This is a genomic window from Streptomyces sp. NPDC048566, assembly GCF_043199735.1.
GTDB lineage: Bacteria > Actinomycetota > Actinomycetes > Streptomycetales > Streptomycetaceae > Streptomyces.
This window is the reverse complement of the sequence record NZ_JBICWL010000001.1, coordinates 239,953-293,770: the sequence shown is the minus strand read 5'-3', so window position 1 is coordinate 293,770 and position 53,818 is coordinate 239,953. Positions and strand designations below refer to the sequence as shown.

Annotated in this window: 57 protein-coding genes, 1 tRNA gene and 1 riboswitch; of the genes, 23 read left to right on the top strand and 35 right to left on the bottom strand. The window is 74.4% G+C overall.

The window, feature by feature from the left end:
- Positions 1 to 94 precede the first annotated feature (94 nt).
- Positions 95 to 844 carry a siderophore-interacting protein gene (locus ACGFS9_RS01220; protein ID WP_393249531.1) on the bottom strand — a complete coding sequence of 250 codons (750 nt, stop codon included), beginning with the start codon at positions 842 to 844 and terminating at the stop codon, positions 95 to 97.
- A gap of 98 nt (positions 845 to 942) precedes the next feature.
- On the opposite strand from ACGFS9_RS01220, the gene ACGFS9_RS01215 reads away from it, so the two are divergent.
- On the top strand, positions 943 to 1,560 hold the full coding sequence (locus ACGFS9_RS01215; RefSeq protein ID WP_393249529.1) for a GNAT family N-acetyltransferase: 618 nt from the start codon (positions 943 to 945) through the stop codon (positions 1,558 to 1,560).
- 317 nt (positions 1,561 to 1,877) lie between these two features.
- A complete protein-coding gene (locus ACGFS9_RS01210; RefSeq protein ID WP_393249527.1) occupies positions 1,878 to 3,449 on the top strand; it encodes an MFS transporter in 1,572 nt (523 codons plus the stop codon).
- A gap of 98 nt (positions 3,450 to 3,547) precedes the next feature.
- Here the strand turns inward: ACGFS9_RS01210 and ACGFS9_RS01205 are convergent, their stop codons facing one another.
- Positions 3,548 to 4,198 carry a TetR family transcriptional regulator gene (locus tag ACGFS9_RS01205; protein WP_393249525.1) on the bottom strand — a complete coding sequence of 217 codons (651 nt, stop codon included), beginning with the start codon at positions 4,196 to 4,198 and terminating at the stop codon, positions 3,548 to 3,550.
- A 399-nt stretch (positions 4,199 to 4,597) separates the two neighbouring features.
- Here ACGFS9_RS01205 and ACGFS9_RS01200 point away from each other — a divergent pair, with 399 nt between their 5' ends.
- From ACGFS9_RS01200 to ACGFS9_RS01190, 3 genes are all read left to right on the top strand, one after another.
- Complete coding sequence (locus ACGFS9_RS01200) at positions 4,598 to 5,062, top strand: hypothetical protein (protein ID WP_393249523.1); 465 nt, start codon at positions 4,598 to 4,600, stop codon at positions 5,060 to 5,062.
- Positions 5,063 to 5,195: 133 nt separating this feature from the next.
- Positions 5,196 to 6,437 (top strand): PP2C family protein-serine/threonine phosphatase, encoded by a 1,242-nt coding sequence (locus ACGFS9_RS01195; RefSeq protein WP_393249521.1) that lies wholly within the window; start codon positions 5,196 to 5,198, stop codon positions 6,435 to 6,437.
- 79 nt (positions 6,438 to 6,516) lie between these two features.
- Positions 6,517 to 8,163: an FAD-dependent monooxygenase gene (locus ACGFS9_RS01190; RefSeq protein ID WP_393249519.1), complete on the top strand. Its 1,647-nt coding sequence runs from the start codon at positions 6,517 to 6,519 to the stop codon at positions 8,161 to 8,163.
- Positions 8,164 to 8,226: 63 nt separating this feature from the next.
- Here the strand turns inward: ACGFS9_RS01190 and ACGFS9_RS01185 are convergent, their stop codons facing one another.
- The 3 genes from ACGFS9_RS01185 to ACGFS9_RS01175 form a co-directional block, all read right to left on the bottom strand.
- On the bottom strand, positions 8,227 to 8,679 hold the full coding sequence (locus ACGFS9_RS01185) for a flavodoxin family protein (RefSeq protein WP_393249517.1): 453 nt from the start codon (positions 8,677 to 8,679) through the stop codon (positions 8,227 to 8,229).
- A gap of 106 nt (positions 8,680 to 8,785) precedes the next feature.
- Positions 8,786 to 8,859, bottom strand: a tRNA-Met gene (locus tag ACGFS9_RS01180).
- Between the two features lie 228 nt (positions 8,860 to 9,087).
- A complete protein-coding gene (locus tag ACGFS9_RS01175) occupies positions 9,088 to 9,519 on the bottom strand; it encodes a hypothetical protein (RefSeq protein ID WP_393249515.1) in 432 nt (143 codons plus the stop codon).
- Positions 9,520 to 10,011: 492 nt separating this feature from the next.
- Between ACGFS9_RS01175 and ACGFS9_RS01170 the strand changes: the two genes are divergently transcribed.
- Entirely contained in the window at positions 10,012 to 11,190 is a 1,179-nt protein-coding gene (locus ACGFS9_RS01170) for a PP2C family protein-serine/threonine phosphatase (protein ID WP_393250470.1), read from the top strand.
- A 165-nt stretch (positions 11,191 to 11,355) separates the two neighbouring features.
- Positions 11,356 to 11,673 carry a hypothetical protein gene (locus ACGFS9_RS01165; protein WP_393249513.1) on the top strand — a complete coding sequence of 106 codons (318 nt, stop codon included), beginning with the start codon at positions 11,356 to 11,358 and terminating at the stop codon, positions 11,671 to 11,673.
- 59 nt (positions 11,674 to 11,732) lie between these two features.
- Here the strand turns inward: ACGFS9_RS01165 and ACGFS9_RS01160 are convergent, their stop codons facing one another.
- On the bottom strand, positions 11,733 to 13,145 hold the full coding sequence (locus ACGFS9_RS01160; protein ID WP_393249511.1) for an NlpC/P60 family protein: 1,413 nt from the start codon (positions 13,143 to 13,145) through the stop codon (positions 11,733 to 11,735).
- 8 nt (positions 13,146 to 13,153) lie between these two features.
- A riboswitch (cyclic di-AMP (ydaO/yuaA leader) is annotated at positions 13,154 to 13,324 on the bottom strand.
- Positions 13,325 to 13,808: 484 nt separating this feature from the next.
- Here ACGFS9_RS01160 and ACGFS9_RS01155 point away from each other — a divergent pair.
- Positions 13,809 to 14,030 carry a hypothetical protein gene (locus ACGFS9_RS01155; protein WP_393249509.1) on the top strand — a complete coding sequence of 74 codons (222 nt, stop codon included), beginning with the start codon at positions 13,809 to 13,811 and terminating at the stop codon, positions 14,028 to 14,030.
- Positions 14,031 to 14,057: 27 nt separating this feature from the next.
- Here ACGFS9_RS01155 and ACGFS9_RS01150 read toward each other — a convergent pair whose 3' ends face one another.
- The 3 genes from ACGFS9_RS01150 to proP form a co-directional block, all read right to left on the bottom strand.
- Positions 14,058 to 14,786, bottom strand: coding sequence for an alpha/beta hydrolase (locus ACGFS9_RS01150; protein WP_393249507.1), 729 nt, complete (start codon positions 14,784 to 14,786; stop codon positions 14,058 to 14,060).
- Positions 14,787 to 15,549: 763 nt separating this feature from the next.
- Positions 15,550 to 16,248: a beta-glucanase gene (locus ACGFS9_RS01145; protein WP_393249505.1), complete on the bottom strand. Its 699-nt coding sequence runs from the start codon at positions 16,246 to 16,248 to the stop codon at positions 15,550 to 15,552.
- A gap of 375 nt (positions 16,249 to 16,623) precedes the next feature.
- Positions 16,624 to 18,120, bottom strand: a complete 1,497-nt coding sequence (gene proP, locus ACGFS9_RS01140; protein WP_393249503.1) for a glycine betaine/L-proline transporter ProP — start codon at positions 18,118 to 18,120, stop codon at positions 16,624 to 16,626.
- Between the two features lie 443 nt (positions 18,121 to 18,563).
- Between proP and ACGFS9_RS01135 the strand changes: the two genes are divergently transcribed.
- Positions 18,564 to 18,899, top strand: coding sequence for a UBP-type zinc finger domain-containing protein (locus ACGFS9_RS01135; RefSeq protein WP_393249501.1), 336 nt, complete (start codon positions 18,564 to 18,566; stop codon positions 18,897 to 18,899).
- A 214-nt stretch (positions 18,900 to 19,113) separates the two neighbouring features.
- Positions 19,114 to 21,312, top strand: coding sequence for an FUSC family protein (locus tag ACGFS9_RS01130; protein ID WP_393250468.1), 2,199 nt, complete (start codon positions 19,114 to 19,116; stop codon positions 21,310 to 21,312).
- 28 nt (positions 21,313 to 21,340) lie between these two features.
- Here the strand turns inward: ACGFS9_RS01130 and ACGFS9_RS01125 are convergent, their stop codons facing one another.
- The 4 genes from ACGFS9_RS01125 to ACGFS9_RS01110 form a co-directional block, all read right to left on the bottom strand.
- Positions 21,341 to 21,781 (bottom strand): Lrp/AsnC family transcriptional regulator, encoded by a 441-nt coding sequence (locus ACGFS9_RS01125; protein ID WP_393249499.1) that lies wholly within the window; start codon positions 21,779 to 21,781, stop codon positions 21,341 to 21,343.
- 34 nt (positions 21,782 to 21,815) lie between these two features.
- Positions 21,816 to 23,165, bottom strand: coding sequence for a transaminase (locus ACGFS9_RS01120; RefSeq protein ID WP_393249497.1), 1,350 nt, complete (start codon positions 23,163 to 23,165; stop codon positions 21,816 to 21,818).
- A 270-nt stretch (positions 23,166 to 23,435) separates the two neighbouring features.
- Positions 23,436 to 24,524: a dipeptidase gene (locus ACGFS9_RS01115; protein WP_393249495.1), complete on the bottom strand. Its 1,089-nt coding sequence runs from the start codon at positions 24,522 to 24,524 to the stop codon at positions 23,436 to 23,438.
- Positions 24,521 to 25,903, bottom strand: coding sequence for an amidohydrolase family protein (locus tag ACGFS9_RS01110; RefSeq protein ID WP_393249493.1), 1,383 nt, complete (start codon positions 25,901 to 25,903; stop codon positions 24,521 to 24,523). Before ACGFS9_RS01110 ends, ACGFS9_RS01115 begins: the two co-directional genes overlap by 4 nt.
- A 165-nt stretch (positions 25,904 to 26,068) precedes the next feature.
- On the opposite strand from ACGFS9_RS01110, the gene ACGFS9_RS01105 reads away from it, so the two are divergent.
- A complete protein-coding gene (locus ACGFS9_RS01105) occupies positions 26,069 to 26,962 on the top strand; it encodes an IclR family transcriptional regulator (protein ID WP_393249491.1) in 894 nt (297 codons plus the stop codon).
- A complete protein-coding gene (locus tag ACGFS9_RS01100) occupies positions 26,959 to 27,909 on the top strand; it encodes an ornithine cyclodeaminase family protein (protein WP_393249489.1) in 951 nt (316 codons plus the stop codon). Before ACGFS9_RS01105 ends, ACGFS9_RS01100 begins: the two co-directional genes overlap by 4 nt.
- Positions 27,910 to 27,960: 51 nt before the next feature.
- Here the strand turns inward: ACGFS9_RS01100 and ACGFS9_RS01095 are convergent, their stop codons facing one another.
- The 4 genes from ACGFS9_RS01095 to ACGFS9_RS01080 all read right to left on the bottom strand — a co-directional run bounded on the left by ACGFS9_RS01095 (position 27,961) and on the right by ACGFS9_RS01080 (position 30,853).
- Positions 27,961 to 28,347 (bottom strand): hypothetical protein, encoded by a 387-nt coding sequence (locus ACGFS9_RS01095; RefSeq protein WP_393249487.1) that lies wholly within the window; start codon positions 28,345 to 28,347, stop codon positions 27,961 to 27,963.
- 238 nt (positions 28,348 to 28,585) lie between these two features.
- Positions 28,586 to 29,212 carry a sigma-70 family RNA polymerase sigma factor gene (locus ACGFS9_RS01090; RefSeq protein ID WP_393249485.1) on the bottom strand — a complete coding sequence of 209 codons (627 nt, stop codon included), beginning with the start codon at positions 29,210 to 29,212 and terminating at the stop codon, positions 28,586 to 28,588.
- A 191-nt stretch (positions 29,213 to 29,403) separates the two neighbouring features.
- Positions 29,404 to 30,186, bottom strand: coding sequence for a YqjF family protein (locus tag ACGFS9_RS01085; RefSeq protein WP_393249483.1), 783 nt, complete (start codon positions 30,184 to 30,186; stop codon positions 29,404 to 29,406).
- Between the two features lie 418 nt (positions 30,187 to 30,604).
- Positions 30,605 to 30,853 (bottom strand): WhiB family transcriptional regulator, encoded by a 249-nt coding sequence (locus tag ACGFS9_RS01080; RefSeq protein ID WP_393249481.1) that lies wholly within the window; start codon positions 30,851 to 30,853, stop codon positions 30,605 to 30,607.
- Between the two features lie 267 nt (positions 30,854 to 31,120).
- Here ACGFS9_RS01080 and ACGFS9_RS01075 point away from each other — a divergent pair, with 267 nt between their 5' ends.
- From ACGFS9_RS01075 to ACGFS9_RS01060, 4 genes are all read left to right on the top strand, one after another.
- Positions 31,121 to 32,017: an oxygenase MpaB family protein gene (locus tag ACGFS9_RS01075; protein WP_393249479.1), complete on the top strand. Its 897-nt coding sequence runs from the start codon at positions 31,121 to 31,123 to the stop codon at positions 32,015 to 32,017.
- Between the two features lie 109 nt (positions 32,018 to 32,126).
- Entirely contained in the window at positions 32,127 to 34,154 is a 2,028-nt protein-coding gene (locus ACGFS9_RS01070) for an ATP-binding protein (protein WP_393249477.1), read from the top strand.
- Between the two features lie 87 nt (positions 34,155 to 34,241).
- Positions 34,242 to 34,421: a DUF6480 family protein gene (locus ACGFS9_RS01065; protein WP_393249475.1), complete on the top strand. Its 180-nt coding sequence runs from the start codon at positions 34,242 to 34,244 to the stop codon at positions 34,419 to 34,421.
- A gap of 369 nt (positions 34,422 to 34,790) precedes the next feature.
- Positions 34,791 to 35,849: a MerR family transcriptional regulator gene (locus tag ACGFS9_RS01060; RefSeq protein ID WP_393249473.1), complete on the top strand. Its 1,059-nt coding sequence runs from the start codon at positions 34,791 to 34,793 to the stop codon at positions 35,847 to 35,849.
- Between the two features lie 64 nt (positions 35,850 to 35,913).
- Here ACGFS9_RS01060 and ACGFS9_RS01055 read toward each other — a convergent pair whose 3' ends face one another.
- The 8 genes from ACGFS9_RS01055 to ACGFS9_RS01020 form a co-directional block, all read right to left on the bottom strand.
- Positions 35,914 to 37,122, bottom strand: coding sequence for a cysteine desulfurase-like protein (locus tag ACGFS9_RS01055; protein ID WP_393249471.1), 1,209 nt, complete (start codon positions 37,120 to 37,122; stop codon positions 35,914 to 35,916).
- A 148-nt stretch (positions 37,123 to 37,270) separates the two neighbouring features.
- A complete protein-coding gene (locus ACGFS9_RS01050; protein WP_393249469.1) occupies positions 37,271 to 37,756 on the bottom strand; it encodes a DUF427 domain-containing protein in 486 nt (161 codons plus the stop codon).
- Positions 37,757 to 38,008: 252 nt separating this feature from the next.
- Entirely contained in the window at positions 38,009 to 38,287 is a 279-nt protein-coding gene (locus ACGFS9_RS01045) for a GlsB/YeaQ/YmgE family stress response membrane protein (RefSeq protein ID WP_393249467.1), read from the bottom strand.
- Positions 38,288 to 38,363: 76 nt separating this feature from the next.
- Positions 38,364 to 39,287 carry a YihY/virulence factor BrkB family protein gene (locus tag ACGFS9_RS01040; protein ID WP_393249465.1) on the bottom strand — a complete coding sequence of 308 codons (924 nt, stop codon included), beginning with the start codon at positions 39,285 to 39,287 and terminating at the stop codon, positions 38,364 to 38,366.
- Positions 39,277 to 39,858, bottom strand: coding sequence for a hypothetical protein (locus ACGFS9_RS01035; protein ID WP_393249463.1), 582 nt, complete (start codon positions 39,856 to 39,858; stop codon positions 39,277 to 39,279). Before ACGFS9_RS01035 ends, ACGFS9_RS01040 begins: the two co-directional genes overlap by 11 nt.
- Complete coding sequence (locus tag ACGFS9_RS01030; protein ID WP_393249461.1) at positions 39,858 to 40,982, bottom strand: DUF6286 domain-containing Asp23/Gls24 family envelope stress response protein; 1,125 nt, start codon at positions 40,980 to 40,982, stop codon at positions 39,858 to 39,860. Before ACGFS9_RS01030 ends, ACGFS9_RS01035 begins: the two co-directional genes overlap by 1 nt.
- Entirely contained in the window at positions 40,979 to 41,164 is a 186-nt protein-coding gene (locus ACGFS9_RS01025; RefSeq protein WP_393249459.1) for a hypothetical protein, read from the bottom strand. The genes ACGFS9_RS01030 and ACGFS9_RS01025 overlap by 4 nt, the downstream gene beginning before the upstream one ends.
- Positions 41,165 to 41,234: 70 nt before the next feature.
- Complete coding sequence (locus ACGFS9_RS01020) at positions 41,235 to 41,768, bottom strand: Asp23/Gls24 family envelope stress response protein (protein WP_393249457.1); 534 nt, start codon at positions 41,766 to 41,768, stop codon at positions 41,235 to 41,237.
- Between the two features lie 217 nt (positions 41,769 to 41,985).
- On the opposite strand from ACGFS9_RS01020, the gene ACGFS9_RS01015 reads away from it, so the two are divergent.
- Genes ACGFS9_RS01015 through ACGFS9_RS01005 form a run of 3 tightly spaced genes read left to right on the top strand, consistent with a single transcriptional unit; the run spans position 41,986 to position 43,525 of the window.
- Positions 41,986 to 42,567, top strand: coding sequence for an RNA polymerase sigma factor (locus ACGFS9_RS01015; protein ID WP_393249455.1), 582 nt, complete (start codon positions 41,986 to 41,988; stop codon positions 42,565 to 42,567).
- Entirely contained in the window at positions 42,564 to 43,190 is a 627-nt protein-coding gene (locus tag ACGFS9_RS01010; RefSeq protein ID WP_393249453.1) for an Asp23/Gls24 family envelope stress response protein, read from the top strand. Before ACGFS9_RS01015 ends, ACGFS9_RS01010 begins: the two co-directional genes overlap by 4 nt.
- Positions 43,187 to 43,525, top strand: a complete 339-nt coding sequence (locus ACGFS9_RS01005) for a hypothetical protein (protein WP_393249451.1) — start codon at positions 43,187 to 43,189, stop codon at positions 43,523 to 43,525. The genes ACGFS9_RS01010 and ACGFS9_RS01005 overlap by 4 nt, the downstream gene beginning before the upstream one ends.
- A gap of 157 nt (positions 43,526 to 43,682) precedes the next feature.
- Here ACGFS9_RS01005 and ACGFS9_RS01000 read toward each other — a convergent pair whose 3' ends face one another.
- From ACGFS9_RS01000 to ACGFS9_RS00960, 9 genes are all read right to left on the bottom strand, one after another.
- A complete protein-coding gene (locus ACGFS9_RS01000; protein ID WP_393249449.1) occupies positions 43,683 to 44,342 on the bottom strand; it encodes a fasciclin domain-containing protein in 660 nt (219 codons plus the stop codon).
- A 547-nt stretch (positions 44,343 to 44,889) separates the two neighbouring features.
- Positions 44,890 to 45,489 (bottom strand): hypothetical protein, encoded by a 600-nt coding sequence (locus tag ACGFS9_RS00995; RefSeq protein WP_393249447.1) that lies wholly within the window; start codon positions 45,487 to 45,489, stop codon positions 44,890 to 44,892.
- Positions 45,490 to 45,765: 276 nt separating this feature from the next.
- The gene (locus ACGFS9_RS00990) at positions 45,766 to 46,221 is read right to left on the bottom strand and encodes an ATP-binding protein (RefSeq protein WP_393249445.1); all 456 of its coding nucleotides are present in this window, start codon (positions 46,219 to 46,221) and stop codon (positions 45,766 to 45,768) included.
- Between the two features lie 80 nt (positions 46,222 to 46,301).
- On the bottom strand, positions 46,302 to 46,667 hold the full coding sequence (locus tag ACGFS9_RS00985) for an STAS domain-containing protein (RefSeq protein WP_393249443.1): 366 nt from the start codon (positions 46,665 to 46,667) through the stop codon (positions 46,302 to 46,304).
- 164 nt (positions 46,668 to 46,831) lie between these two features.
- A complete protein-coding gene (locus ACGFS9_RS00980) occupies positions 46,832 to 47,197 on the bottom strand; it encodes a PRC-barrel domain containing protein (RefSeq protein ID WP_393249441.1) in 366 nt (121 codons plus the stop codon).
- A 212-nt stretch (positions 47,198 to 47,409) separates the two neighbouring features.
- Entirely contained in the window at positions 47,410 to 47,793 is a 384-nt protein-coding gene (locus ACGFS9_RS00975) for an STAS domain-containing protein (protein ID WP_393249439.1), read from the bottom strand.
- Positions 47,790 to 48,905, bottom strand: coding sequence for a B12-binding domain-containing protein (locus ACGFS9_RS00970; RefSeq protein WP_393249437.1), 1,116 nt, complete (start codon positions 48,903 to 48,905; stop codon positions 47,790 to 47,792). Before ACGFS9_RS00970 ends, ACGFS9_RS00975 begins: the two co-directional genes overlap by 4 nt.
- Positions 48,902 to 50,569 (bottom strand): PP2C family protein-serine/threonine phosphatase, encoded by a 1,668-nt coding sequence (locus ACGFS9_RS00965; RefSeq protein ID WP_393250466.1) that lies wholly within the window; start codon positions 50,567 to 50,569, stop codon positions 48,902 to 48,904. Before ACGFS9_RS00965 ends, ACGFS9_RS00970 begins: the two co-directional genes overlap by 4 nt.
- A 177-nt stretch (positions 50,570 to 50,746) precedes the next feature.
- Positions 50,747 to 50,923: a hypothetical protein gene (locus ACGFS9_RS00960; RefSeq protein WP_393249435.1), complete on the bottom strand. Its 177-nt coding sequence runs from the start codon at positions 50,921 to 50,923 to the stop codon at positions 50,747 to 50,749.
- Between the two features lie 169 nt (positions 50,924 to 51,092).
- On the opposite strand from ACGFS9_RS00960, the gene ACGFS9_RS00955 reads away from it, so the two are divergent.
- Positions 51,093 to 51,557 carry an SRPBCC family protein gene (locus ACGFS9_RS00955; protein ID WP_393249433.1) on the top strand — a complete coding sequence of 155 codons (465 nt, stop codon included), beginning with the start codon at positions 51,093 to 51,095 and terminating at the stop codon, positions 51,555 to 51,557.
- 143 nt (positions 51,558 to 51,700) lie between these two features.
- On the top strand, positions 51,701 to 52,285 hold the full coding sequence (locus ACGFS9_RS00950) for a DUF4383 domain-containing protein (protein ID WP_393249432.1): 585 nt from the start codon (positions 51,701 to 51,703) through the stop codon (positions 52,283 to 52,285).
- Positions 52,286 to 52,379: 94 nt separating this feature from the next.
- Here the strand turns inward: ACGFS9_RS00950 and ACGFS9_RS00945 are convergent, their stop codons facing one another.
- The gene (locus tag ACGFS9_RS00945; RefSeq protein ID WP_393249430.1) at positions 52,380 to 52,634 is read right to left on the bottom strand and encodes a hypothetical protein; all 255 of its coding nucleotides are present in this window, start codon (positions 52,632 to 52,634) and stop codon (positions 52,380 to 52,382) included.
- Positions 52,635 to 52,995: 361 nt separating this feature from the next.
- Here ACGFS9_RS00945 and ACGFS9_RS00940 point away from each other — a divergent pair, with 361 nt between their 5' ends.
- Positions 52,996 to 53,142 (top strand): hypothetical protein, encoded by a 147-nt coding sequence (locus ACGFS9_RS00940; RefSeq protein ID WP_393249428.1) that lies wholly within the window; start codon positions 52,996 to 52,998, stop codon positions 53,140 to 53,142.
- Positions 53,143 to 53,259: 117 nt separating this feature from the next.
- Positions 53,260 to 53,661 carry an STAS domain-containing protein gene (locus ACGFS9_RS00935; RefSeq protein ID WP_393249426.1) on the top strand — a complete coding sequence of 134 codons (402 nt, stop codon included), beginning with the start codon at positions 53,260 to 53,262 and terminating at the stop codon, positions 53,659 to 53,661.
- The last annotated feature ends 157 nt before the right edge of the window (positions 53,662 to 53,818 follow it).

The following is a 53,818-nucleotide window of genomic DNA, read 5'->3' as shown; positions in this document are numbered from 1 at the left end:
GGCGACACGCCCCGACCGCTCCCCCTCCGGACCGCCCCGCACGGGCGCGCACGCGGGCCTGCCTGCGCCGCCGCGGGCCGGGGCCGTCCCGCTCCTACGGCCCGCCGACGGCGGCGGGAGCCGGGGCGGGACGCCAGTAGCCGAGGGCGTGCACCCGCTTGCGGGGCACGTGCAACTCCTTGCGGACGTAGGAGGAGAGCGTCCGGGTGACGGTGGTGTCGCAGGTGATCCAGACGTAGGGGTCGCGCTCGCCGGCCAGCAGGGCGGGGAGTTCGGCCCGCACCCGTTCCACGAGGTGGGCCCCGCCGTCGCGGCGGGGCACCGGGCGCATCTCGTGCCGGGACGGGTCGGCGGAACTCGGGAGCCCCGCGGGGTCGCCCTCGAACCAGATCGTCGCGGGTGCCGATCCCAGAGCGCCGAGAAGGGAGTTGAGGGCGGGGAGCGCCGCCGGGTCGACGACCGCGTACACGTGGGACGGCGCGGGCACGGGTGCGTCGAACGCCGTGCCCTGCACCGTGGCCTCGACGGTGTCGCCGGGCCGGGCCGCCCGCGCCCAGTCGCTCGCGCGCCCTTCGTGCAGGGCGAACTCCAGGGAGAAGGCGCCGGTGGCGGGGTCCGGGTCGACCAGGGTGTAGGCGCGCTGGTGGGGGCGGCCGTCGTCGGCGAACCACAGGCGGACCCACATGGCCGGGTGGATGCCCGTGGCGGCGAGCAGACCGCCGTCGTCGACCCGCAGGCGCCGGTAACGCGGCGTGACGTCCTCGGCGTCCGTCACGGTGAGGACGAAGTCCCTGGCCCCCAGCAGTCTGAGGACCGCACCCTCCCAGCCGCGCCGCTGCCCCATCGACTCTCTCCCCTCCGGAACGACCACTTTTACTTAGGTGAGCCTAACCTAATAGAAATGGTCTCCGGCCGTCACGGCCGCCCCACCCGAGGAGACCGATGTCCGATCCGCGCACCCCCATCCGGCCCCGCGTCCACGAGGAGCACGTCCCGGGGCACGGCACCTTCCGGATCCGCCCCCTCGATCCCGCCGCGGACTGCGCGACCGTCCACGGCTGGGTACGTGAGGAGCGCGCCGCCTTCTGGGGCATGGGCGATCTGACGCTGCAACAGCTCACGGACGTCTACGCCGAGTTGGACGGGCTCACCACCCACCACGCGTACCTGGTGGAGAGGGACGGCGAACCCGTGGCCCTGCTGCAGACCTACGATCCGGCGGCGGACCGCGTCGGCGCGTGCTACGAGGTGCGCCCCGGGGACATCGGCATCCACCTGCTCCTCGCGCCGGCCGGCCCGCGCGGCGGTCGGCGGGGCTGGACGGCGGCGCTGTCCGCGGTGATCGCCTCGTACGTACTGCGGGGACCGGACCGGCGCCGGGTCGTGGCCGATCCCGACGTCCGCAATCTCAAGGCGATCGGCAGACTGCGCGAACAGGGATTCACCCCCGGCCCCGAAGTGGTCCTGCCCGAGGTCGTCCTGCCGGCCGCACGGCTCCCAGAGAAGCGGGCGCGGCTGGCCTTCCTGACCAGGGAGACGGTCTTCCCCGACGGCTCCTGAACCGCCCGGCCGGACCGCGCGCCGGACCGCGCGCGCCGGGCTTCGGTTAATTCAACAGAAGGCGCCCCGTCACCCGGATCGGGGACGTCCGACCCTGTCGACCACCCCCCGGAAGGATCGCAGCAGACTCGCCGGGAACACTCTGAACTGCATATTCAATAGCTCCGACCGCGTATCCCGCCACCCGGGCGCGAGGCCGTATCGGCGCCCGACCGGCGACGGGGCAATTCATCGACATGGAAACGGACGACGCCGGCACCGAGTCTGATGCCAGGCACCGGGAACCGCCCGGGCCGCTCGGACCAAGGACAGAGCCCATGCCTTCTCTGCGCGCCCCAGCCGCCGGCTCAGCGCCGGCCGCACGCCACAACCTGATCCTGGTGGTCACGTGCCTCGCCCTGGGCACCGTGGTCGCCGCCATGGCCTCACTGAACGTGGCCCTTCCCGATCTCGCCCGCGAGACGCACGCAACGCAGACGCAACTCTCCTGGATCATCGACTCCTACAGCCTCGTCTTCGCCTCGCTGCTCCTGCCGGCCGGCGCCCTCGGCGACCGCTTCGGCCGCCGGCGGGCCCTTCTCGCGGGGCTGGCGATCTTCGGCGCCGGATCCGGCGCCGCGTCCCTGACGACCGACCCCGCGACCCTGATCGCCCTGCGCGGGGTGCTGGGCGTGGGGGCCGCGCTGGTCATGCCGGCCACCCTGTCCACCATCACCAGCACGTTCCCGGGGGCGCAGCGGACGCGGGCGGTCAGCGTCTGGGCGGGGGTGGCGGGCGCCGCTGCGCTGGTCGGCCTGTTCGCCACCGGCGCCCTGCTGGAGGGCTGGTCGTGGCGCTCGGTGTTCCTGCTGAACGTGGCCCTGGCCCTGGTCGCGCTCGTCGGGACCCTGCTGTTCGTGCCCGAGTCCGCCGAGCCCCGGCAGCCCCGGCTCGACGTGGGCGGCGCCCTCCTCTCCGTGGGCGGCCTGGTCGCGCTGGTCTACTCGGTCATCGAGGCACCCACCCGCGGCTGGGCCGACCCGGCCACGCTCGGCGGCATCGGGCTGGGCCTCGTCGTGCTGGCCGGCTTCGTGCTCTTCGAACTGCGCCGTACCAACCCGCTGCTGGACCCCCGGCTGTTCCGCGACCACCACTTCGCCGCGGGCTCGCTGTCGATCATGCTTCAGTTCTTCGTCTTCTTCGGCTTCGTCTTCGTGATGATGCAGTACCTCCAACTGGTGCGCGGGGACAGCGCCCTGATGTCGGCGACCGCGATGCTGCCGATGGCCCTGACCATGGTGCCGGTCTCGCGTGCGACGCCGCACCTGGTGGCCCGGTTCGGCCTGCGCGGCCCCTGGGTGGCCGGTCTCGTCGCCGTGGGCGCCGGGATGGGGCTGCTCTCCCGGCTCGACGCGTCCAGCCCGTACTGGTTCGTGGCGTCCGGTCTCGTCCCGCTGGGCGCCGGGATGGGGCTGGCCATGACGCCGGGCACCACGGCCATCACCGACGCCCTGCCGCGCTCGCTGCAGAACGTCGGCTCCGCGATGAACGACCTGGCACGCGAACTGGGCGGCGCCCTCGGCATCGCGGTCCTCGGCAGCCTGCTCAGCGCCACCTACCGTGACCATCTGAGCCTGCCGGGCCTGCCGGACCGCGTGGCGGAGGCCGCCCGTTCCTCCCTCGCCGCGGCCCACACCGTGGGCGGCCCGGTCGCGGACCGCGCGACGACCGCGTTCGTCGACGGCATGCACGTCGCCCTGCTGGGCGCCGCCGGTGCCGCGCTGCTCGCGGCGGTGGCCGTGGCCGTGCTGCTGCGTTTCGCCCCGCCGGCGCGGCGGTTCGACGACGAGTCCGAGGCGGCGGGACCGGCCGCGGCGGGCCGGCAGCCGGAGCAGCCCGCCTACCGCTGAGCACTCGGGGTGCCCGCGCCGGGCACGCGCACCACCCGGACCGGCGCCTCGCGGCGACGCGGCGGGGCGCCGTCCGCGTCACGGCGGGCGGGTGCGCGTCAGGGGCGGACGGCCGGTGGCCTCGGCGGGCGGGGGCGGGCCTCCTGGCGGCCCGGCCCCCGCAGGGCCTGCCGCAGCTGCGGGCTCACGAAACGCACCACCTCGTCGGCGTCCATGGACGCCATCGGCTCCAGCCGCAGCAGATGACGCGCCGCGATGAGCCCGGCGATCACCGTGGTGAAGGCGGCGGCCCGCCTCCGGGCGTACCGGCCGGGTACCAGCCCGGCGATCCGCTCGACGATCTCCCGCTCGACCGCCTCCCTGACCAGATCCCCGACGCCCTCGTCGGCGATCGCGCTCTTCATCATGGCGACGAGCGGCGGTCCGGAGACCGGGTCGTCCCACACGGCGAGGACTTGGCGCAGGACGCGCTCCGGGAACGTGCTCAGGTCGCCGTCCCGCGCGACCTGGGCGAGCAGTTCCGCCGGATTCGCGCCGAGCGCCAGGGCGGCGCCGAAAAGGCCCTTCTTCGACCCGAAGTAGTAGCTGATCAGGGCGAGATCGACGCCGGCCTCACCGGCGACGGAGCGCAGGGTCACCGCGTGGTAGCCGTCCTCCAGGAAGCGGCGGCGCGCGACGTCCAGGATCGCCGCCCGGGTGTCCGGGCTGCCCGGCCGGCGTCCCCGCTGCGGCGCGGCTCCGTTCGTCACGGACGGATTCTAGCCAGGGCCTGTCCCACCGTTCCCGTCGTCGCGCCGCCCGGAGGGCGGCCCTGCGGCGCCGGGGCGCGTGCTCTCGGCGTGCCGGGCGGAGAGCCTCGTGCCCGAGGGGCTCTGCTCTGCGCCCGGTGCGGCGAGAGCGCGTGCGGGCGGCGCGAGGTGGGCGGGAATCGTCGGACCGGTCCCATGGGGCCCCGGGCCGCCTCGCCACGACGACGGCCGCCGAAATGGCCGGGTGTGAAGCCCTCCGGAGCGATTCTCACGAAATGGTGTCGTTCATCCGGATGAGTGGTGCATCACACATCGGGGCCGTAGCGTCGTGGCAGAGACGGAACCCGGCGGCCACCCGCCGGCGACCGAACCACCGTCCCTCCCGCACGGAGCACACCTATGCGCAGCAGCACAGCGAGAACAGCCCTCATCCTCTGCGCGGCCGCGGCGCTCGCCGCCGCCACAGGTGCCGCCTCGGCGGCCCCGCAGCCCGCCCGGGCCGCCGCGGCTCCCCGGCCCCGGCAGGCCCCTCCCGTTCTCGTCGACTGCCTGTGGCACCCGGACGTCCGCCCGACGAACTTCATCCTGGCCTGCGGCGACGGGAACAGCCGACTCGTCTCGCTGCACTGGTCGCACTGGAACGGGACGTCGGCGACCGCCAAGGGCGTCAACATGGTGAACGACTGCAAGCCGTACTGCGCGGCCGGCCGGTTCCACGCATACCCCGTGGTGGTGAAGCTGGACCACCCGCAGCCCTGGAAGAAGAAGCCGCACCAGCGCCACTACACCCGGATGACGCTGGTCTACCCCGACGGCCGCCCCCAGGGGTTCGACCGCACGGTCACCTACCCGCTGTGGAACTGACCGCGGCGGCCCGGTGGCCGCGGGCCTCCCGGCCACCGGGCGCACGGCCGGAGACGGGCGTCGCGCCGGACACAGGGCGCCCCCGGCCCGCCAGACACCCCATGGACGGACGAACCAGGGCAGACTGATCCCCGTGGGCAACCGACGCAGGTCAGTGGGCCGCCTCGTGGAGCACCCGTCGGGCCGCGGCCTGGTGGCGATCCCGCTGGCGCTGATCATCGTGATCACGGTGGTCGACGTCCGCTCCCCCGCCGACGTCCACCTGGGCCCCCTGCTGGTCATCGCGCCCACCCTCACCGCCTCGCTCGCCGGCCCGCTGCCGACGGCGCTGGTCGGGGTGTTGGCGGTGGCCGCCCAGGTGGTCATCGCCGTGTTGCACGGCGGCCTGACGACCACCAATCACGTGGCGCAGATCCTCGCGCTGATCCTGCTCACCGCCCTGGTGGTCCTCGTGTGCCACGTCCGGGAGCGGCGGGCACGGGAACTGGAGCGGGCCAGATCGGTGGCGGAGACCGCCCAGCGGGTGCTGCTGCGCCCGCCGGCGCACCGGATCGGCCCGCTGCGCACGGCCTGGCTCTACCTCGCGGCCGAGGACGACACCCGCATCGGCGGCGACCTGTTCGCCGTGACCCGCTCCGCCGCCGCGTCCACCCGCGTGATCATCGGAGACGTCCGGGGCAAGGGACTGGCCGCCATCGGCGAGGCCTCGGTGGTGCTCGGCGCCTTCCGCGAGGGCGCGCACCGGTGTGCCACGCTCCCCGACCTGACGGCCGCCCTGGAGGTCAGCGTGTGCCGGGACCTGGACGAGGTGGCCGACACCGACGACGACCCCGGTGAGCACTTCGTCACGGCCCTCGTGCTCGACATCCCCGACGACGGGACCGAGGCCGCCATGCTCAACTGCGGTCATCCCCCGCCCCTGCTGCTCCGCGGCCGGGAGGTCACCGTCCTGCACGCTCGGCACCCCGCCCCGCCGCTGGGGATGTGCGGGCTGCCCGCGGCGAGCCAGGTCAGCGACCCGTTCACCTTCGCGGCCGGGGACCTGTTGCTGCTGTACACCGACGGGGTGATCGAGGCCCGCTCGCCGAGCGGAGCCTTCTACCCGCTGGCCGAGCGGCTCGCGACGTTCTCCGCCTCCGGGCCCGACGCCCTGGTGCGCCACATCCACGACGACCTGGTGCGGCACGTCGGCGCCGAGCCCGCGGACGACGCCGCGCTCCTGGTCCTGGAGCGGACCGCCGCACACCATCTCCGCCTCCCGCACCGCGCGGCCACGCGGTCCGGCGAGGACCGGCGGGCGCGCACCGCCGGAGAACCGCCGGCCCGTCCGGGCTCGGCGGTGCCGGGCGGCGGCGCGGACCCGGCGCGCCGCTGACGAGTGGCGGTGCCGGACGCCCCGGGGCCACGATGGAAGGGCATCTGCTCGGCGGCGGGGGCCAACGCAGGGAGGCACCGTGGCGCACACCTCGGTAACCGATGTCGTCGTCGCCGGCGCGGGGCCGGTGGGCCTCACCGCGGCCGTGGAACTGCGCCGGCGCGGTGTGCGCTGCCGCATCGTCGATCCGCTCCCGGCCCGCCTCCCGTACGCCAAGGCCGTGGGCATCCAGCCGCGCACCCTGGAGATCTGGGACCGCATCGGGCTCGCGCGCACCGCCCTGGAGGCGGCCGTCCCCATGTACGGGCAACTGTCGTACGTCGACGGGGTCGAGCAGCCCCGCATCGACCTCGCACTGCCGCCCGAGGTGCCCTACGGATTCGCCGCGATCCCGCAGTACGAGACCGAGCGCATGCTCGACGAGTTCCTCCAGCGGTTCGGCACGAGGGTCGAACGGGGCACCGAGGTGGTGTCGTTCGAGCAGGACACCGACGGCGTGACCGTCGCGCTGCGGTCGGCGTCCGGGGCCGAGGACGAGGTCAGGGCGCACTACCTGGTGGGCTGCGACGGCGCGCACAGCACGGTCCGCAAGCAGATGGGGCTGACGTTCGAGGGCAGCGCCTTCCCCGAGGAGTACATGCTCGGGGACGTGCGGGTCGACTGGGACCTCCCCCCGGGCTACGGCGTACGGGCCACGCACCGCGACGAGGCGGGCGCCGTGGACGACCTGCTCGTCTGCATCCCGCTTCCGGGCCGGGGCCGGTACCGCATGTCGATGACGGTGCCGCCCGAACTGTCCGCCGAGTCGGGGCGGCCGGAGCCCTCCGACGGTGTCGCGCACGGCCTCTCCGGCAGTACGGGCCCCGGGCTGGCCGACATCCAGAAGGTCCTCGACCGGCTCTCGCCGCGTCCCGTCACCGCGTCCGACCTGCGCTGGTCGTCCGTGTTCCGCATCAGCCACCGGATCGTCGACCGCTACGGCGACGGGCGGGTCTTCGTGGCCGGCGACGCGGCGCACATCCATCCGCCGACCGGCGCCCAGGGCATGAACACCGGAATCCAGGACGCCTGGAACCTGGCCTGGAAGCTCGCCCTGGCGATCGAGGGCGGAACGCACTCCAGCGTGCTCGCGGCCAGCTACGACGCCGAGCGGCGCCCGGTGGGCGAGGAGGTCGTCGCCCGGACCGTCCGGCACGCCGCCCGGGGCGTCCAGGCCGACCCGGGCGACCGCTCGGCCCTGATGCGCGAGGCCCAGCTCCTCGTCGGCTACCGCGGCAGCCCCATGGTGGACCCGGAGACCGCCGGACCGGACCCGCAGCCGGGCGACCGGGCCCCGGACTGCGCCGGCCTCGCCGCGCCCGTCGCGACCTACCCGCTGCGGCTCTACGACGTCCTGCGGGACCGCGAGTACGTGCTCCTGCTGTACGGGGACACCGACCGGGACGGCGACGACGCGGGCCAGCTCGTCGACCTCGCCCGCGACCTCAGCCGCAACCGGGTCGACACCTGCGTGATCCTCCCGGCCGAGGCCCGGCCCGACGCCGGCGGCCCGCCGGTGTACGTCGACACGCTCGGCCAGTTCGCCCGCCTGTACGGGGTGACGGACCGGGCGACGGCCTTCCTCGTCCGCCCCGACGGGTACCTGGCCGCCCGGCTGTGCCCCCCGACCCTGTCCGGCCTGACCGCCGCCCTGGCCCGGCCCTTCTCCCCGCCGGGATACGCGTAGCCCCGCACCGGGCGCGCCGCGGCGGCGGCGCGTCCGCGTCCTCCCGTCGGCGGTCGGAGCCGTTCAGTCCGCGAGGCCCGCGGCGAGGACCGCTCCGAGTTCCCGGCAGGCGTCGAGGTCGGCGCGGCCCGGCTCGCCGGTCACCGTCACCGGCTCGGCCGCCCGGCGCCACCCGAGCCCCTTGGTGATCGCCTCGATGCCGCGCGCCGCGCCCGTCACGTCGCTGCCGCCGTGCAGGTAGTACCCGAACGGCCGCCGGGCCGTGGTGTCCAGGCACGGGTAGTAGACCTGGTCGAAGAAGTGCTTGAGCGCGCCCGACATGTATCCGAGGTTCGCCGGGGTGCCGAGCAGGAAGCCGTCGGCGTCGAGCACGTCCGAGGCGGTCGCGCTCAGTGCGGCCCGCCGCACCACCCGTACCCCCTCGATCTCGGGCGCGGTGGCGCCGGACACCACGGCTTCGAACAGCGCCTGGCAGTTGGGCGAGGGGGTGTGATGGACGATCAGCAAGGTAGCCACAGGGCGCACCCTGCCGAACCGCCGCCGGCACCGCAAGCACGTCGTGCGGCGGGCGCCCGGGAACGGCGAAGGTCCGGCACCGCGGTGCCGGACCTTCGTCTTCTCGTAGCGGGGACAGGATTTGAACCTGCGACCTCTGGGTTATGAGCCCAGCGAGCTACCGAGCTGCTCCACCCCGCGTCGGTGAACACCACCCTACGCCATGGTGAGCGGTCCTCGGACCACGGTCAGCCGCGGGCGGACGTCGGGACGGCCGCCGCGACGGTCCGCTCCCCTGGCCTCGCCGCCTCGGACGAGGGCGAGGCGGGACGCTTCGCGGGGCGCCGGGAGCGTGGTCCCGGCGCCCCGGCCCGCAGCGCCTCCCGCGTCCCGGGCGGGCCGGTCCGGGCGGGAGCGGCCCGCTGCGCCTCACACATCGGTCGGCAGACCGCTGACCTCGGCGATGCCGCGCAGTTCCTCGTCCTGGCGGTGGCGCTCGCCGATGAAGTCCGCGATCTCCTTGCACCGCTCGGGATCGTCCGCCGTCCCCGAGTCCGTCACGACCCGCACGACGCCGATCTCCTCGGTCTCCAGCTCCACGATCCGGTTGTCCAGGCGGCCCGTCACGGCCACCGCGACCACCAGGGACGCCTCGTCCCGCACCTCCTGCGGGACGTCGTCGGGCTCCTCGCCGTCCAGATTCAGTTCGATCGATCCGACCCTCTCCTCCCTGATCGCCTCGAGTACGGGCTCGACCATGCGCAGCAAGAGCGCGTAGTCCGCCGGAGCCATGCGCAGGCGGAGCATTTCGAGGTACAGGTCGAGGGGCCGGTCATCCGGTGCCTGCTCTGATGCGTCCATGGAGCTTCGCCTTCCCCAATGTGGACGACATGATCGCGTCTCACCCCAGGATGCTGTGAATCGGCGCACACCGCCGGTCGAGATCGCCTCCCGGGAGGCCGTCGAGAGGGCTTGTGCCCAGCGTGCGCCCGGCGCAAGCCCCCTCGGGACGCATCCGCAGGACTCGGCCGTCCGGCGTCCGGGAGCCTCGGCCCCCTCGTGCGCGCCGGGCGCCGAGTCGCTCCCGGCCGTCCCGGCCGTCCCGGCGTGGCATCGGCCGGGGAAGCGCCGCCCGGTGCGGGCGGGCGGCCCCGCCGAGCGCTTGCACCGGGCACCGTCAGGTGGCCTGATGGAGGGACTGGTCCCCGGGTCCTGCCGCGGCCGGACGGTGGGACAGGGTCGGGTGCTCCGCCGAATCCACCGTGGGCACGACCGGGTCGCGGCGGGAGACGGGTGAATCAGGTGGCGGGAGCGGAGTTCGACTACGCGGACGTCTTCCGCGCGCTGCCCGGGATGGTCGCCCTGCTCACACCCGATCTGGTCTTCGTCGACGCCAACGACGAGTATCTGGGCTCCTCCGGCCGGTCGCGTGAGCAACTCGTCGGCCGGTACCTGTTCGACGTGTTCCCGGACCGGCCGGACGACCCCGCCTCCGACGGCGCACGCAACCTCGGGGCGTCGCTGCGCCGCGTGGTGGAGACCCGGGAGCGCGACGCGATGGCCCTCCAGCGCTACGACGTCGAGTCGCCGGAGCGGCCGGGGGTGTGGCACGAGCGGTACTGGAGTCCGGTGAACGTGCCGTTGCTCGGCGAGGACGGCTCGGTGATCCTCCTGGTCCACCGGGTGGAGGACGTCACCGAACTGATCCGGGCCCGGGGGCGACGCACGGACGTCGAGCGCGCCGGCGTCCTGGAGGCGGACCTGTTCACCCGCGCCCGGGAACTGCAGGAGATCAACGAGCGGCTGCGCAAGGCGCACGCCCGGGAGCGGTCGGTGGCGCTCGCGCTCCAGGACGCGCTGCTGCCGGCCGCTCAGTACACGGGCCCGCACCGGGCGGCCGTGCGCTACCGGCCGGCCACCGGGGCGCTCAACGTGTGTGGGGACTGGTACGACCTGGTGGACCTCGCCGACGGGCGGATGGCGATCGCGGTGGGGGACGTGGTGGGCCACGGGCTGTCCGCCGCGTGTGTCATGGGCCAGTTGCGCAGCGCCCTCAGCGCGGCGTGCCGGGCCTCGCGCGGTCCCGCCCGCGCCCTGGAGGTGCTGGGTCTGTACGCGCGTTCCGTCCCCGGCGCGGAGTCCACCACCGCGGTGGCCGTCGCCGTGGACTGGCGGACGCGTACGGTCACCTACAGCAGTGCGGGGCACCTCCCGCCGCTGCTGCTCCGCGGCGACGGGCGGGTGGAGTTCCTCGACCGGGCCACCGATCCACCGCTGGGCGCCCGGCCGGAACACGTGGCCCGCCCCGAGGCGGGCACCGGCTTCCGGGTGGGCGACACGCTGGTGCTCTACACGGACGGGCTGGTCGAACGGCGCCGGGAGGACATCGACGTCGGCATCGGACGACTCGCCGCAGCGGTGTCCGCTCACCGGGGCGACGATCCCGAGGCACTCGCCGACGCCCTGCTGACCGAACTCCTGCCGCCCGGCGGGGCCACCGACGACACGGCCCTGGTGATCCTGCGGCTGTGAGCCGTCGGGTCGCAAACAGCCGGCTCCGCGTGTCCGGCCGGGCGTTCGGAGCCGGGTGTTCCGGCGCGAAGAAGACGCGGGTGACCGTCACAATGCGGGGTATACGGGCGATCACATCGCCGACCGCACCTCAAGGCCCGCGGGGCACGCACGCTAGGAGTTCCTGTGACCACCTACGTCATCACCGTTCCCGGGACGTTCGTCCACGGCGTCTCGGAGGCCTCCCGCGCAGACGTCGAGCGCAGGCTGCGCCCTCAGGACCCGCAGAACACGGACCTGGGCGAGACCGAGGAACTGAGCCTGCTCACCGTCGACGAGAACCACACGTTCTCCGTCCGTCTGGAGGTCGAGGCCGCCGACCGGCGCACCGCCGAGGCGGAGGCCGTCCGGCTCGTGTCCGGTGCCCTGCGCGAGAGCGGCCTCTCCGAGAACGACGCCCCGCTGGGCCCGGCCGCCGTCACGGGGATCGACAGCGATTTCTGAGCGGACGGCAGGACGGCGCGGCCGGCGGCGGAGTGCTCCGTGGCCGGCCGCGCCGTTCGTCAGACCGGGCGGACGACGCGGTGGACGGCGGCCGGGCCGGTCCACTGCACCGGCTCCTCGGTGATCCGGCCGCCGGGGCTGGGCGCGTGCACCATCACGCCGTCGCCCGTGCACAGGCCCACGTGGCTCAGATCCTCGTGGAGGAAGACCAGGTCTCCCGGCAGCATGGCCTCCGGCGCGATCTCCGGCCCGATCCCCGACTGGTCCTGGATCGTCCGAGGCAGCAGCACACCGGCGCTCCGCCAGGCGGCCCGTGTGAGCCCCGGGGAATCGTACGAACCGGGTCCCGACGCTCCCCGGACACACGGCCTGCCGAGCTGGGCCCGGGCGAAGGCCACGGCCTCCGCGGCCCGGGTGTCGTAGCCGGTGACCGGCGGTGCCGCGAGGACCGCGGTACCGCCGGTGTCGAACCCGGCGTCCGGGCCGGCCGGCCAGGGAGCGCCCGGCGCGGGCCGTTCGGCGGCCGCGGGCCACACCGGACGCGGGTCCGCGTACGGCGCCGCGGCCGGGTCCGACCAGGGGACGGTCGTCGACCAGGGCTCGAACGGGATGCCCGGCTCCGGGGCGCCCTGCACCGGCGCGCGTCCCGTGTCCGCGGCGGGCCACGGGAAGCCGTCGGCCGAGACCGGGGCGACGGGCGCGGCCGGCAGGGACCCGGTCTCCCACGGCGCGAAGCCGGCCGACGGGGCCTCCAGAGCGGCCGGAGCGGATTCCGCCGCCGGGTACGCCACCGGCAGGGCGGCGTCGGGCCGCGCGGCGTGCCGGCTCAGCATCTCGCGCGCGGCCACCAGTTGGCGCCGGGCACGGTCCTTGCGGAACCGTGGGGAGGACGGGTCCCCGGACTCGGGCCGGGCCGGCCCGGGAGTGGGCCAGGGCGTGCCGCCGGTGTCGGGTGCGGTGAGGGCGGCCTCGGCCGCCGGTGCGGACGCGGGGGCCGCGGTCAGTTCGAGAAGGGGGCGGGCGGTGAGCTCCGCGCCGGGGGCGGGGGCCGGCTCGGCGCCGGGTCCGGCCGTCAACTCCGCCACCGGACGGGGACCTTGCCCCAGCTGCGCGGCCGGGAGTTCCGCGGGGAGTGCCGCATCCCGCGCCGTCCGGGGGGGCGCGGGATGCGGCAGCGGCTCCCGGCTTGCGGGAAGCACCGCCGCGACGGTGGGCCCGAGCCGGGACCGCGCGCCGTCGAACCACTGGCGCATCAGGTCCTCCCGGGCCGGATCGGCGGCAGCGGGCTCCGCCGCGGCGGGCCGTGGGTCGGCGGGCCCGCGGGCGGCGGAGCGGCGCTCGACCCGGCGGGAACGGGCCGCAAGCGCCCGGGTCGCGTTGAAGTTCCCGGTGTCGTCCTCGGCCCGGTCGTAGAGGGATGCGAGCCGCCTGCGGACTTCTTCGCCGCTGGGCTGGGTGCGTTCCGGCGCCATGGGGTTGGCACTCCTTCCGTCATCCGCCTACCGGGTTAGCTGTCGGGTTCGGGCGGACGGCTGTGGAAGGTGTGCCCTACGGCCGCTGCCCGTGCGGCAGCCGGCCGATTCACCCCGGGTTCGGTGGGTCCCCGGCTCCGGCCGCCGCGGGGACGGGCCGAACTCGGCGGAGGCCGCACCGCCCGGCGTGCTGTCGCCGGAGGGAATCGGACGGCCGGACGTCAACTTAGCCAAGTTGTGCACCCCGTGTGAAGATCCACGTCCCAGATGTCCGATACGTTTTCGTGACCTTCATCGCATCGCCGCGCTGCGCGACGTCGGGGGCACGGTCGGTCGGCGAACCGGCCTGCGACACGGGCGGGTTCGACGGAGCGACTTCCGGGGCGAGGCCCCGGGGCGCCGGCGAGGACCGGTCCGCCCACCCGGCGGCGCGGCCACCCGCCGGGAGCGTGCGGCTCGCCCGCCCTGGTCCGCGGGGACGCCGCAGGTGCGCACAGAACTGGCGTTCCCTGACAGCTTGTTCGGCATCGGCGGCTGTCGATGGCCGGGCTCTGACCGGATTTGGCCGACCTGGCCGGATCTCCTCCTCGGCCGCGCGTCCGCCCTACCGTCGACAGGGCAGAGGCCCGCCGGCGGCCACGAGAGCGAGTCGAGGATTCCCCCGTGCACGATGCACCGATCTACGCCCAGTTGGTCGCCGAACGCGGTGACATACCGACACTCGTACGGAGCGAAGCCCGGCGGCTGCAGCGCGACTTCGAGTGGATCCTCAGCTGGGATCCGTCCACGGGGGGACTGCCCGGTTCCGCACCGCGCACACCGGCGGGCACACGCCGGCCCTTCTCCCCGGGCCCCGATCCGGCCGACCGACTCGACTCGGCGTAGGACCGGTCCCCCGGTGCGAACCGGGGCTCAGAGCACACCCGGGCGGCCGTCCGGCCCCGCCGCGGGCAGGACGCCGTCCGCGCCGTCGGCGCCCGGCAGCAGCGCGGCCACCGCGGACGCCGTGACCCGGTGCCAGGTCCGGGCACGCCGCAGCATCGCGTGGTCGCCCCCCGCGACCCGCACGGCGCGTGCCGTGGAGCCCTCCCCCGCCGCCCGTCGGACCAGGGCGAAGGACGCCGCCGCGTCGGTGATGCGGTCCCGGTCCCCGTGCAGCACCACCAGGCGCGTGTCGCGCAGGTGGGCGACCGGCTCGCCTTCGGGGCACCAGGGTGCCAGGGCGACCACCGAGCGGACCTGCGGCGCCGCCGCGGCGCGCAGCGCCGCACGGCCGCCCATCGAGTGACCGACGAGCACGACCGGCACCTCGCCGACCATTTCGGTGAGTTCGGCGAGTGCGCGGTGCACGTCGGCGAGCGGGTCGGCGGCGCTTCCGTTCCAGCCGCGGACGCGGTAGCGCACCTCGGCGACCACGACGCCGGGGTCCGGCACGGACCGCAGGACGGAGCGGACGAACGGCCGCATGCGGAGCCGGGAGACGTGCCAGGGCCGCGACGGGGCCAGGCTGTCGGCCCGTCCGCCGTGCAGGATCAGCACCGCGGCCCGCGCCGGTCCCTCCTCCCCGCCGGGCATCCGGTGCGGCGCCAGCGCCGTGAGGCCCCGGGCCGTCCCGGGCCGCGTTCCCTCGCGGTCGGACATCCTCGCGGAGCCTCGCATGGCACCTCTTCACCGTCGGGGCGCCTGGACGCCGCTGCCTCGTCCGCCGACGACGGTCGCCGGACACCGGATATCCGTAGCCCGATCGCCCGCGGTTTGGTCACGCCTCCGCGGCGTGCCACGGCCGCTTGGCCGTGCCGTGGCGCAGGGACCGGGGCCCGCTCCGCCTTCCCGGTCGCCGCGCCTGTCACCGGTCGTGCGACGGCCACCGCGCCCATCATCGTCGATCACCCGAGGGCGCGCAGCAGTGCCCGTGTCGAGCCACGGCCTCGCCTGCTCGGTTCCCGGCCCGCGGCGCCGTCCGAACGGCTCGGCCGGTGGCGCGTCCCGCACGGCTCCCGCCGGCCGGAAGCGCCCGCGGGACGGGGCGAGGGGAACGGGTCGTCGGGTCGGCCGGGCGCGGGCGGGGCGGCCGGTGCCGCTCGGCTCAGTCCGCCGGTCCGGGGCGGGTTCCGTATCCGCTGCGCCACTCCTGGTAGGCCCGCCACAGGCGTTCGGCGCGCGGACAGCGGCCCGATTCCCGCTGGCAGACCCGGCAGTCTCCGACATGGCCGATGTAGGCGGCTTCGGGAGTCTCTCGACCCGGTTGCGGATTCGTCATGGCCCTCGGCACCCCTCGGCGCGACGCGCCCCGAGCGCGACGTCGCTACTGATGCCGTACTTCCGTTCGCCGGGCCCCGGCGGATGCACCCGGAGCCGGCCGATCGTGTTCCGGGCGGCCCCGTCGCCCGGAACACGATCCGCATCAGTCGAGCAGGCCGACGTCCTGCGCCATCGCGGCCCACTCCTCCGGCGACGGTCTGCGCACCACCAGAGTGTCGACGGCGAAGTCCATCGCGCAGACGTCCGGATCGGGCGGCGGGTGGTAACGCCCCGCGCACACCGACAGGTTGACGATGAGATAGGCCTCCCAGTGCCTGCCCACCCCGCGCCGGTCGGCGAACGCCCGGACGCCGTTCACCCACCACACCACGCGGTGCGGGCCGAACTCGACCACGAGGTCCACCCAGGCCCCGGGCCGCACCGACCCGTCGTGGTGGTAGTGGTGGGAGTCGCGGACGTGGTTGGAGAGTTCGAGCAGGTCGGGATTGTCGGGGTGGTACTCGAAGACGTCGATCTCCTGACCGCCGTCCCGCCACGTCCAGATCGCCGGCCACGCGCCGCGGGCGTCGGGCAGGCGCACCCGGGCCTCCAGCACGTCTCCGGACCGGACCATGAAGCCGTCCTCGCTGCCCTCGGTGGTGAGCAGTCCCGCGTTCCACAGGCCGTCGGGGCGCCGGGTGGCGCGGAAGACGCCCGTGCGGGAATAGGAGGGGTCGTCGGTGAGGTGGTCGAGTTTGTCGTCCCGCGGGTTGACGGGACCACCGTCGGGATAGGCCCACGAACGGCCCGCCACCCACTGACGGGTGGAGGTGAAATCCGCGGTGAAGACGACATCGGACACACGCGGCTCCTCGGCGACGGCGTTCGCGTACGGCCCAGGTTCTCCCCCGCGGGCCCCGGCCCACACGCCGTTCGCACGGACCGGCGACCGAAACAACTCTTCGGAGTGAACACGGGGGACTCGCGGCGCGGGGACGGCGCCCGCCCACGCGAGCGGCGCCGATCGCCGCCGCGTCCGGCGGATCCGCCCGGTCGGCGGACCGCCGTGAGGGGCGTCGCGGACGGCGGGCACGGAAGTGCCGGAGCGCACCGGCGGGTCGCGGCCCCGTGTGCACGGCCGCGGCCCGCCCCGGAAGCAGGCCGCCCCCGTGCCGACCCCGGCACGAGGGGCGCTACGGGGGCGGGGCGGGAGCGGCGCGAGGCATCCGTCCGGCGGTCAGAAGCGCGGAACCGGCGCCTGGCTCTCCACCAGTTCGGCGGCCTCCTCGGGAGTGCCCACGGACGGCGGCGAGCCGTCCAGCGGCCGGCGCGCGGTCTCCTTCATGCAGGCCACCGCGACGACGCCGACCAGCGCCGCGGCCATGGCGTAGTAGGCGGGCATCAGCTCGCTGCCGGTCACCGAGATCAGCGCGGTGATCACCAGCGGGGTGGTGCCGCCGAAGAGGGAGGCGGAGAGGTTGTAGCCCACCGAGAGGGAGCCGTAGCGCACCTGGGTCGGGAACAGCGCGGGCAGGGCCGCCGACATCGTGCCGAGCATGCAGACCAGGGACAGGCCCAGCATCAGCATGCCCGCCGACACCGCCACCAGGCTGCCCTGCCGGACGAGCAGGAAGGCCGGGACGGACAGCACCAGGAAGCCGAGCATGCCGGTCATGAGCAGCGGTTTGCGGCCGAAGCGGTCGGAGAGCCGGCCCACCCGGGTGATGACCAGCATCAGCACCACCATGGTGGCGATCAGCACCAGCAGGCCGTGCGTCTCGCTGTAGCCCATCTCGTCGGAGAGGTAGGTCGGCATGTACGACAGCAGCATGTAGTCGGTGATGTTGTAGGCGCCGACCAGGCAGATGCACAGGATGAGCGTCGGCCAGTAGTCGCGGAAGATCTTCGCGAGGTCGCCCTTGGCGGACGCCTCGACGGCCGTGGCCGCGTCGGACGCCGCGTGCGAGGACTCGTCCTCCAGCTTCCGGAAGGCCGGCGTCTCGTCCAGCCGGAGCCGCAGATACAGGCCCACGAGTCCGATGGGGCCCGCGACCAGGAACGGCACGCGCCAGCCCCAGGACTCCATGCCGCCGCTCCCCAGTACGGAGGTCAGCACGGTGACCAGGCCGGCCGCCCCCACGTACCCGGCGAGCGTGCCGAGCTCCAGGAAGCTGCCGAAGAATCCGCGGCGCCGGTCGGGCGCGTACTCCGCGATGAACGTGGAGGCGCCGCCGTACTCACCGCCCGTCGAGAAGCCCTGCACGAGCCGGAAGAGGATCAGCAGCACCGGAGCCCAGAAGCCGATGGTCGCGTACGACGGGATCAGGCCGATAGCGCAGGTGCCGACCGCCATCAGGATCATGGTGACGGCGAGCACCTTCTTGCGCCCGATCCGGTCGCCCATGGGTCCGAAGACCATGCCGCCGAGCGGGCGGACGAGGAAGGACACCGCGAACGTCGCGAACGACGACAGGAGCTGGACGGTGCCGTTGCCGGAGGGGAAGAAGACGTGCCCGATGGTGACGGCGAGGTAGCTGTAGATGCCGAAGTCGAACCATTCCATGGCGTTGCCGAGCGACGCCGCCTTGACCGCACGCTTGACCGATGCCTCGTCCGTGACGGTGATGTCGGTCCGCCGCAACGGGGGGTTCCTGCGCCGCCGCACCGCTCTGAACAGGGTGCGGTGACGCCTGACCGCCGCCGGATCGACCGGGTCCGTCTCGGTGACTGCCATGAAGCGTCCTCTCTGCCTGCTCTGGGCGTGCCCGCGTCCGGTACCACGCGATGTCCACACAGTCGTTTACTCGTTCATGGCACACGCAAACGGATTCGCCGGCACGACGATCTTCGTCACCGGGCGAGCGGCCGGGGCCTCGCCGTGTCCTCGCCCGGCATCCGCTCGTTCACCGGCCATGTCACCAGCTGATCCGATCAACGGGCCGCACGCCACCGCCCGCCGCCCGGCGGTACCGCCGGGCCGGACCGGGCCCCGCCCCGGAAGCCCTCCTGCCTCCGCCACGCGGCCCCCCGGCGCGGGCAGGAGCCCGTCGGCCGCGCCCGACCGCGCCGCCTGCGCCAACCGCTGGTGCACCGTCATCTACTGACCTGCTCCGGAATGCCGGCGGGTCGGGGCCGCGACGGACTGCGCGGCCCGCGCCGGGCGGGGAGACTCGTCCCATGGAACACGACGCGCACGGGAAGCCCGGCTGGGTGGTCGCCGCCGACGGCGGACGACCGGAGGGCCGGAACTGCTCCCACCTGGAACAGCCGGCCCCCGGGACCGGGCTCCCCGGCGCCGCAGGCTGCGCGGAATGCGCCGCCCGCGGCACCACGTGGGTCCATCTGCGGGCCTGTCTGACCTGTGGTCATGTCGGCTGCTGCGACAGTTCGCGGGGGCAGCACGCCACCGCCCACCACGAGCGCACCGGGCACCCGGTCGCCCGCTCCGCGGAGCCCGGCGAGGACTGGGCGTGGTGCTACGCGGACGAGGTGTTCCTGCGGCCCGCGCCGTGAGCGCCCGCACGCTCCGGGCCGGCACCCTGCTCGGCGCCCGCGGGGCCGGCCGGCGGCGGGGCCCCTCGGGACGTGTCACCGGCCCGTGCCATGCTGGAGTTCCGGATCATGACGCGGGAGCGGGGAACAGCACAGCGTGAGGACAGTGACCAAGCCGAGCCGGGCGGGGATCTGGGACCGGTACGCGGCCTCCGACCCGGGGTTGCTCCGGTTGATGGCCGGGCTCCGGACCGTCGGTGCCATCGCGCTGACGCTGGCCGTGCTCAGTCCGCTCGGCGCCGACGTCACCCACATGGTGGCCGGGGCGATGGCCGCGATGGTCGGCACGTTCGCCATCAAGGAGAAGCAGCGCGGCGACCAGGCCCGCACCCTGCTGCTCGGGCTGCCGGTGGCCGTCGCCGCGATGACGCTGGGCGCCTGGCTGAACCGCCATGTCGTCGCGGGCGACCTCTTCTTCATCGCGCTGATCTTCACGGCGGTCTACAGCCGCCGGTTCGGGGACCGCGGATGGGCGCTCGGACTCATCGGCTTCCAGGTCTACTTCGTCTCCCTCTTCGTCGGCGCCACGTTCGCCGCGCTCCCCGGACTGTGCGGGACGCTCGCCGTCGCGTTCGCGTGCAGCGCCGCGGTCCGGTTCGGGCTCGTCGTGGAGACGCCCGAGCGCATCCTGCTGCGGCTGCGCGAGGCCTTCCGCGCGCGGCTGGCCCAGTTGGTGTCCTCCCAGATCGACCTCCTCGACGCGCCCCCGGACCGCGCCGAGAAGGCTCTGGAGGACGTGCGGCAGAACACCGCGCGCCTGCACGAGACCGCCATGATGATCCAGGGGCGCCTGGAGGAAGGCACCAGCGACAGCACGGTCGCCTCGCTGGTGCAGCGCAGGGTGGCCGACGCCGAGATCTCCGCGGAGCGGCTCGCCGTCCTCATCCTCACCGCGCGCAGCGCCGAGCGGGCGGACACCCTCACCCTGCACCTCCCGGACGCTCCGCTGCCCGCGCCGGGCGACCGGCTGCGCGCGCAGGACGACACGACCGCCGTCCTCCGGCGCGACCTCGAGGCGCTGCGGCTGCTCGTCGCCCGCCCGGTCGCCGGCGAGCGCGGGACCGGGGTCGCCCAGGTGCGCAACCGGCTGCTCGGGTACCGGGACGAGGAGAACCTGCCGCGCGCCTCGGCCGCCGTGCAGGACGTGTTCCGCGGTATCGGCGAGGCGGCGCGGTCCGTCCTCGGTCTGCGGCTGGCGCTCGACGGCCCTCAGGACGAGTCGGACGACTCGCCCGAGACGACGCGGTCCCGCGAGGAGCTGGACGCGGAGGACGTCGCCATCGCGGGCGCCGAGGAGGCCGAGCCGGACGCGTCGGCGCGCCGCGGGCTGCAGCGGCCGACGACGCGGGCGGCGGTCCAGGTCTCGGTCGGTTCCGCGCTGGCCATCGTCGGCGGGGAGTTCCTGTCCAGTCAGCGCTGGTACTGGGCGGTGCTGACCTGCTGGGTCGTGTTCCTCAACACGTCCTCGACCGGGGAGATCCTGGTCAAGGGATATCGCCGGCTGCTCGGCACCATGCTCGGCGTGGTGGCGGGGGCGGGGCTGGCGGGTGTGGTCGCCAACCAGACGTGGCTCGCGTTCGTCCTGGTGCTGGTGTTCATCTTCGCGATGTTCTTCACCGCCCCGCTGTCCTACGCCCTGATGTCGTTCTTCGTGACGGCGATGCTCGGACTGCTGTACACGCTGCTCAACACCTACAGCCCCTCGGTGCTGGTGCTGCGGATCGAGGAGACGGCGCTCGGCGCGGCCTGCGGGGTGGTCGCGGCGGCCCTGATCCTGCCGGTGCCCACGGACCGCCGTACCGACGAGCTGCTCGCCACCGTGCTGACCCGGCTGGGGGAGGTCAGCAGCGCCGCCGTCGACCAGCTGAGCGGCGGCGTGGCGCTCGACCTGCTGGACAAGGCGCGCGATCTCGACACGGCGCTGGAGGACCTGCGGTCCTCCACCCAGCCGCTGACGCATCCGATCACGCCGCTCCGGGCCCGCCGTCAGACGGCCCGCTACCTCGTGGCGCTGCTGGAGACCTGCGCCTACCACGCGCGGTCGCTGGCCGCCACGGCCGAACTCCTGCCCTACAGCCGGACGGTGGCCGCCGATCCGCGGCTCAAGCTCGCGGGCCGGCGCATCAGTCACAACATCGGGGTCCTCGTCGAGCGGGTCGAGGACGAGAGCGCCGACGGAGTGGCCGAGACGGGCGCGAGCCTCGCCTCGATGCTGGAACCGGACGCGCCGGACTCTCCCCGCCACGACCGTGTCACCGGGCGGGTGCTGCGTCATCTCCAGCGGCTGGACGAGGGGGTGATCGGCCTGGCGCGCCCGCTCGGCGTGCCGGTCTCCACGCCCGAGAAGACGCCGTCGCACCACGGGGCGCCGTGAACCCGTGCCGGTGGCGCCCCGGAGCCGGTCAGCCCACGTTCCAGAGGAAACGGTGGGTGTGGATGCCGAAGTACGGGAACGACTGCACCTGCCGGACCCCCTCGACGGGGCGGACCACGTCGTTGACGAAGTCCAGGAGCTCGCGCGGGCCCGGGCACACGACCTCGGCGAACACGTCGAAGCCGCCCGAGGTCAGGACCGCGTAGACCACCTCCGCGCGCTCGGCCAGCGTGTCGGCGACGGCGCGCGGATCGCCGTCGACGCCGATGCCCAGCAGGGCCATCGCCTGACCGCCCATGCCCATCGGGTCGGTCACACCGACGACCTGCACCGCCTGCGAGTCGAGCAGCCGCTGCAGCCGCTGGCGGGCGGCCGAGGCGGACAGGCCGACCTTCGGGCCGAGTTCGGCGTACGCGATGCGGCCGTCGATCTGCAACTCGCGCAGGATGGCCTTGTCGATCTCGTCCATGCCGTCCTCCCCTTCGTCCGGATCGCCGTGCGGCTCAGCCGACCAGTTCGGTCAGCGCGGCGGCGAACACCTCGGTGTGCCGGTCGACGTCCTGCTCGGTGGTGTCGGGGCACATGAGGGCCATGTTGTGGAAGGGGGTGAGGAGGACGCCCCGGTTGGCGAGGTACAGGTGGAGGAAGTCCTCCAGTTCCTCGTCCGCGGCGGCGGCCGACTCGCTTCCGGTGCGCGGCGCCGGATCGGCGAACCGGTATTCGGTACGGGCGCCGAGCCGGCTGACCGACCAGGGCAGGCTCCACCGGTCGATACCCGCCCGCACGCCGGCCTCGAACCGCTCGGAGAGCTTCGCCATGCGGTCGAACGCGGAGTCGGTCAGGACGTGTTCGAGGGTCGCGCGCATCGCCGCGACGGAGAGGGCGTTGCCCGCGAGGGTGCCGCCCACGCCTCCCATGTCGATCAGGTCGAGGTCGGGGCGGGCCAGCAGCCGCTCGGCGAGGCCGGCCGAGAGCCCGTAGGCGCCGGCCGGGATGCCGCCGCCGATCGCCTTGCCGATGGTCAGCATGTCCGGCTCCAGACCCCAGGCGGCGGTGCAGCCGCCCGGGCCGGCGGAGAAGGTGTGCGTCTCGTCGATGATCAGGAGCGTGCCGTGGCGGCGGGTCAGCTCGCGGACGCCGTCGAGGTAGCCCGGCTCGGGGAGCACGATGCCGATGTTGGTGAGCGCGGGTTCCATCAGGACCGCCGCGACGTCGCCGTGGGCCAGTTCGCGCTCCAGCTGCGGGAGGTCGTTGAACTCGGCGACACGGCTGGTCAGGGTGACGTCGCAGGGGGCGCCGACGTTTCCGGGGCGGGCGGTGCCCTGTCCGTCGGGGCCGACCACGATCAGTGACTCGTCGACGCTGCCGTGGTAGCTGTAGCTGTTGACCAGGATCTTGGGGCGTCCGGTGACGGCGCGCGCGAGCCGGATGGACCAGCGGTTGGCGTCCGTCGCGGTGAGCGAGAAGCTCCAGCGGGCGAGCCCGAACCGGCGGGTCAGCTCGGCGCCGACCCACGCGGCGTCCTCGGTGGGCATCATCGCCGTGGCCCCACCGCTCTCGGCGAACCGGCTCCGCACCGCCTCGGCCACCACCGCGGGCGAGTGACCGGCCATCGCGCCGGTGTCGCCGAGGCAGAAGTCGACATAGGTGTGTCCGTCGATGTCGGTGATCCGCGCTCCGCGAGCGGTGTCGAGGTAGCGCGGGAAAGCCCCCGCGGTCTTGTTCATCCAGGTCATCGGGACGCGGCCGAAGAGATGGTCGGCACGCTCGTAGGCCGCCCTGGACCGCGGATTGCGACGGGCCGCCTCGGCACTCTCACGGTCCAGGAGCCGGTGCAGGCGGGTGCGGTCCATCGAGGGATTCCCTCCGTCGGGCGAACGAATACGCCGATCCTACGAAGGGAAACGTCACTGAATCAAGGCCAGGCACGTGATTCGCTCGTGGAGACGATCGAATCACGCGTCGGTGATAAGGAAGGCACCCCGCCGCTCCTCTGACGAGACCGCCCCGCTCTGTCCCGTCCATGACGGACGGGACAGAGCGGGGCGGGACGGGCACGGGGCCGACGCCGTACGGACGGGCGGCGCCTTCGCTCGAACGGGCGGCCCCGACGGGGCGGCCCCTCAAGCAGGGTGCGGCGCGGCGGCCGGCGCCCACACACGGTCCGCGTAGGCCAGGAAGTTGGTGCCGAGGATCTTCTCGATGCGGCCCGAGCGGTAGCCCCGCCGTTCCAGCAGCCGGACCAGATCACGGAACTGGTCGACTCCGCGCAGGTCGAGCACGAACGGCAGGGTGTCGTGGCGTTCCCCGGCCGCACCCACCCCGGCCTCGCGCCGCAGGGCCACGTGTTCGGCGAGTCGCGCGCGATACGCGTCGAGGTCGTCGACGGACGTGATCGTGCCGTCGGTGCCGATGCCCACGTGGTCCTCGCCGCAGACGTTCACCGCGTGCGCGATGTGCTCGACGACGTCGGCCGCGCTCGCGTGGCCCGACGGATTGAGGAAGGGCATGAAGTAGATGCCGACGAAGCCGCCGCGCGAGGCCACCAGCCGCAGTTCCTCGTCGGTCTTGTTGCGGGGCAGGTCCGCGAGGGCGCGGCAGCCGGTGTGGTTGACCGACACCGGCCGCCGGGCCGTCCGGGCGGCGTCCAGGCAGGTGCGCTCACCGCTGTGCGAGAGGTCGATCATGAGGTGGTGCGCGTCGAGTGCCTCGACGACGCGGTGGCCGAAGTCGCTCAGGCCGCGGTTCTCCGGCGCCATCGAGCCGTCGCCGATGTGGTTGGCCTGGTTGTACGTGAGCTGGACGACCCGCACGCCGCGCTCCGCGAAGGTGGCGACGCGACCGGTGTCGGTCCCCACGGCGACGGCGTTCTGGAAGCCGTAGACGACGCCGATCCGCCCCTCCTGCCGGGCGCGGTGCACGTCGGCGACCGTACGGACCTTGACGAGGTCGGCCGCGTGGTCGTCGATGATGCCGTCCCAGACGTCGATCTCGCGCAGGGTGTGCTCGTAGGGAGGCAGGTCCCCCATCGTGTAGCCGAGCGTGACGTTGACGGCCGTGAGGCCGGAGGCGCGGGCGTCGGCGATGGCGCGGGCGTCGACGGTCACCTGCTCGCTGGAGGGGTTCAGCCCGGCGGCGGCCTCGGCGGAGCGAGGGGCGTTGGGGTTGTCGAGCTGCCCGAGCGCGTTGACGATCAGGGGGAGGTCGGTCATCGGGACTCCTCGGTGCGGTGCGGTCCGGGCGCGGCGTCGCCGGCCGGCGGGGCGGGGCGGGCCGCGGGGGGCGCGGCACCGTCGTGGTCGCGGCGCTCGAAGCGACGGCCCCGTTTGACCGTCAGGAGGATGCTGCGCAGGTTTCCCACGTCCCGCAGGGGGTCCTCCGCCAGCACGGCGAAGTTGGCGAGCTTGCCCGCCTCGACGCTGCCCATGGTGTCCTCGCACCCGGCGCTGCGGGCGCCGATCAGGGTGGCCGACCTGAGCACCTGGGCGGGGGACATCCCGCACCGGCGGACCAGGAAGGACAGTTCCTCGAAGAGGGCCGGGAAGGGCTCTTCGGGGCCGGTCTCGTAGTCCGTGCCGGTCGCGATCTCCACCCCTGCCCGGTGGGCCTGCGCGGTGAGCACGGCGGCCAGTTCCGCGTTGGCCGCCGCCCGCGCCGCGTCCTGCGGCCCCTCCCCCGCGAGGGCCTCGCTCGACCACATCGCGGCGGTGGCGTCGAGCACCGTGCCGTGCCGGCGCATCCGGGACAGGAGCCCCGCGACGGCCGGGTCCTCGCCGGCCGCGAACCGCTCGTGGTCGACGGGCGGCTTGTCCCGGTAGCTCGTCAGGGGCTCGTCGGCGCCCTCGAAGGCGAGCAGGGTGACGTGCGAGACGGTGTCCGCGCCGGCTTCGACGATCTGGGCCGGGGTGGCCGGGAAGACGGTCGCGTGGGCCCAGACCCGCATCCCCTGCCGGTGCGCCTCGGCGGTGATGGCGGCGACCGTGGCCGCGTCGAGGTCCGCGTAGACCTTGACCGCGCAGGCGTGCGTGCCGCGGGCGAGGGCGACGGCCAGGCGCAGATCGGTGTGCTCGGTGATCGCCTGCATCCACGGCACGGCGCCGGGCGTCTCCCCCTGCGACACCTGATGGGTCCGCGGGTCGTCGAAGAAGCCGGGGCCCGCCATCAGCGCGGCGTAGCGGATGTCCGGCCCGGGGATCTCGCCGACCAGCGCGGCCCGCGCGAGGTCCCCCACCTGGCGCAGGTCGTCGGCCATGTCGCGGATGGCGGTGACTCCGCTGTACACGAGGCGGCGCAGCACCGCTTCGGCCGCGGGCCGGTCAGGCGGCGTCGCGATGTGCTGGTGGGCGTCGACGAGTCCGGGGACGACGAAGCGGCCGGCGAGGTCGAACACCTCTGCGCCGGCGGGCAGGTCGCGGGCGATCACGGCGTCGTCGCCGACCGCGAGGACGGTCTGCCCGTCGACGACGATCGACGTGCCGGGCCGCGCGGGACGTCCCGTCCCGTCGAAGAGCGTCGCGCCGCGGTACACCGCCACGGCTCCCGCCACCGCCGGCGCGTACGGCACCGGGGCGCCCGAGACCTCGTTCGTCATCTCCACCTCGTCCTGACTCCGGTGCCCGGACCGCCCCGGCCGCGCTTCCCGCCGCCCGGCGCCGCCTCGCGGCACTTGTTACGGTGTGCGTAACACGTTTATCGTCCTACGCAACAGGCGTCACCGTACGCCCGCGTCGGACGACACCACAAGGAGGGGCCGCCAGTGCCCGCAGCAGCAGAGCCCGCCGGGGTGCGGACCGCGGTGGACAAGGCCCTGGACCTGGTCGAGGCCGTGGCACGCGCCGATCGGCCCCCGCGGCTCACCGACCTGGCCGAGGAGGTGGGACTGCACCGGGCGACGGCCTACCGTGTCCTGGCCGACCTCGTCCGGCGCGGCTGGGTGCTGCGCTCGGACGACCGGTACCTGCCCGGTCCGGCCGTGCTGCGCCTGTCGTCGTCGGCCGCCAGGAACTCCCTGGGCGCGCTGGCCCGGCCCGTGCTCGACGCGCTGTCGGAACGGACCGGCATGATGGTCAACCTCCAGGTGCCGGAGGCCGATCGTTCCCGGGTGATCGAGGCCGTGCGGCCCGACCGTCTCGCGATGATCAGCCGGCTGCTGGGCGAGGCGCTGCCGGTGCACCGATTCGCCGGCCCCCTCGCGCTGGTGGCGGCCCTCGCCCCCGCCGAGCGGACGCCCTATCTGCGGGCCGCGGAGGCGGACGGCCATCCGCTGGACGGCCCGGACGGCCTGCTGGCCGACGTCGAGCGCGCCGAGCGCACCGGATTCGCCGTGGAGTACGGACGCAACGAGCAGCCCGTCGCCTCGCTCGCGCGCGCGGTCCTCACCGCTCCGGGCACACCGGTGTGCGCCGTGACCGTGGTCGGCCTCGGCGCCGAGTTCGACGAGCGCCGGCTGGACGCGCTCCGGACCTCCCTACGCAGGGCCACGGACGAACTGGCCTGCATGCTCTCCGGTGGCGGTGAGGGTTCCGGCCCCGCCGCCGCGGATCCGCCCTCCGGCCGACCGCCGGGTCCGGCGTCCTCGCCGCCTCGGGCCGCCCGGTCGTCCGCGGCTCCCCGTCGCCCGGCCGCACCGCCCGCGGAGGGTCCGGCGTGAACGAGATCCGCTTCCTCGACGGCGCCCGGACACGGGCCGCGCTCGATCCGCGCCGGGTGCTGGAGGCGGTGGAGCGGGCCCTGATACGCGTCAGCCGGGACGAGGTGTCCGCGCCACCGCGGATCGCGGCCCGCACCCCGAACGGCCTGCTCGGGGCGATGCCCGGTCATGTCCCGGGCATCGGGCTCGCCGCGAAGCTCGTCTCCGTGTTCGCCGACCCCGAACGGCCCGGGCGCAGCAGTCACCGGGGGCTGGTCGTCCTCTTCGACCCGGAGGACGGAAGGCCGCTGGCCCTCATGGACGCGGAGCCGCTCACCGAGATCCGGACCGCCGCGAGCGCCACGCTCGGTGCGCGCGCCCTGGCCCGTGCGGGCGGCGGCCCGGTCGCCGTCGTCGGAACCGGCGCGCAGGCGCGGGCTCAGCTGGCCCTGCTCGCGGCCCTCGCCCCGGGGACACCCGTCCGGGTGGCCGGACGGGACGCCGGACGGGCCGCGAGCGCGGCGGCACTGCACCCGGCGGGCCGTCCCGCCCCCGGCATCGAGGAGGCCGTGCGCGGGGCCGGCACGGTGTTCTGCTGCACCGGGGCCGCCCGGCCGGTGATCGACCGCGCGTGGCTGGCCCCCGGTACCCACGTCAGCTCGGTGGGAGGTTCGGACGGGCCCGAGGTGGACGCCGCGACCGTGCGGGACGCGGCCCTCTTCGCGGAGTGGGCCGGAGCCGCCGCGACGGCGCCCCCGTCCGGCGCGCACGAGTTGCAGGACCTCCCGGCCGGGCGCTCGGTGACCCTCCTGGGCGCGGTCCTCGCGGGCGAGGTCCCGGGCCGCCGGCGCGAGGACGAGCTCACCCTGTTCAAGTCGACCGGTCACGCCGCCCTGGACGTGGCCGCCGCCCAGGCCGCCCACGCCGTCGCGGTCGCGCGGGACTGGGGCACACGCGTCGCCCTGTAGGCGGCCTTCCCCGAGGGCCGGGGTCGCCGGGCCGCCCGTCGTGAACCGCGCTCAGCCCGCGTGGCGGCTCCGGCCGTGCGGTCCACGGGGCCGGCGGTCCTCGCCGCCGGCAGCGGTCGGCGCGTCCGTCCCGGCCGGGTCGGACGGCCCGGGCGGCGGGCCCGGGCCCGCCGCCCGTCCGGACCGCTCCGCGCGCACCTCGCGCAGGATCGCCTCCCATACGCGCGGTGGCGGGTCCGCGAGGGTCTCGGGTTCGCGGAGGTATCCGTCGCGGGCCGCCGCACCGACGCGCTCGTAGGCCGCCAGCAGGTCCCGGCAGGAGGCGCACCGCCCCAGATGCTCCAGGGTCCCGGACGGCAGGGGTGCCCGTGATCCGTCGAGGGCGTGCCGGGCGAGATCGGCGGCCGGTGGATGTCCCGGCGCGCGGGCATCGTGCATGAGCCACCTCTTCGTCCACGGGAACCGCCGCACGGATGCGCACCCGGGCCGTCGGGGGCCGCGCCGACCGGAGGGACCGGTGCGCGCCATCCGTCCTTCGCCCGTGCTTCGCACGTCGTCGTCCCGGCGGATGCACCCACCCGCCGCGGGCCCGAGTCGCGGGAGCCCGGACGGCGGCGGCCGATCCATGGCCGAGGGGCGGGTGGAGGGCACCGGCCGCCCCCGGCCGCGGATCACCTCACGCGCACAGTCCGTCCTCGCGGGTGCCCTGGAGGCAGCGGCTCAGCCCGTGCAGTCCCCGGCGGGCGTGGCTCTTGACCGTCCCCAGGGGCAGACCGGTCACCTGGGCGATCTGGGTCTGGGTGAGGTCGTCGTAGAAGGCGAGGCTGAGCACCCTGCGCTGGGCGGGCGGCAGCTTCGCGAGTTCCTGGCCCACCAGCACGCGGTCCAGCACCGCGTCCGGGTCCCCGGAGCGGTCCTGGGTGCGCCGGGCCAGGGCGGCACCGGCCGCCGCCACCAGGTCGGCCCGGCGGGTGCGCGCCGACAGCGCGTCGGCGATCTTGCGCCGGGTGATCCCGACGAACCAGGCGGCCAGGGCGCCGCGCTCCGGCGCGTAGCCGCTGCGTCCCCGCCAGGCGGCCAGGAAGACGACCTGGGTGACGTCCTCAGCCTCGACCGCGTCCCCCAGGGAGCGGCGGGCCAGGGTGTACACCAGGCGGCCCCAGCGATGGTAGGCGTCGGCGAGCGCCTGCTCGTCGCCCCGGACGAACGCCGCCGCGAGTTCCTCGTCGTCGAGCGGCTCCGATACCGGAGCCGTCCACGAAGCGCCGTGCAGGGGCTGCTCGGTGGTCTGCTGTGCGGTCATGGGACTGCTCCTCGGACCTGCGATGGCGTCCCGCCCCGGGCGTCTCGGCCGTTCGTCGGCCGCACCGCCCCGGAGCGCCGGGCGTGCCGGTCACGCGGAGGCACTCCGGTGATCCAGCTCTGCCACCTTCCGCAATATCGATGCACCGGAGCAACTTGCATCGACTCTGCATCGCATTGCGCGGTCCGCCCTCACGCCTCCGGAAGGGCCACCGGGGGCCCGAACCGCACCGGCACACCGGGCGCGTACAGCACGCTGAACGGCTCCTCCCGCGGCTCGGCGAGGCCGGCCGCCGCGATCAGCGAGTCGTCCCAGTCCAGCAGCGTGCAGCGGCGGAACGTCCACGCCGGATGGGTGTTCGGCAGGTAGAACGAACGCCCCAGCGCTCGTCCGTGCAGTCCCCAGCGGTAGGTCAGGAACTCCTCGACCGGGTCCGGCGCCACCGGCTCGGAGCCCACGTCGACCCAGACCCTGGCCTGCGCGCCCGGCATCCCGCGCCGGCGGCTGCGGTACATCAGCCGGGTGTCGAACCACTGGCTGCGGATGCGCGCCCACCGGTAGGGCAGGCGGAAGGACGCGTCGGCGGCCAGAACCGGGAGCAGCCGGTCGCACTCCAGCGAGCGGAACACCACGCCACGCCGCCCCTGGGCGTCCCGGCTGTACAGCCGGACGTTGACCTCGTTGAACGAACCGAGGTACGGGACTGCGGGGGACGCGCCGAGCGTCAGGTCGCGCATGCGGAAGAACACCAGACCGACGTAGGTGCGGCCGTTGAGCAGATCGGGGACGGTGCCGGGCGGGAGCAGCCCGGCCACCTGGAAGGGGTCCGCCGGCCAGTGCAGGAACACGAGGTCCCGCCAGTTCTGGCCGAACAGCGTGCGCCGAACCCGCCTCGGGGCGAGCGGGGTGACCGGCTCCACGGGCCGCGCCGCGCGGTGGTACGGCCGGGACACACCCTGCCCGGACACGGTCATGCCGCGCCTCCCGTCCGGCCCGGCGCCGCGCCGGACGCCGCTCCGGCGCCCACCGCCGGCCCGGCGCGGCGCGGGACGACGGACGCCGCCGCTCCCGGTCCGCGCGACCGGGACATCCGCCGGGCGCGGGCCGGGTGCTCGCCGCTCCCGCGCCCCCTCGGGCCGCTCCGGGTCACCATGTCGCACCTCGCACGCCCGATACCTCCGCATCGTCCGCGTTCCTCAGCCTCTTCGGACCGCGATCGGCGCTCGGATGCGTCCGCCCGGATGTCGGGGCGGAAAGCCGCTGACCGGCCCGCTCCGCGGCGGCGCGCCGCCGCGGAGCCCGCGCTCTGCCGCCGATCCGCCCGCGCGGGCACCCGGACCGGGCCGGAGCGGCGGCGTGCGGGCTCCCCGAGCGCCCGGGGCGGAGGCGCGCTCATCTCCTGGGGCCGTCCGCGAGGCGCCGCAACCGCAGCACGCGGCGCTCGGCGGCCGTCATGCCGCCCCACACCCCGTCGTACTCCGCGTTGACCACGGCCCAGCTCGCGCACGCGTTCAGCACCGGGCAGCGGTGGCAGACCGCGCGCGCCTGGTCGATCTGCCGTCGGGACAGGCCGTCGTCACCGAGCGGGAAGAAGAGTTCCGGATCCTCCGTGCGACAGGCCGCCGCATCACGCCAGTCCATGGCTCGTCGGGCCCTCCGTCGGTCGCCGCGCCTTCGCGGGCAAGGTCGTCTCCGCGGTGCGCTCGGCACCGCCCGACCCGGCAGAGGTAGGCATCAATCTAGGCTTTCCCGGCGCATTCGGCCATGCTGGAGCCACCTCGGCCGGTGCGCCGGGCGGGCCGGAATCCGCTTGTGCGGGCTGCATCCGGCCGGTCCCGGGCCGGCGAATGCAGCGGGGGCCGCCGCGCTCCCGCCCGGAGGACGACACGTTGGGAGGCCGCCCGACCCATGAGACTCACCGGACCGGACACCGCCGGAGTACGCGAGCGGCTGGGCAGCGCGCTGTTCGCCCGGGTCGCCGGCCCCGAGGGACCGAGGAACCGCGCCCTCATCCACGACACGCCCGGACCCCGCTGGTTCGGACCGGACCGGCCCATCCGCACCGTGCACGGGGACGCGTCCATGTTCATCGGCGGCCTCTCCGCCCTGCTCCTGCAGTCCCTGCATCCGCTCGCCATGGCCGCCGTGTCCGCGCACTCGGGCTTCCGCGGGGACCCCTGGGGGCGGCTTCAGCGCACGAGCACCTTCCTGGCCGTGACGACCTACGGAACCGCCGAGAGCGCACGGGAGGCGTGCGAGCGGGTCCGCGCCGTCCACGAGCGGGTCCGCGGGGTCACCCCGCGGGGTGTGCCGTACCACGCGGCGGACCCGCACCTGCTGGCCTGGGTGCACGTCGCCGAGGTCGACAGCTTCCTGCGTGCGCACCAGCGCTACGGCCGCAGTCCGCTGTCCGCCGCGGACTGCGACGGGTACGTCGCCGACACCGCCCGCGTGGCCACGGCGCTCGGCGTCGCGGACCCCCCGACCGACCGCGCCCAGCTCGCCGAACGGCTCGACTCCTACCGTGACGAGACGCGCGCCACCCCCGAGGCCCGCGAGGCGGCGCGCTTTCTTCTGCTGAACCCACCGGTGCCGCTGGCGGCCCGCCTCCCGTACGGCGTGCTCGCGGCGAACGCGGTGTCCCTGCTGCCGTCCTGGGCCGCTACCCAACTGCGCCTGATCCGGCTGCCATTGGTCGACACGATGTGCGTCCGACCGCTCGGCGGCGCCGTTACCTCCGTCGTCCGCTGGGCGATGGCTCCGCCGCGGCCGGCCGGCCCCGCCGCCCCCGCGTCCGCGGTGTGACCGACCGCCCGGCGCGCGCCGCGGACCGCCGGCCCCTTCCCGACCGACCGGGGAGACGGAGTCGGCGAAGTGCGTGCCGCACGGGCCCTCCTGCCGGGAGACTGTCCACGTGTTGAGAAACCTGCCCGCCCTGCCACCCGACTTCGTCGGGCGCGGGGACGAACTCGCCCATCTGGCCAAGGCGTTGCACGAACATCGGATCGTGACACTGACCGGGGCCGGTGGTGTCGGCAAGAGCCGGCTGGCCCTCCAGGCCGCGGACCGCGTCCTCGGCGCGGACGGGGGCGGGGTGGCCTGGGCGGACCTCTGGCCGCTCCAGGACGACCGGCTGCTCGTCGCCACGGTGGCGGACGCGGTGGACTTCTCCGACCACACCACGCAGACGGCGCTGGACTCGCTGGCCGGCTGGCTGTCCGGCAAGGACGTCCTGCTCGTCCTGGACTCCTGCGAGCACCTGATCGGGCCCTGCCGCCGCATGGTCGCGCAACTGCTCTCCTCCTGCCCCGGGTTGACGGTGCTCGCCACAAGCAGGGAACCGCTCGGCATACCCGGCGAGCACCTCGTCGCGCTCGATCCGCTGCCGCCCGCGACGGACGCCGTGGAACTGTTCTGCCGGCGCGCGGCGGCGGCCGGCACCCCGGTGAGCGCACCGGCCGACATGGTGGCCGTGGCCCGGCTCTGCCGACGGCTCGAAGGCATGCCGCTGGCGGTGGAACTGATCACGGGTCAGCTGGCGCAGCGTACGGTCGAGGAGGTCGACCTGGAGATGGGGCTGCGCCTGGACATCGCGGCCGGCGCCGCCCCCGCGGGGCCTCCGCGGCACCGCGCCGTCCGCACCACGATCGGCTGGAGCCACGAACTGTGCACCCCCGCCGAGCGGTTGCTGTGGGCCAGGATGTCGGTGTTCCGGGACGGTGTGGACACGGCGACGGCGCGTACCGTCTGCGCGGGCGGCCCGCTGTCGGCCGAGGCCGTCGAGCACGCCCTCGACGGCCTGGTCAGGAAGTCCGTCCTGACCCGTGAGGGCGGCTCCCACCGGATGCTCGACACGGTCCGGGAGTACGGCGCCATGTGGCTGGAGCAGCTCGGCGAGAGCACCGCGGTCGCACGACGCCACGCCGACCACTTCCTGACCCTGGCCCGCCGCTCCCGGGACGGCTGGCTCGGTGAACGGCAGGCCCACTTCTACGGCCTGCTCGGCTCGGCCCACACCGATCTGTGCGCGGCGCTCGACCACCTCCTCGACGACCGCCCCGACACGGCGCTCGACCTGGTCGGCCTGCTCGGCTTCCCGTGGAGCTGCTGCGGCCATCTGCGGGAGGCGTCCACCTACCTGGAGGACGCGCTGGCCCTGTCGGACGCCTCCGGCCCCGAACGCACGCTGGCGCTGTGGGCGCTGGGCGTGACCCGCGTGCTGCGCGGCGAGTACGCCTCGGCCCTCCAGCTCGCCGAGGTCTGCCGGCGTCGCGCCGACCTCCAGGAGGACGCCGAGGGCGCCCTGCACGCCACGTACCTGCTGGGGCTCGCCCATCTCCTCCAGGGCCGCCCCATGGTGGCCAGGCATCACGTGGACGGCGCGCTGCTCGGTGCGGGCGGGACGGCGTTCGGTTCGGCCGGGCGTCTGATGTGCCACCTGGTGCGGGTCTTCGCCCTCACGGCGGAGGGCATGCTCGGCGAGGCACGGCGCACGGCCACGGAACTGAAGCAGGGCTGCGTGGAGCGCGGCGAGTGGTGGACGCGCTCCTACGCCGACTACCAGTTGGCGCTGATCTCCCTGTTCGAGGACCGGGCGGGCGACGCCACCGCGCACGCCCTGTCGATGCTGGACGGCAAGCGGCGCATCGGCGACAGCTTCGGGCTGGCCCTCGGACTCGACCTCCTGGCCGCGGCGCTGGCCGCACAGGGCGCGGGGGAACGCGCCGTCGCCGCGTTCGGCGCCGGTGAGACGTACTGGAGCGCGGTCGGCCACCCGCAGCGCGGCACACCCGAGCTGGGACCGGTACGCGAGCGCTGTGAGAGCACGGCCCGCTCCCTGCTCGGCGACGACGGCTACGAGGAGGCCCTCCTCCGGTCGACGCTCTCGGACCCCGAGACGGTGCTGCTGGGGCTCCTGGGACGTTCGGGCCCCGTGTCCTGACCGGGCAGGGGGCCGCACCGTCCCGGCCGGCCGTCGGTCCGCCCGTCCGCGGATGCGGCGAAGCCGGTTCGGGCGGACCGTGGAGACATGACACATCCACTCGTACCACCCGGAGAGACCCCGCCCGTCGAAGGCTCCATCGCCGAGGCGCACCAGGAACGGGCCGACGGCGGGATCTGGGAACACCCCTACCTGTGGCTCGGGCTGATCGTCGTCGGCTCGCTGCTCTTCGCCGGGTTCTTCGTGGCCCGGATCGGCGGACTCTGACCCGGCACGGCATGTCTCCTCCCCGGCGGGCCCCGGTGCTCTCCGGGGCGGAGGCGTGAGCTGCGCCCGGGAACGTCGGGTCAGCGCGCGGCACCGCGGACGACGGCTGCCCCGACCGCCGTGCCGGGACGTCACCCGCGTCCGTCGGCGCCCACTGCATCCGACCGGCTCGCCCGGACCGAAAGAGGGGTGAGCTCGGTGCGTCCGCCGGGCCGCACCGGCTTCGGAAGCGAGGCGAGCCCCTGCCATGACCTGCTCCCGTCGTGCGCCGGAGCCCGGCGCCCCACCGCCTGCCGCCGTCGCCGCCACCACGTCCGCCTCCGGCTCCGCGCACGGGACCCGGACCACCGGTGCGAGAGGGGGCGGCGCATGGGACTGACCGCCCGCGGGAACGCGGAGACCGGACCGGCCGAGGCCCGCGACAACGCCGACGCGGGAGTGACCACCGGCTCGCTGGCCAGGAAGCTCGGCGTGTCGCCCACGACACTGCGGTCCTGGGACCGCCGGTACGGCCTCGGACCCGCGGTGCGCCCGGACGGGCGGCACCGCCGGTGGTCGCCCGGCGACGTCGCCATGGTCCAGGAGATGTGCCGGCTCACGGCCGTCGGCATGCCCCCGGCCGAGGCGGCGCGGGCCGCGAAGGAGGCGGCACGCGGCGGCGGACCGGCCGGCGCGGTCCTCGTGACCCGGCATCCCGCGGACGCGCGCCCGGCCGAGACTCCGGCGGCCGCTCCCCCGCCGCCGGCGGCCACCGCCTCGCGGTCGGCCACCGGCCTCCCGCTCGGTGACGTGCGCCAGGAGTGCCGCGGTCTCGCCCGGGCGGCGGTCCGCCTGGACGCCTTCGCCGTCCAGCGGCAGCTGGCGGCGGCGGTGGACCAGCACGGCCTGGCCACGGCGTGGGAGGAGGTCATGGTGCCCACGCTGCGCGCGGTGGGGCGCAAGTGGGAGTCCTCCGGGGACCGGTACGTCGAGGTCGAGCACCTGCTGTCCTGGCACGTCTCCGCGACCCTGCGCCACGTGTACGTGGCGGCCGCCGGCCGGGGCCGCGACGACGCGGCCCCGCCCGTCCTGCTCGCCTGCCTTCCCGGTGAGCCGCACACCCTCCCGCTGGAGGCGCTGAGCGCGGCACTCGCGGAGCGCGGGGTGCCCGTGCTCATGCTCGGCGGGGCCGTCCCTCCGGAGGCGCTGATGACGGCGTTCCACCGGGTCGGCCCCGCGGCGGTGGTCCTGTGGTCGCAGTCCACGCACACCGCGAACCTGCCGCTGGCCCGGCACATCGCCGCGGCGCGCTGGGGCATGAGGGGCGCCCGGACGCAGAGTCAGGTCCTGCTGAGCGGGCCCGGCTGGGGCAGGCAGACGGGACCGGGCCTGCTCCGCCCGCGCCATCTGGGCGACGCACTGCGCCTGATCACCGCTCGGGAGGGCTGACCCGGGGGCGGCCCGTGCGGGCCGCCCCCGTCCCCCGCTGCCCGGCGCGTGGCGGGCCGTGGCCCTACGAGCGCAGGAAATCCGCCAGACCCTCCAGCAGCCGGGCCACCTCGTCCTTGTCGGTGTAGGGCGACAGCCCGACGCGCAGCCCGCCGGTGTCCCCGAGGCCCAGGTGCCGGGACGCCTCCACGGCGTAGAACGATCCCGCGGGCGCGTGCACCGAGCGGGCCGCCAGGAACCGGGAGGCCTCGGCCGCGTCCCTGCCGTCGAACCCGAGGAGCAGGGTGGGCGTCCGCACGGCGGCCCTCGCGTACACGGTCACACCGGGCAGCGCCGCCAGCCCCGCCTCCAACTCCCCGCGCAGCCCCTCCTCGTGCCGCCCGATCGCCGCGAACGCGGACCGCAGCCGGTCCCGGCGCCCGCCGCTCGCGTCCGGTGCGAGCCCGGCGAGCAGGTCGACGGCGGCGGTGGTGCCGGCAAGCATCTCGTAGGGCAGCGTGCCGAGTTCGAAGCGTTCCGGCACGACGTCGGTGGACGGCAGCAGTTTGTCGGGCCGCAGCCCCTCCAGCAGCTCCGGTGCGGCGACGAGCACTCCGTGGTGCGGGCCGAGGAACTTGTACGGGGAGCACACGAAGAGATCGGCGCCGAGCCGGGCGAGGTCCACCGAGGCGTGGGCGGCGTAGTGCACGCCGTCCACGTGGAGCAGGGCGCGCGGGTGCCGGTGGACCAGCCGGGCGATCCCGGCGATGTCGGGCATCGTGCCGATCAGGTTCGAGGCGGCGGTCACGGCGACCAGCCGGGTGCGCTCCGACAGCAGGTCCCCCACGGCGGAGGGCGGCAGTTCACCGGTCGCCGGGTCGAAGTCGGCGCGGCGCACCCGCGCGCCGGCCCGCGCCGCCGCCTGCATCCACGGGCGGATGTTGGAGTCGTGGTCGAGGCTGCTGACCACCACCTCGTCGCCGGGCTCCCAGTCCTTCGCCAGGGTGTGTGCGACGTCGTAGGTGAGCTGGGTGGCGCTGCGGCCGAAGACGACCCCGGCGGCGTCGCCTCCCACGAGATCGGCCATCGCCTGCCGGAATTCCCGCACGTGCCTCTCCGCGTTCGCCTCTCCCGGTGTCAGGTGTCCGCGGATCGACAGCGGGGACGTGAGCGCGTCGGCGACCGCCCGGGCGACCCGGGCCGGGGTCTGGGTCCCGCCCGGACCGTCGAAGTGGGCAACGCCGGACCGCAGGGCGGGGATCTCGGCGCGCAACGCGCCGACGTCGTAGGTCACTCGGGCTCCTCACGGCTGGTGGGGCGCGCCCCGCGTCGGCCGGCCGGGCGGCGGAGCGCGCCGCGGTCGGCGCCCGGTGGGGGCACGCGCTGTCCGACGATCATCGCAGGGTGCGCGTCGCACGGGGAGGGCACGGGCCCCGGCGGCCTCACCAGCCGAGGGTTCCCGGGCCGCCCTTGAACGGTCCGCGGATCTCCGCGGTGATCCAGCCGCCGTAGAAGTCGCCCTCCTGCGCGGTGACGGGCTCGCCGTCCACCGTGATCCGGTCGACGCGCGTGGGGTAGAAGGCGAGGTGGCCCGCGAGCGCGGCGTAGCGCTGCGCCGGTTCGGGATAGCTCCACGCGGCGCCGTGCCGGACGTCGCCGCCGACGGCCAGGTCCCAGTAGACGGCGGGCCCCTTCCACTCGCACCAGCTGCTCCCGGCGGCCGGGCGGAGCAGGTCGGTGCGGACGTCGTCCGCCGGCAGGTAGAAGACCGGAGGGTGGCTGGTCTCCAGGACCCGCAGGGCGCGGGTGGTCTCGGCGATGCGCTCGCCGCCGCATTCGACGACGACCGGACGCCGGTCGGGCTCCATCGCCGGGGGACGGGGGTAGTCCCACACCGATTCGGGGTTGCGTTGCCCGTGGGGTTTCATGGCCTCTCCTGTCCGCGGCGTGCCGCCCTGCCCTGCGGGTGCCGGCGGGCGTCTCCACGAGGACTTCGCGGGGCGCCCCGGCCGCGGATGCAGCGTTCGGCGGCCGCCGGTGCCCGGCCGACCGCGGTGGGCGGCACCGGTTCGCGCGCTCGGTGCGCCTGGTACGGAAGACGGCTCGGGGCCGGCGTCCGGAGGAGTTCCGGTGCCGGCCCCGAGCCGTGGGTGGTGCCGCGTCGTGGGGGTGCGGACCCCTTAGGCGTGGCCGTGCGAGCGGCGGTTGCCCGTGAGCACGCGGTACAGGATCAGCAGGATCAGCGACCCCGCGATGGCGGCGATCCACGTCGACAGGTCGAAGAACCCGTCGATCGAGTCGACGTTGAAGATGACCTTGCCGAGCCAGCCGCCCAGCAGACCGCCGGCGATGCCGATCAGCATCGTGACGATGATGCCGCCCGGGTCCTTGCCCGGCAGGAGCAGCTTGGCGATGGCACCGGCCAGCAATCCGATCAGAATCCAAGCGATGATGCCCACGGTTCCTCCACTGTCCCTACAGGTGTGATGTCCATAGTCCGTGTGCGCCGAACGGGCCGCCACAAACCTTCGAATCTCACAGACCCGTCTGCTTCTCGGCTGTCGCCGCCTCGCTCAGCTCGGCGGTGAACTGGGCTCCGGCGAGCAGCGCGAGGTTGGACAGCCAGAGCCAGACGAGGAAGACGACGAGGCCGGCGAGCGACCCGTAGAGCCTGCTGTAGGTGCCGAACATCGAGGCGTACACGGCGAACCCGGCCGAGACGACCAGCCAGAGACCGGCCGCGAGAACACCGCCGGGCAGGCTGTGGCGGCGCCTGCGGGCCGCGACCGGGCCGGTGTGGAACACGATCACGACCAACAGGGCGACCAGGCACAGCAGCAGCGGCCAGCGGAGCACGCCCCACACCGCGGCGACCTGCCCGTCGAGGCCGAAGACCCGGCCGGTGGCCTCGGCCACGGGCCCGGTCAGCAGCAGCACGAGTGCGCTGACCACCAGCAGCCCCAGCAGAGCGATCGCGGTCAGCACCAGCCGGTGCGCCGTGCGCCAGGCCGAGCGGTGGTCCGCCACGTCGTGCATCCGGTGCAGGGCGCGGCGGAACACGGCCAGGTAGCTGGAGGCGGACCAGAGGGCGCTCGCGGCCCCCGCGACGAGCAGGGTCCAGGCCGCCGACCGCTGGCGCAGCATCTCCCCCAGCGCCTGGTGCAGTTCCGCACCCGACTGGCCGGGCGCGTAGGCCGTGACGTGGGCGATGAACTGCTCGGCGGTGTCCGGGCTGATCAGGCCGAAGGCGACCACCATGACGAGCATGGCGGGCAGGACCGCCAGGATCGCGTAGTACGTCAGCGCGGCGGCCCAGTCGGAGACGTCGTCGTTCCACATCGACACCGGGGTGCGCCGCAGCGCCGGCCACCACAGTGCGGGCAGCCGGCGTGCGGGGCGGCGCAGGACGGCGGGCCGCACCGTCTCGATGGCGCTGTTCGGACCGGACTCAGCGGACATGCGCGCTCCGGTGGGGGCGGCTGCTGATCCGTACCTGCGGAAGGACCGGGCACGGGGCGGCCGCGATCCGTGCTTCCTCCATGAGCGCGGCCAGGGTCACGAGGACTCCGTTCGGTGGGGTGTCCGGGGCGAGCCGGACGTGGGCGCGCACGTACAGCCGGCCGCGACGGGCGCGGACGGCGACGCGGCTGTGGGCGACGCCGGGAACGGACGAGGTGCGCCGGGTGAGCAGGTCGGCGAGGGCGCGGGTCCGCAGGACGGCGCCGCGGGGTGTCAGGGTCAGCCGGGAGCGCGTCGCGCCGCGCAGGCGGCTCAGGGCCACCAGCAGGCAGACCAGGGCGGCCGCCGTCGCGACGGCGACGGCGCCGGGAACCCACCAGGGCTGCGTGCGCAGGTCCGCCACGCGGCCGGCGGAGACCCACACGAGGTCGGGGCCGGCCTTCGGCCACCACGCCGGCATCCGGTGCGCCACCGACGGAGCCGAGGAGAGCGACCAGAGGCCGGCCGCGAGCAGGACGAGTCCCGCCCCGGCCAGGACGGCACGGTTGGCGGTGCCGGACGGCTGTTCCATCACGCCTCGCTTCCGGCGGATCGGGGGTGCCCGGCGGGTTCCGACGGGTCGGGTGATGCGGGCGGGTCCGCGGGCCCGGCTGCGGTGGGCCGCGTCTCCTCACAGGGGTCTTCCACGGATCGCGGCCGGGCAAGCGCGGTCCCCTCGCCTGCGGGGCGGGACGGCCCGGCGGGCCGCGCCGGCGGTTCACCCGTCCCGCTTCGGGCCGGCGGGAGGTGCGGCGGGCCGGTCACCGATTCCGGCGGCTGCCAGAGCGGCGCGGGCCGCAGGGTGATCGTCGGCCGTGGAGCCCGGCGCAGCGCGCAGTCGTCCAGGGCGCGGCGGACCGCGGCGGCGACGGCCTCGGCGGCTGTTTCCCGTGCGCCGAAGGCGAGTTCGGCGCGGACGCGGGCGCGCCGGCGGCCGACGCGGACCCGCACGCGTGCGCAGCCGGGCACGTCCGTGACGGCGTCGCGGATCACCGAGGCCACCGCCGTGCGGTCCACCGCGGCGTTCAGGCCGGGCGTGGCGGCGCCGAGCAGTCCGCGCCGGCCCGGGGTGAGCGCGAGGGCGCACAGCCAGAGGCCGACGACCGCGAGGACGGCGCCGAGGGCGGGCGGGAGGTCCGCGGGCCCCCGGCGCTCCAGCGCGTGGAGCAGTCCGGTCCGCCACGCGGCGGCCGGGTGGCCGGCGAGGTGGACGCGCAGCAGGTCGACGGTGACCGCGCCGCAGCCGAGGGCCGCGGCGAGGGCCGCCCCCACGACGGGGACGCGCCGCGCCGACCAGTGGCGCCGGGGTGTCCGGCCGGCCGACGGGGGTTTCACGAGGGTCGTCGCGGACGCCCGGGCCGGGCCGGTCAGGCCGGTGACGGTGACGCGGGCCGGTGCGACCTTGAGCCCGGTGAGCCGGCCGGTCTGCTCCGTGACGTGCCGCTCCACCCGGTCGGCGCTCGCGGCGAGCGGCGCCGGGTAGGGCAGGGCGACGCGCAGGGAGACCGCGGCGCGCCGCCCGCTGACGCGCGCCGAACCGCGGGCCGCGGGCCGCGCCCCGCCCTCCGGCAGGGCCTCGGTCACCGCGCGTTCGGCGATCCTGCGGACGGCCCGGTCCGAGACGGTGGTGGTGCCGCGCACCGCCCCGTCCGTCATCGGTTCCTCCGCTCGAACAGGTCCCGGAGGTCCTCGGCACGGCCGCCGCCCTCCAGGTAGCGGCCCGCGGCCCAGCCGACGGCGCCGAGGGCGGCCACCAGCAGGAACGCGCCGAATCCGCCGAAGTAGCCGGCGAACGCCAGGGCCATGCCCGCGAACATGCCGACGATTGCTCTGTTCATTCCTCACCTCTCACGGCCGGCGCCCGGCCGGCGTCCTCGGCCCGGGGTCCGGACGGGGCCGATCGGGGTCTCATTCCACGCGCGCGTCCCCGTACGCCTCCTCGCCGTCGTCCTCGGGCAGGTGGACGTCGTTGACCGCGACGTTCACCTCGACGACCTCCAGTCCGGTGATGCGCTCCACCGCCGAGACGACGTTCTCGCGCACGTCCCGCGCGACGTCGGTGATGGGCACGCCGTACTCGACGACCAGGTCGAGATCGATCGCGGTCTGCCGCTCGCCGACCTCGACCTTCACGCCGCGGCCGACGTTCGGCCGCCCGCCGGGCACCCGGTCGCGGACCGCGCCGATGGTCCGGGAGAGCCCGCCGCCCATGTCGTACACGCCGGGGATCTCGCGCGCCGCGATGCCGGCGATCTTCACGACGACGACGTCGGCGATGGACGTCTTGCCCCGGCTGTCGGCCGGCGCTCCCGCTCCGGACAGTCCGCCGCTGAGGGTCGTCGATCCGCCGGCGCTGCCGGCGGCCTTCCCGGCCGCGGCGGACTCGGGGCGGGACGGGGCGGCCTCGCGTCGGGTCTCCGGTGCCGTCTGCTGGGTTGTCATGACGATCTCCCACTTCGGTCGCTGTGAACTGCCTTCGTGGGAACAGACCCGGCCCGGGCCGTTCTGTTACGCCCCCGGACCGCGTTCTTTTTCCGGAGTGCGCCCTCCCGCGCCGGGGAGGAGGACCGGACGGGTGCATCCACGGTCGTCCCCGGTGCGTAACAGGGGAGCACGCTGACGTGTCCAACCCGCAGAGGCAAGCGAGAGGAGCCACCGAGTGCCGGGGGCCCAGAGACAGATCACCGAGCCGGCGGACGTCGGGACCGACGACGCGCTGCTGGCCGCACGGGCGGCCGAGGGCGACGAGGAGGCCTTCGAGACCCTCGTGCGACGGCATGCCCCGAGGCTGGTGGGGCTGGCGACGCGGTTGCTCGGCAGCCGCGCGGAGGGCGAGGACGCGGTGCAGGACGCCTTCGTGAGCGCGTGGCGCAAGCTCCCCGAGTTCCAGGGGAGATCGTCGTTCGGCACGTGGATGTACCGGATCGTGACCCACCGGTGCCTCAACGTGCTGCGGGCCCGGCGGCCCGAGAGCGCCCTGGAGGCGGTGGCGGAGGTCGCGGCCCCCGAGTACGTCGCCTCGCCCTCCCGGCTCGCGGAGTCCCGGGCGGCGCTCGACGCGTTGCAGACGGCGCTCGCGGACCTCTCGGCGGAACAGCGCACCTGCTGGGTGCTGCGCGAACTGGACGGCCGGTCCTACGAGTTCATCGCGGACACCGTCGGAATCAGCCAGCAGGCGGTCCGCGCCCGCGTCTTTCGCGCACGACACCGACTGACACAAGCGATGGGGGCTTGGCGATGACCCACCACCACGGCCCGCCGGAGGGGCGGCTCGATCCCGACGACGACGGCGAACTCCTGCCCTGTGGACGGGCGCTGTTCGAGGTCTGGGAGACGGCGGAGGATCCCTCGCGCACCGACGCCCACGCCGAGCACTGCCCGCACTGCGGGCGGGCCCTCGGCGAGTGGACCCGCCTGGAGTCCCTCGTCGGCGGCCTGCGCGCCGAGACGGAACCCGTCGCCTCGTACGACGCCACCGCGCTGACGCGGCGGGTGATGGACGTGGTGCGGGTCGAGCTGCGCCCGGGCAGGCCCCTCCCGCTGGGCGGCCCCGCCGAAGACCTGTGGATCATGGAAGCGGTCGCGGCGCGGACGCTGCGCACCGCGGCGGAGAGCGTCGCCGGAGTCCGCGCGGGGTCGTGCCGGATCGTCCCCCGGTCCCCCGCTGCCCCGTCCGGGGTGGACGTGCGGCTGGAGATCGCCGCCCCGGCCGGCGCCGCACTGGACCACCTCGCGGAGCGGGTGCGCGAGGCGGTCCTCGACGCGGCGCACACCCGCCTGGGCATGGACGCGGCGGCCGTGGACATCCGCATCACCGATCTGATCGGCTCCGTGGCCGACTTCGAGGAAGGCCGCGACCGATGACGCGCTACGCCGTGCACGACACGCTGACGGAGGCCCTGGCCCGGACGGTCCTGGAGGTGCCGGGCGTCGCGTTCCTCAAACCCGGTCTCACCGAACTGCTGCGCGCCCGGACCGGCTCGGGAGCGGCGCGGGCCGGAGCGCACACGGCCGGCATCCGGGTGACCCGGCGCGGCACGTCCGATCCGTGGGAGGTGGACGTGCGGATCGTGGCACGTGGGGAGCGCCGCACCGTCGATGTCGCCCGCGCCACGCGCCGTGCTCTGGAGGAGGCCCTGGAGGTCCTGCTCCCGGACGGGAAGGCGTCGGTACGGGTCACCGTCACGGGACTCGTTTAGCCACGGCGCGTCCCGTTGCGGCGGCAGAGCAGCGCGGACACGCGGACGAGGAGTGACCGGGACGGACGCGTGTCCCGGTCACTCCTCTGTTCCTGCCCGCCACAGGAATCCCCGGCGGCCCCGCGGCCGTCTCCCGCGGGGCCGGGGCGGTCGTGCGTCAGCTCTTCGGCATCAGAACGGTGTCGATGATGTACACGTTGGCGTTGGCGGTCTTCACATTGCCGCACACGACCTTGGCGGAGTCGTTCACCGTGTACGACTCACCCGAACCGCTGGTCGTGAGCTTGCTCTTCTCCAGCGTGTCGAACGAGCCCTTCTCCAGGTCCTTCGGGGCGAGCTTCTGGCCCACGACGTGGTAGGTCAGGATCTTCGTCAGCTGCGCCTTGTCGGCGAGGACCTTGTCCAGGGTGTCCTTCGGAATCTTCGCGAACGCGTCGTTCGTCGGCGCGAACACGGTGATGTTCTCGGCGTTGTTCAGCGTGTCGACCAGACCGGCCTTCTTCACGGCCGTCACCAGGGTGGACAGCGCCGGGTTGTTCGACGCCGCCGTCGCCACCGGGTCCTTGGCCATGCCGTCGAAGGAGCCCGCGCCGTCCTTCGGCACCGAGGAGCAGGCGGGGCCGAACGGCTCGTCCATGCTGCCGGCCATGCCCGAGGAACCAGCGGAGGCGTCGTCCGAAGCCGGCGCGGAGGCGGACGCCTTCGCCGAGCTCGACGCGTCGCTGTCCTTGCTGTCGCTGGAACAGGCCGTCAGGGCGATCGGCAGAACGGCGGCCGTGGCAAAGGCGACAGCGACGTGACGGATACGCATGCTCATGAGGTTCTCCTGTCGGAACGAAGCGGCATTCGCGGCGCAGCCCAGCAAATACCGTGGTTTTCGAGCGGGAATCGCGTGGAGAACGAATCGGCGGTCCTCGGGGAAGCACCGGCCCTACGCCCGGGGGCGGTTGTCGAACTCCTCGTTTCTCGGCTCACACGGGGAATCCGGCGCAGCGACGGCCCTGGATTGGTCGGAGTTTGGGCAATCACCGGTTCGGGGGAAATTCGCTGCCGGACCAATCCGGAACGGGAGCAGCTTCGGAGAACTGTCCCCGCTCGACGCAGGCGGGCCGCCGATACCGGTGACGGCCTCTCCGCGCGGCTCTGCCCGGCAGGGTTGCGGTGTCGTCGTGTGGCGTCCGGTTCGTGACGGCCGGTTGAACAGCGGGGCCGGGAACGGAAGAGGCACGGTTTCCCAGGTCATGGAGTTCTCGACGCCCCGCGACCCGAGTGGAAGACCGTGCCTGCCGACGCACCATCGCCGATCCCGGCCGCTCTTGGGCAGCTCCGCCGGCAACCCGAACCCGCGAGAGCGTGTCCTGCCCTCAGGACCACCTGGCCTGCTCCGCAGAGCCGGACGAACGCTCCGGGGCCGTCCGGGCACGGCCGGCGGACGCCGACGCGGAGGCGAGGACGAGGAAACTGCTGAACGCGTAGAACACAGCCGGGACGGCGCTGGAGACCCGGAGTTGGCACTTCAGCGCCTCGTGGTACTCGCGCTCGGTGAGCTCCACCCTGACACTGCGCTGCGGGTGCGCGCTCTTGTCCCAGTAGGTGTAGTAGTAGCCTGACGCGTCTGCATGTACGTCCTCGGCTGCGCCGGCACCGGTCGCAAAGCCAAGCGCGGCCAGGCAGACGATGAACCCGTAGGCGAGCTTGAGCGCGGGTGGCAGCAGCAGGACGTACCCGATGAACCGGGCGGCATTGTGCGGGCCCATCAGCTGGGCCCCGGCTCCGCCGGCGACGCTCAGGACGAGCGCGACGGCGAAGACCGGGATCACGGTGCCGCACAACCCCCATACGAGCCACTTCGGCAGGGTGTACTCGCCGGGCAGCCAGGTCGAGGCCATACACAACAGATCGACGCCGCAGAGCACCAACGTCAGCCCGAAGTGCACCCTGTAGCCGCCTCGCAGCTCCCCCATGACGGTTACCTCCCGCAAGCCCCGGATCGGTGCACCACAGCCTGCAGCACCTCCGCAATCGCCCCTGGGGCGCGGGACTCCGAGTTGGAAGCCGCGCCTGGCGTCCACGAGCCGGCAGACCGTCACACACCGGACGTCACTCGACTGCGCCGAAGCCCTGCCCCGCCCGGGCCCGGCCTTCGCGCCCCTCCCCCACGATCCGGAGGCCGGGGCCGCGGACATGCCGAAGCCGCGGCACGCGGGCCGCGGCTTCGGGGCGGGGCGTCGGCTCGACGGTCAGCGCAGGGGGACGATCACCCGGATCGTCTTCCCGCCGTCCGGGCACGGCTCGATGGCGATGTCCCGCGACAGGCGGATGATCAGCGGCCATCCGTAGCCGTTCGCCTGGCGGTGCTGCGGGATCTCCCCGCTGCCGTAGGCGTGGATCGGCACGACGTCGCTGCGGTCGCGCACCTCCAGGCACACCCCGCCCTCGGTCGGCACGGCGGTGAACCCGGCCAGCCCGTCGCCGTGCCGGATGGCGTTGGTGACCAGTTCCGAGACGACGAGCAGCAGGTCGATGACGGCTTCCTGGCGCACGTCGCCGTCCGGGAAGCCGGGATGCTCGCGCACGACCTCCTGAACGTGGCGGCGCGCGCCGGCGGCGCTGGTGACGGCCGTCCCGGCGTTGGGCGGACGCGCGGGCGGGGAGGCCAGGGAGGCGAACGGCGGGGCTTCGTTCTGGTCCGTCATGCCGGTGTCCCTGAGGTCGGGTTCGCCCGAACCGACCGTTCCCACGCTCCGGTCGGCCGCGGGAGGGCGGTTGGCCGGGTTCATCGCTCGGTCGCCGTGACCGGGAGTTCCAGGGCTTCCTGGATGGTGCCGACGAGGACGAAGAAGCCCTCGGTTCCTGTCACGTCGAACAGCCTCCGAACGATGTCGCTGAACGGTCCGCAGACCACCATGGGTGTGCCGCCGGCCCGGTGTGCGCGCTGCGCCTCGAGGAGGACGTGCAGGATCGACGAGTCCGCGAAGGCCGTCTCCGACAGATCGACCACCGTACGGGACGAGCCGACACGCTCGGCGAGGTCGAGCGCCTCGGCGAGGTGGGACGCGGTCTCGTGGTCGATGTCGCCGCCCACGCGCACGACGAAGGCGTCCTGGACCGCCCGATGCGTCACGGTGGCCTCCAACCCCATCTGAACACTCTCTCTCGTCTGCTCGCGCTCGCCTCATGGTCGCGCGAGGACATCCGACCGGCGGACGTGATGGTCCGCGGGCACTCCCTGTCGCTTCGGCCCGGAGGCCGCATCCGGATGCAGGCGGTCCGCCGGCCGGCCCCGGCGCCTTCCGGACGGCACCCTCAGACGCGCTGCCTCGGGGGCAGGCTCCGGTAGTAGCTCCCGACACTGGAGAGGTACGCCGGGTCGGCGGTCTCCCGGTCGGTCTTGAACGAGGGCGCCGACTTGATCTCCTCGCGGGTGCACGCCACGGTGATCTTCCGTGCCGCGGTGTCGATGCCGTCGACGAGACCGACGGGGACCAGGACGCTCTTGCCGAACACCCAGAGCCCGGTGTCGACGACGAGGTGCCGCATGCCCGCCTCGTCCGCCTGCCGGTCCACGTGCCCCACGGTCCCGTCGGTGGCCTCGACGCCGTAGCCGGCCAGTTCGTGCACCTCGGGGTGGTCGAACTCCGGTGCGTACGCCCAGATTCCGTCGACTGTCATGCCGTCCTCCTTCAGCTCGCCGGTCCGCCGCGCCGTCGACGCGCTCGGGGCGCCCGCACGGCGGGGAGCGGGCCGGAAGACGGGAATCCGTCCTCGGGCCGCTCTCAGGGCTGCAAATACCCTGCTATCCGGTCCGCATTCGGTGGAATCACGTCGCGCGTCCGGGGTCCTGGTGACGAACCGCCGTTCGCCCCGGAGCCGCTGATGGACCGTCAGCCCGTGCCGGGGCGCTGCTCGCTCTTGCTCACGTCACAGGGTGCCGTGAGGTGGTCGAGCGTGCCGGTGATCTCCAGCAGCCGCTCCAGGTGGGGCGGTCGCTCGTCCAGGTGCAGGCGCACTCCCGCCGCGTCCGTCCGCCGCCGGATCATCAGCAGGACGGACAGTCCCATCGAGTCGATGCCGTGCAGCCCCGCGAAGTCGAGGTGCAGGTCGAGCAGCCGCCCCTCGGCGGCGGGCCGGACGGCGATGTTCTGGTCGACGGTCCTCATCAGCTCGTCGCATGTCTCGTAGTCGAGATCGCCGCCGACGCGGACCACCAGCCCGGTGGTCTCGGCCTCGACGGTGAGCGTGAAGGAGGGTGGGTGCGAAGTCGTCATGCGGGCTTTCCGGGGCCGGGGATCGTGAATGCTGGCGTACTCCGGGTGCGGAGCGCCTCCCGCGCGTGCGCCAGCGTGCGGCACGCGCGCGGGAAATCCTTGAGCTGGACGGCCAGCAGGTCGAGAGCGGGGTCGAGGCTCCGGGCGGGGACCCGGCGGGCGGTGAGGATGCCCGCCGTCCACAGGATGAACCCGGCGAACAGCTCCTCGTCGTCGACGTACAGCGACGTCCCGAGGAACTCCACGATGTGCGCGAGGTCCTCCGCGGTGCGGCGGCGCTGCTCCTCGGCGTACCGGCGCATCGGGGGGAAGCGGTTCTCCAGCTCCGTCAAGGTTTCCTTGACCAGCTGGTGCGTCGTCCGGGCGACGATCGTGTACTCCTGGTCGACCAGGTGGGGCAGGTCGTCCACCGTCTGGTGCGCGGCCATCGGGTCGGGCCGGTCCAGGCCCTTGGCCAGGGCCGCCGCGGCCTGTCTGGCGTCGCCGGCCCAGGCGTCGGCGCCGAGGGCGCGGGCGTGGCGGCCGTCCGGCCCGAAGGCGGCGCCGCCCGCGATCACCGGCACGCCGGCGGCCTGGCAGGCGGTGATGGCGGTGTGGGCGGCGGGCAGGTGGGTGGGGATCGAGGAGGACAGGGCCACCGCGTCCGGTCCGGTGCGGTGCAGGTGCCCGATCAGGTGCGGGGTGGGCACGTGGGCGCCCAGGAAGTCCACCTGCCAGCCGCGCAGCCGCAGCGTCTCCGCGAGCAGCCGGGCGGGCAGAGCGTGCCATTCCCCGTCCACGCAGGCGACCGTGACCCGGGAGCCGCGGGGGACGGTGTCCGGACCGGGACGGGTGTGGTGGGCGAGCACGGCGATCGCCCGCTCGTGGATCGCGGTCGCGGTGTGCTCCTGGGCGACGGTCAGCCGGTTCGCGGCCCATTCGAGGCCGACCCGCGCCTGTACCGGTGCGATCAGGTCGAGCAGGACGGACTCGGGGTCGCCGGACGCCGTCATCGTGTCGAGGACGACGGTGGTCGCGAGGGGCTCGTCGCCGGTGTGGACGGCCTGCCACAGGCGCTCGCGCGCCTCGGGGAGCGCCAGGTGCGCGGCGGACCGGGTGGAGGAAGCGGTCATGCGGTGTACCTGCCCCGCGTGTGGCCGTTCACCGCACTCAGGTGCGCGTGGTGGGGAGCGGTGATCGCGACCGTCGCCATGTCGTCGTGGATTCCGCGGCCGACCCACTGGGCGGCGAGCATCTGGACGTGTTCGACCACCGCCTCGGCGGGCATGCCGGCGCACTGGGTGAGCGCGGTCTCCAACCGGCGGATCCCGAAGAGTTCGTCGCCCAGCGGGCCGCCCCTCGCCTCCGTGATGCCGTCCGTGAAGAACAGGCAGGTCTCCCCCGGTGCCAGCGCGACGTGGGCGGTCGTGGAGTGGATCTCCCAGAACGCCCCGACGAGTGTGCCCCGGGTCCTGGCGTGCTCGACCGTACCGTCGGCGCGCACGATGAGCGGCGCCGGGTGGCCCGCGCTGGTGACGCGCACACGGACCATCCCCCCGCGCCGGACGACGGAGGCCATGGCGAGCGTGGCGAAGCGGGTGTGGTGGGAGTTCATCAGCGCGCCGTTGAGCAGGCCGAGAAGGCGCTGGTGGTCGCCGGCCAGCGGCAGGAGCGCCTGCACCGTGTTGCGGATCTTGCCCGTCAGTACGGCGGCTTCGAGGCCCTTGCCGCAGACGTCCCCGAGGACCACCAGGGACTCCTGCCCCTCGTCGGTGCCGGGGTGGACGTCGTAGAAGTCGCCGCCGACCCGTTCGGTCTGCCCGGCGGGCCGGTACTTCCCGGCGAACTCGATGCCGTGCACGTTGTGCAGCTGCGGCGGCAGGAGTTCGCGCATCAGGGTCGTGGTGATGGCGGCCTGCTCGGCGTACATGCGGGCGGCCGACATGGCCGCTCCCGCGCGGGCCGCGAAGAGGCGCGCGAAGATCTCCTCGCTCTCGGTGAACGCGGCGTGGTGGCTGGAGCGGAGCAGGATCAGGGCGCCGGCCGGCACGCCGTGACCGGGCAGCGGGGTGACGACGGCGGAGCCGACGGGGTCGGTGAAGTCGTCGGGGACGATCCAGTCGGGCACGCTCGCCGGATCGATCCAGCGGGCGGGCACGGGCGGGAACCCGCGCAGGGCGTCGCCGAGTCCGGGCAGCAGGCCGACGTCCTCCAGGACCGTGCGGTGCACCAGGCCGCCGTCCGGGCCGCAGAAGGTGAGGGGCACCTTGCGGCCGCGCGGCGGGGCGACGATCACGGCCGCGTCGGCGAGGTGCTCCGCGGCCAGGCGGGCCGTGACCTCCATGCAGCGCTCGACGTTCAGGGACGACAGCAGTGCGCTGGAGGCGCCGGCCAGGAACGCGGTGCGTTCGCGCTCGCTCTTGAGGGCGTCCTCGACGAGCCGCCGGTCGGTGTCGTCGACCAGCCACCACATGACGTCGCCGTCGTCGGTGCAGGTCGGGTGCGCCTCGAACGTGCGGTCACCGACCCGGCCGGCGGCCGACGGAGCGGGGCCCGAGCGCCGGGGGCCGGGGACGGGCGTGCGCAGCCGGCCGTGCGCCCCGGCCAGCCACTCGGGAACCACGTCCCGCAGGGCGGCGCCGGTGACGGCGCCGGGGAACAGCGCGGCGGCCGCGCTGTTGAGGTCGATGACTGTGCCGGATGGGTCCGCGACCACGACGGGGTAGGGGGCGGAGCCCCACGTGGCGCCGAGGCCGACGCCGCGCGGGCTGGCAGGAGGCTGCTGGGAAGTGTCCACGAGCAAGGGCGCGCGAGTGCGGGCCCACCACCTTTCCGGACGACAGATTGTTTCCGTGCGGCAACCATCTCGCGGTCGACGGCCGCTCTGCAAGTCGATGGGCGGATGTCACACGCACGGGGGACGGCGGGCCGGGGCCCTGTCGCGCTCGGCGGCGACGCGGCCCCGCCCCGGCGGTCACCGACGGCGGCCGCGCGTGTTCCAGCCGCTGCCCACCCCGGCCACGTGCAGCGCCAGCAGGGCGAGCCCGATGAGCATGACGTTCGTCGAGCTGAACACGTCGTTGGTGGATATGTCCGCCGCGTTGATGAGGAACGAAATGAAGAACAGTACAGCGGCGACGATGCCGAGCATGGGGTCTCCTCGTGTCGAAGTGGTGGAGACCGGATGCCCGGCGGAGGCGACTCGACACTCTGTCGACCGCCGGTTCCCTGCATCCGCCCGGCGGGCCCGCCGGGAAGAGGGGAGGACCTGTCAGCACGCCGGCGCCGCCGGCCCTCCGGACACCGCGCAAGGAGTACCGATGATCGAGGTGGAACGCACGCTCACGCTGGACCACCCGCTGCCCGACGTGGTGGTGTACCTGGCGGACTTCGCGCACACCGAGGAGTGGGACCCGGGAACGGTGAGCTGCCGCCCCACCCGCGCCGGCGCTCCGGTCGCCAAGGGCTCCGAGTGGGACAACGTGTCGGAGTTCCGCGGCCGGCGCACGGAGCTGCGCTACCGGCTCGTCCGCCGCGAGGAGCGCCGGCTGACCTTCGTGGGGCGCAACCGCACCGCCACCTCGACGGACGACATGAGCTTCGAGGCGGCCGACGACGGAGGCACCCGGATGACCTACCGGGCCCGGATCGAGTTCCACGGCCTGGCCAGGCTGGCGACGCCCTTCCTCCGCAAGGAGTTCGAACGGCTCGGGGACGCGGTGGTCCGGCAGCTGCCGGGGGCGGTCGACCGCCATTTCGAGGCCGGCGCCCGGCCCGCGGGGTGATCCGACGCCCCCGCTCCAGGCGACCCCGCCCGCTGCGCCATCCTCGCTGCAACCACCGGGGCGGTTTTGGCGGAATAGTGGGACGAACCACACATGACGGGCGCCGCCTGCGTGCCCGTTCCCGGTAGGCGAAGGGGAAAGCCATGAAGCTCCAGGACGAACTGCCGGTCGACCACCAGCTCGGTGCGGTGTACCGCTGGGGCGCGGCCTTCTGCGGCGTGGTGCTGCTGATCTTCGGCAGTCTCGGCTTCGCCGACGAACTCAGCCCGTTCGCCACGAACGGCAACACCATCGCGGGCATGTCGAGCAACGGCGCACTCAGCCTGATCTCCGTCGTGGTCGGCGTGGCCCTGATCGCCGGCGGGTTCATCGGGGGGAACGTGGCCTCCACCCTGAACATGGTGGTCGGCACCCTGTTCCTGCTCAGCGGCTTCGTGCACATCTTCATCCTCGACCGGTCGGCCAACATCCTCGACTTCGGCATGAGCAACGTCATCTTCAGCTTCGTGATGGGCCTGGTGATCCTCACGTTCGGCATGTACGGGCGGGTGTCGAGCAAGCTGCCGCACGACAACCCGTACTGGCAGCGCCGGCACCCCCGCGAGGCCGCCCAGGAGAACCTGGCCCGGCGCCGCCGGCAGCCCGCGGGCGCCGGCGCCCTTCCCTCCGGCGGGGCGCCGAGCGCCCTGGAGAGGACACCGGGAGCGTCGGACCGCGGAAGGGGCTGACACGCCACCGGGGCGGCGCCGCGTCACCGCACCATCGGCACAGGGGCGTGGCCCCCGCGGTCCGCGGGGGCCACGCCCCTGTATGCCGATAGCCCTAGGAGGCTCCGGCGGACGCCCGGGAGCCGCGCGGCGGCACCGGGCCGTCGTCCGCCGGTTCGGTCGCCCGCCACACGCTCTCGTCGCCCTCGGCCAGGCCCAGTCCGGCCAGCCCCCTGAGATGGCCCAGCACGGTGGAGCGCTGGAAGCCGACGGTCGCGCTCAGCTCCGCCACCTCGGCTCCCCGGGGACCCGCCTCCGCGAGCCGCTCCCAGGTGCGCACCGCGTGCCGGCTGAGTCCGCTCTCGCTCACCCTTCTCGACACCTCGCCGGCACTCGGTCCCGTGGTGTCCTGCCCCGGGATCGCGGCGGTCGTCCGGGCCGCCCCGGCCGCGGCGGCGGCCGTCCTCTCCGGTACCGCGCGCGGTGATCTCCTCGGTCCGACCGGACGCGGCGTCATGTTCACCTTGCGGTGCCTGCGGCCCTTGCGGTGTCGGCTCATCGATTCCTCATCTCCGCCTCGACGATGCTCACGAGAGGAGAACGAGCCGGACCCGGCAAGGTAGTTCAGCCGTTCGACGGAACCGCGGCCGAGGGCCCTTGCCGGGTCTGAGGCGGCGGTCACGGGGTAGCCGGGACGTACACAGCCCGATCCCCGCGCCGGAAGGACGGTCATGGCAGGAATGGTGCAGCGCCTCAAGGAGTTCGCCCGCAGTCCCCAGGGGCGGCGCACGGCGGAGGAGATCCGGCGTGCCGCGGCAGACCCGCGGAAGCGGGCGCAGGCCCAGCGGCTGCTCGGCAGAATGCGCGGACGCCACTGACGACGGCACGTCTCGGACCCCGGTCTTCACGACGATCGGGGTCCGAGGTGCGTCGAATCGAACATTCGGGGTAGCCAGCCCTCCTATACCCATGTTGTTCTTCCGTAGGAGGTAAGCGTGTCCGCAGAGCTGGAACCGCTGTCCATCGATGTCACCCTGCCCCGCGAGGACGTGGCGCTGCTGACCGTCGAGGGGTCGCTGGACATCGACACGGCCACCGAGCTGCAGCACCACCTGGCGAACCAGTTCCACCACGGACGGCGCCGCTTCCTGCTGGACCTCTCGGGCGTTCCGTTCATGGACTCCTCCGGCATGAACGTGCTGCTGCGCAGCTACCAGGAGGCGCGCAAGGTGTCGGGCAGTGTCCACGTCATCGCACCGACCCCCGCCGTGCGGCGGATCCTCGACCTGACGGGGGTCAGCCTCACGGTGTCGGTCTCGGACACCCTCGACGAGGCGCTCGCGCTGGTGGACTCGTGGCAGGAGGAGGAAGAGCGGTCGGGTACTCCGGCCTCCTGACAGCGGCCGAGACCTTTTGCGTCGACATACGGGGCCCGGGGACGGGCCCGCTGAAGGTGGGGGGGGGGGGGGGGGCGGGGCGGGGGCCCGCCCCCCCCCCCCCGCCCGGGGGGGGGGGCCCCCCCCCCCCCCCCCCGCCGGGGCGGCCCGCGCGCCC

What these genes read in the sequence shown, in the direction of transcription:
- ACGFS9_RS01035 (WP_393249463.1), bottom strand. Translation starts at nt 39,858, where the DNA reads ATGGAACAGCCGTCCGGCACCGCCAACCGTGCCGTCCTGGCCGGGGCG.
- ACGFS9_RS01150 (WP_393249507.1), bottom strand. Translation starts at nt 14,786, where the DNA reads ATGTCCGACCGCGAGGGAACGCGGCCCGGGACGGCCCGGGGCCTCACG.
- ACGFS9_RS01075 (WP_393249479.1), top strand. Translation starts at nt 31,121, where the DNA reads ATGAGACTCACCGGACCGGACACCGCCGGAGTACGCGAGCGGCTGGGC.
- ACGFS9_RS01210 (WP_393249527.1), top strand. Translation starts at nt 1,878, where the DNA reads ATGCCTTCTCTGCGCGCCCCAGCCGCCGGCTCAGCGCCGGCCGCACGC.
- ACGFS9_RS00960 (WP_393249435.1), bottom strand. Translation starts at nt 50,923, where the DNA reads ATGCTCGGCATCGTCGCCGCTGTACTGTTCTTCATTTCGTTCCTCATC.
- ACGFS9_RS00980 (WP_393249441.1), bottom strand. Translation starts at nt 47,197, where the DNA reads ATGACAGTCGACGGAATCTGGGCGTACGCACCGGAGTTCGACCACCCC.
- ACGFS9_RS01000 (WP_393249449.1), bottom strand. Translation starts at nt 44,342, where the DNA reads ATGAGCATGCGTATCCGTCACGTCGCTGTCGCCTTTGCCACGGCCGCC.
- ACGFS9_RS01115 (WP_393249495.1), bottom strand. Translation starts at nt 24,524, where the DNA reads ATGACCGACCTCCCCCTGATCGTCAACGCGCTCGGGCAGCTCGACAAC.
- ACGFS9_RS01135 (WP_393249501.1), top strand. Translation starts at nt 18,564, where the DNA reads ATGGAACACGACGCGCACGGGAAGCCCGGCTGGGTGGTCGCCGCCGAC.
- ACGFS9_RS01215 (WP_393249529.1), top strand. Translation starts at nt 943, where the DNA reads ATGTCCGATCCGCGCACCCCCATCCGGCCCCGCGTCCACGAGGAGCAC.
- ACGFS9_RS01220 (WP_393249531.1), bottom strand. Translation starts at nt 844, where the DNA reads ATGGGGCAGCGGCGCGGCTGGGAGGGTGCGGTCCTCAGACTGCTGGGG.
- ACGFS9_RS01095 (WP_393249487.1), bottom strand. Translation starts at nt 28,347, where the DNA reads ATGCACGATGCCCGCGCGCCGGGACATCCACCGGCCGCCGATCTCGCC.
- proP (WP_393249503.1), bottom strand. Translation starts at nt 18,120, where the DNA reads ATGGCAGTCACCGAGACGGACCCGGTCGATCCGGCGGCGGTCAGGCGT.
- ACGFS9_RS01125 (WP_393249499.1), bottom strand. Translation starts at nt 21,781, where the DNA reads ATGGACGAGATCGACAAGGCCATCCTGCGCGAGTTGCAGATCGACGGC.
- ACGFS9_RS00955 (WP_393249433.1), top strand. Translation starts at nt 51,093, where the DNA reads ATGATCGAGGTGGAACGCACGCTCACGCTGGACCACCCGCTGCCCGAC.
- ACGFS9_RS01110 (WP_393249493.1), bottom strand. Translation starts at nt 25,903, where the DNA reads ATGACGAACGAGGTCTCGGGCGCCCCGGTGCCGTACGCGCCGGCGGTG.
- ACGFS9_RS01060 (WP_393249473.1), top strand. Translation starts at nt 34,791, where the DNA reads ATGGGACTGACCGCCCGCGGGAACGCGGAGACCGGACCGGCCGAGGCC.
- ACGFS9_RS01120 (WP_393249497.1), bottom strand. Translation starts at nt 23,165, where the DNA reads ATGGACCGCACCCGCCTGCACCGGCTCCTGGACCGTGAGAGTGCCGAG.
- ACGFS9_RS01005 (WP_393249451.1), top strand. Translation starts at nt 43,187, where the DNA reads ATGACGCGCTACGCCGTGCACGACACGCTGACGGAGGCCCTGGCCCGG.
- ACGFS9_RS01025 (WP_393249459.1), bottom strand. Translation starts at nt 41,164, where the DNA reads ATGAACAGAGCAATCGTCGGCATGTTCGCGGGCATGGCCCTGGCGTTC.
- ACGFS9_RS01090 (WP_393249485.1), bottom strand. Translation starts at nt 29,212, where the DNA reads ATGACCGCACAGCAGACCACCGAGCAGCCCCTGCACGGCGCTTCGTGG.
- ACGFS9_RS00990 (WP_393249445.1), bottom strand. Translation starts at nt 46,221, where the DNA reads ATGACGGACCAGAACGAAGCCCCGCCGTTCGCCTCCCTGGCCTCCCCG.
- ACGFS9_RS01170 (WP_393250470.1), top strand. Translation starts at nt 10,012, where the DNA reads ATGGTCGCCCTGCTCACACCCGATCTGGTCTTCGTCGACGCCAACGAC.
- ACGFS9_RS01020 (WP_393249457.1), bottom strand. Translation starts at nt 41,768, where the DNA reads ATGACAACCCAGCAGACGGCACCGGAGACCCGACGCGAGGCCGCCCCG.
- ACGFS9_RS01130 (WP_393250468.1), top strand. Translation starts at nt 19,114, where the DNA reads ATGGCCGGGCTCCGGACCGTCGGTGCCATCGCGCTGACGCTGGCCGTG.
- ACGFS9_RS00950 (WP_393249432.1), top strand. Translation starts at nt 51,701, where the DNA reads ATGAAGCTCCAGGACGAACTGCCGGTCGACCACCAGCTCGGTGCGGTG.
- ACGFS9_RS00995 (WP_393249447.1), bottom strand. Translation starts at nt 45,489, where the DNA reads ATGGGGGAGCTGCGAGGCGGCTACAGGGTGCACTTCGGGCTGACGTTG.
- ACGFS9_RS01175 (WP_393249515.1), bottom strand. Translation starts at nt 9,519, where the DNA reads ATGGACGCATCAGAGCAGGCACCGGATGACCGGCCCCTCGACCTGTAC.
- ACGFS9_RS00940 (WP_393249428.1), top strand. Translation starts at nt 52,996, where the DNA reads ATGGCAGGAATGGTGCAGCGCCTCAAGGAGTTCGCCCGCAGTCCCCAG.
- ACGFS9_RS01065 (WP_393249475.1), top strand. Translation starts at nt 34,242, where the DNA reads ATGACACATCCACTCGTACCACCCGGAGAGACCCCGCCCGTCGAAGGC.
- ACGFS9_RS00970 (WP_393249437.1), bottom strand. Translation starts at nt 48,905, where the DNA reads ATGACCGCTTCCTCCACCCGGTCCGCCGCGCACCTGGCGCTCCCCGAG.
- ACGFS9_RS01085 (WP_393249483.1), bottom strand. Translation starts at nt 30,186, where the DNA reads ATGACCGTGTCCGGGCAGGGTGTGTCCCGGCCGTACCACCGCGCGGCG.
- ACGFS9_RS01080 (WP_393249481.1), bottom strand. Translation starts at nt 30,853, where the DNA reads ATGGACTGGCGTGATGCGGCGGCCTGTCGCACGGAGGATCCGGAACTC.
- ACGFS9_RS01160 (WP_393249511.1), bottom strand. Translation starts at nt 13,145, where the DNA reads ATGGCGCCGGAACGCACCCAGCCCAGCGGCGAAGAAGTCCGCAGGCGG.
- ACGFS9_RS01040 (WP_393249465.1), bottom strand. Translation starts at nt 39,287, where the DNA reads ATGTCCGCTGAGTCCGGTCCGAACAGCGCCATCGAGACGGTGCGGCCC.
- ACGFS9_RS00985 (WP_393249443.1), bottom strand. Translation starts at nt 46,667, where the DNA reads ATGGGGTTGGAGGCCACCGTGACGCATCGGGCGGTCCAGGACGCCTTC.
- ACGFS9_RS01010 (WP_393249453.1), top strand. Translation starts at nt 42,564, where the DNA reads ATGACCCACCACCACGGCCCGCCGGAGGGGCGGCTCGATCCCGACGAC.
- ACGFS9_RS01050 (WP_393249469.1), bottom strand. Translation starts at nt 37,756, where the DNA reads ATGAAACCCCACGGGCAACGCAACCCCGAATCGGTGTGGGACTACCCC.
- ACGFS9_RS01200 (WP_393249523.1), top strand. Translation starts at nt 4,598, where the DNA reads ATGCGCAGCAGCACAGCGAGAACAGCCCTCATCCTCTGCGCGGCCGCG.
- ACGFS9_RS00975 (WP_393249439.1), bottom strand. Translation starts at nt 47,793, where the DNA reads ATGACGACTTCGCACCCACCCTCCTTCACGCTCACCGTCGAGGCCGAG.
- ACGFS9_RS01030 (WP_393249461.1), bottom strand. Translation starts at nt 40,982, where the DNA reads ATGACGGACGGGGCGGTGCGCGGCACCACCACCGTCTCGGACCGGGCC.